This window comes from Pontibacter locisalis, assembly GCF_042684605.1.
GTDB classification, from domain to species: Bacteria; Bacteroidota; Bacteroidia; order Cytophagales; family Hymenobacteraceae; genus Pontibacter; species Pontibacter locisalis.
Genome location: NZ_JBHULU010000005.1, coordinates 1 through 57,671, shown reverse-complemented (window position 1 = coordinate 57,671; position 57,671 = coordinate 1). Strand labels below are relative to the sequence as shown.

The following is a 57,671-nucleotide window of genomic DNA, read 5'->3' as shown; positions in this document are numbered from 1 at the left end:
GTTATCCGAGTAGGTGACAAACAAATAGATAGCTCTGTGAAGCATAACCTTCGCAAGCTTAGAAATGAATTTAAAGAAAACCCATATATCAATAAACTATAATCATGGCAGAAGTAAGACCTGACGAAGTATCAGCCATATTAAGAGAGCAGCTATCAAACTTCCGCTCTGAGGCAGAACTGGAAGAAGTTGGTACTGTACTAGAAGTGGGTGACGGCGTCGCTCGTATCTATGGCCTCTCCAAAGCACAGTCTGGAGAACTTTTGGAGTTTGAGAACGGACTTCAGGCACTCGTTCTGAACCTGGAAGAGGACAACGTAGGTGCCGTATTATTAGGTGACTACAGCGAGATCAAAGAAGGCGCTACAGTAAGAAGAACTAACCGCATTGCCTCTATCAGAGTTGGTGAAGGTATAATCGGTCGTGTAGTAAATACCCTTGGTCAACCAATAGATGGTAAAGGACCTATTGCTGGTGAACTTTATGAGATGCCATTAGAGCGTAAAGCTCCTGGTGTTATCTTCCGTCAGCCAGTAAACGAGCCACTGCAGACAGGTATAAAGGCGATTGACTCAATGATTCCAATTGGCCGTGGTCAGCGTGAGCTTATCATCGGTGACCGCCAGACTGGTAAAACAGCTGTGGCGCTTGATGCAATCCTGAATCAGCGTGAATTCTACGAGAGAGGAGAGCCTGTATTCTGTATTTACGTGGCTATCGGCCAGAAAGCATCTACTGTAGCACAGGTAGTGATGGCGCTTGAGAAAGGTGGTGCCATGGATTATACAGTAGTTGTTGCTGCATCAGCTTCTGATCCGGCTCCAATGCAGTTCTTCGCGCCATTTACAGGTGCCGCTATCGGTGAATTCTTCCGTGATACCGGCCGTCCTGCACTTGTTGTTTATGATGACCTTTCTAAGCAGGCTGTAGCTTACCGTGAAGTATCTCTTCTACTAAGAAGACCTCCAGGGCGTGAGGCTTATCCAGGTGACGTATTCTATCTGCACTCTCGTTTATTGGAGCGTGCCGCTAAAATCAATGCATCTGACGAGATTGCGCGAAATATGAACGACTTACCGGATTCTCTTCGTCCGTTGGTAAAAGGTGGTGGATCACTTACTGCCCTTCCAATTATCGAGACACAGGCTGGTGACGTTTCTGCATATATCCCGACAAACGTGATTTCGATCACTGATGGTCAGATCTTCCTTGAGACGAACCTTTTCAACTCAGGTATCCGTCCGGCTATTAACGTTGGTATCTCTGTATCTCGTGTGGGTGGTTCTGCTCAAATCAAGTCAATGAAGAAAGTTGCGGGTACGCTTAAGCTAGACCAGGCACAGTTCCGTGAACTGGAGGCTTTCGCAAAATTCGGTTCTGACCTGGATGCTGCAACAAAGCTGACGATTGAGCGTGGCCGTCGTAACCTAGAAATTCTGAAGCAGGCACAGTACTCTCCTGTACCAGTAGAAGAGCAGGTAGCAATTATCTACTGCGCTACAAACGGTCTGATGGACAATGTTCCGGTAACAGAGGTTAAAACATTTGAAAAAGAATTCCTGCGTACAATGCGTGCACAGCACAACGATGTACTAAACGCACTTAAAGCAGGTAAGCTTGATGACGCATCTACTGATACTCTGAAGCAAGTGGCCAGAGAATTATCAGCTAAGTATAAGAAATAGTCTAAGTTAAAAAGCCATCGGCTAAAGGTAAAACCTGAGCCGATGGCTTTATGCTCATAGCAAAAACAATATGGCAAGTTTAAAAGAGGTTAGAGGCCGCATCGTTTCCATCTCATCAACTCAGCAGATTACAAAAGCCATGAAAATGGTGGCAGCTGCTAAGCTTAGACGTGCACAGGATAATATCCTGCGTATGCGCCCTTACGCCCAACGCCTGAGTGGAATATTAGCTAACCTATCGTCTATGACGGAAGGTTCTGTTAACAGCATATATACTGAGAAGCGAGAAATCAACAATGTATTGATTATAGCAGTTTCTTCTGATCGTGGTTTGGCTGGTGCTTTTAACTCTAACATCATTAAAGGAGTTGTATCGCTGATAAACGAAAAGTATAGCAGGCAGTATGCTGCGGGCAACGTTACTATACTCACCCTAGGACGCAAGGCTAATGAAGCCTTCAGGAAAAGAGGCTATAATGTAGTTGGTGATTTTACCGGCGTTTTTACAAATCTTTCTTTTGACACAGTACGCGAGGCTGCAGAGTTTGCTATGTCAGGTTTTGCAACACGCAAGTATGATCAGGTAGATATCATGTACAACGAATTTAAAAACGTTGCTACACAGATCGTACGAACAGAGCAGTTCTTGCCATTAGAAGAAAAGCCGGTTGAGGAAGATGCTTCCGCAATGATGGTAGATTATACTTTTGAACCATCGAAAGAAGAAATCATCGAGGAGTTAATTCCAAAATCCCTGAAAATCCAGGTTTATAAGGCGGTTCTGGAATCAAATGCTTCTGAACATGGAGCACGAATGACTGCCATGGATAAAGCGACAGAAAACGCTGGTGAGCTGCTGAAACAGCTGAAGCTTACCTATAACAGGACCAGACAAGCTGCAATTACGAAAGAGATTTTGGAAATTGTGGGTGGTGCTGAGGCCTTAGCTTCAAAATAAGAAGAACAGGAAGTCAAATAAAGCAGCGCCCATCACAAAGGTGGGCGCTGCTTCTGTTTTATAAAGGATTGTGCTGCAAGCATACATTATTAAATTGCAAAATTTGTTTGTGCTGCAGGATTGAAGAAGAAAAAAGGAAGAGTAGCCTTATCTTTGTGTAACGTTGAGATAAATCAGCAACATGGGAAAAAGATTCATGAGTCGCTATAAGGGGTATTACAAAGCAGCATTTGCAATAATGTTGTTTTTAAGCGCCTGTGTAACGCCTAACAATACTTCAACAACCTCAGATTCAGATAAAAGTATCATTACAAATGATTTGCGCAAACCTAAGCTAGTCGTGGGGCTCGTGGTAGATCAAATGCGTTATGATTATTTGTATCGTTACTGGGACAAGTATGGTAACGATGGCTTTAAAAAGCTGGTAAAACAGGGCTTTAACTTCAGGAATACACATTATAGCTACGTGCCAACCTACACAGGACCAGGGCATGCTTCTGTTTATACAGGAAGCGAACCATCCTTGAATGGAATAGTAGGTAACAGCTGGTATAACCGGGCATCGAAAGAAATAGAATACTGTGTAGAGGATAAAACGGTTAAAACAGTAGGAAGCACTTCTTCTGCTGGACAAATGTCACCGGAAAACCTGCTGACAACAACGATAACAGATGAGCTGCGCCTGGGAACAAATATGGGTTCTAAAGTAATAGGTGTAGCACTGAAAGATAGGGGCTCCATCTTAGCGGCCGGGCATTTAGGAAATGGTGCCTATTGGTTTGACTCCCCAAGCGGCAACTGGATCACCAGCACCTTTTATGCTGAAGAATTACCTGCATGGGTACAAGATTTTAACAGCAAACGATACCCTGAACAATACCTGGGGCAAGTTTGGAATACATTGTTGCCAATTGACCAGTATACTGAGAGTTCTGCTGATGACGTACCATGGGAGGGAACTTTGCGCGGCGAGGCAAAACCAGTATTCCCTCATAATGTACCAGCGATTAGAGGAAAAGATTATGAACTGATTCGCTCTATCCCTGCCGGTAATACATTAACAGTAGATTTCGCACTGGCTGCTTTGAAAGGAGAAAATCTGGGGAAAGGAAAATTTACTGACTTCTTAGCTGTAAGTTTCTCAACTCCCGATTATGTAGGCCACACGTTTGGGCCAAACTCGGTTGAGGCCGAAGATGTATTTCTGCGATTGGATCAGGAGCTTGGTGAAATGATAAAAGCAATAGAAGATGAAGTAGGAGCAGAAAACGTGTTGTTCTTCCTGACGGCTGATCATGGCGCAGCTCACGTACCGGCTTTCCTGGTTGAGAATAAAGTACCGGCAGGTGTAATGGCATCGGGCTTACTAAAGGACTCAGTTGAGATTTTCCTGAATAAAACCTATGGAAGTGGCAAGTGGGTAGAGAGTTACGTTAACCAGCAGTTCTATCTCAACAGAAGCTTAATAGAAAAAAGGAAAGTAAATTTAGCTGAAATACAGCAGAAGATTGCAGACTATGTGGTTCGTTTTGAGCCAGTGGTAAGAGCTGTTACAGGCACTAACTTGATGGCTGCAAATTGGTCAAGTGGATATATGGAGCGTGTAGAGCGGGGGTATTTTCCACCAAGATCAGGCGACGTGATCGTAATTTTAAGTCCGGGATGGTTTGAAGGCTATGGTAGTGGCAGACCAACAGGCACTACCCATGGGTCGTATTCAAATTATGATACACATGTGCCCTTGATCTGGTATGGCTGGAATATAAAACCCGGCGAAAGCGCTGTAGAGACGAAAGTAGTGGATATTGCTCCTACAATAGCAAACTGGTTATACATACAGGAACCAAATGGAAGTGTGGGAGAGCCTTTACAACAATACATGAAATAATAAAAGCGCTTGATGCAGATTTATATTGACGGCGCAAATTAAACATAAGAAGAAAATGGAGAATATGGAGAACAACAATCCATGGCATAGCGTGAGCTACGGAGAAGAAGCTCCCAACGTGGTGACTGCAATTATTGAAATTCCAAAGGGATCGAAAGCAAAGTACGAATTAGATAAAGACAGCGGAATGCTAAAACTTGATCGTGTACTTTTCTCTTCTGTTAATTACCCTGCCAACTACGGGTTTATCCCGCAAACATATTGCGACGATAAAGACCCATTGGATATTCTGGTTATCTGCTCGATAGATGTACAGCCAATGTGCCTGATTGATGCAAAGGTAATCGGCGTAATGCAGATGATCGACAATAATGAGGAAGACGACAAGATCATCGCAGTTGCGCATAACGACATGTCAGTGCGTCACATAAATGATATTTCAGAGCTGCCCCCGCACACATTGCTGGAGATGCGCCGCTTTTTTGAAGACTATAAAAAGTTGGAGCACAAGGAAGTAATTGTAGAGCAGTTCCTTGGCCGTGAGCATGCTTATAAGATAATTCAGGATAGCATTGAGCTTTATAATGCTACTTTTGGAGAGCCAAAAAGAGCGAAGGCGCTTTAAAAATTTTACTTTTCCTGTTAAGCCTGGCCTGGGATTATCCTATGTCAGGCTTTTTGTTTTTAGATGAAGCACCTAAAGCGTTTGCCAGGACTAAGAATACTTCCGTAATTGCAATAGATGGTCCAAAACCAACACATCGGGGGAAAGCATGTTCATACTGAGCAGAAAAGTAAAAGTAGTCTTCGGCGATTAGGAGAGGCATTACTTTACAGTAGCATCTTTATTTCATTTTGTGCCTTTAGCTTAACCATAGTAACTTATAAACTGGCAGGTTTACCCGTTTCTTTGCCGATGGCGCTCTTCATTTTCCTGGCCACGCTATTTACCTATAATCTTAGTAGTATTTATAGTGTTTTCCGCAGACCGGGCCAGAAGATCTCCGATACTGACGCCCATTGGACACAGATAAACAGAAAACCATTGGCTTTGCTAGGCTTGATAAGTGTAGTAACTGGTGCATTTATTTATTTCTATTTCAGCTTTGGCATAAACATTTGGTTTATGCTTCACCTGGCTTTTATTTCAATAGGTTACACTATTCCCATAGTTTATAAATCTAAGAGAGTAAAACCACTGCGAAACATACCCTTGCTAAAGGTTTTCTTGATTGCGTATGTATGGGCTGTAGTAACAACTTTATTTCCTCTGTTAGAAGCAGGGTTTGATATCCGGGAAAAAGAAGCTTTGATACTTCTGGCTCGCCGGTTCCTGTTTATCCTTTCTCTAGCGCTTCTGTTTGATGTACGGGACTTTTCATACGACAGGAGTATGAATACACTTACAGTTCCTGGATTGGTAGGGGTTAACAATACAAAATTTATTTCTTTGGCCTTACTTGTAATCTATACAATTACAAGTCTGCAAACGGAGACAGGATTAGTGCAGCTGGCATTGTTAGCAAGCGCCATTGGGGCAGGGTTGGTAGTGGTGTTTTCTTCGGAGGACAGGCCAAGGCTTTACTACCTGTTATTTGCAGACGGCGCTATGCTATTACATTCCGGTCTGGTGCTTCTTACTCTTATGTAACCTGCTGTAGCTGCAGGATAGCCTGAGGCAGGTGATCAACAACATCTGAGGCAGTCATAGATACCTCTCCAACTGTATTCAAAGCTAAATCTGCGGCGAGCCCATGAAGGTACACCCCAAGCAGGCAGGCTTCTTTTAAGGTATAATTCTGGGCCACGAAGCCGGTAATAATTCCGGTTAAAACATCTCCGGTTCCTCCAGTTGCCATGCCAGGGTTTCCTGTTGTATTGAAGTAGATTTCTCCATCTGGTGTACCTAAGGCAGTGTTGTTTCCTTTCAGCACAACATAGCAATCATATTCCTGGCAAAACTCCAGCATGTCTTTCAGTCGGTCATAATCGTTATTACTTTTTCCAATCAGGCGCTCAAATTCTTTAGGGTGAGGTGTGAAGATAAGTTGATTTCTTTTGAGCTGTGCTTTCAGCTTTTCGCTGCTGCTAATGATGTTAATTGCATCGGCGTCTATAACCAAAGGGTGACTACTGGTAGCTAAAAGCTGCCCGATTGTAGACTTGGTCACTCGTTCTGTTCCTAAACCAGGTCCAACTCCTATCACATTAAACTTATCCATTTCCTGTGGCAGTTCAGACAAATGCTTCCTATGCTTATCGGCTAAGGTCATGGCCTCTGGTACAGCAGTTTGGAGTACAGTGTAACCTGCCGACGGAGCCTGAACAGTAAGTAAACCAACACCAGCACGCAAACAGCCGCGGGCAGCAAGCACAGCAGCTCCTATTTTGCCAAATCCACCGCACAGCAGCAAAGCATGCCCATAGATACCTTTATGGGAGAACTTTTTACGGGGCTTCAGCAGGTGTGCTACATCCTTTGCCGTGGTGAAGAATAAATTTGTTTGTGTTTGAGAGATAAACTGCTCGCTGAGCCCAATTGGCACCACATGCCACTCCCCCACATATACCTCATGCTGTGACAGGAAAAATGCCTGCTTGGGTAACTGAAAGCTGATAGTATAGTCTGCCTTGATAATGGCTCCTTCTGCTGGGGTTTGGCTGTCGGTGTAAAGACCGGAAGGCATATCAATGGAGGTTATCGTATTGTCGTATTGATTGAGCTGCTCAATGACTTTTGCATAAACACCAGTAACAGGACGGTTAAGCCCGGTGCCAAACAAAGCATCGATGACACAGGCCTTCTCAGGTAATCTAACCAGGTCAGCTTCTGATTTGATATGGTTTTGCGGAACCTCTTTTGGCAGCTGTTCAAGATTAACTTTAAAATCAGCAGAGGCTTTCTGAGTATCTCCTACAACCAAAACCTGAACTTTATAATGCCGTTGGTGTAGTAATCTTGCTACTACTAACCCATCACCACCATTATTGCCAGGCCCGCAGAAAACAAAGACTTCTTCCGAGGGCGGAAACTTATTCTCAAACCAACCGGCAAAAGCTTTTGCAGCACGCTCCATTAACTCGGTGGAGGAAATCCCTTCTTCTTGTATGGTGAAAGCGTCAGCTTCCCGTGTTTGTGCGGCAGTAAGGAGTTTCATAAAGTTTGACTGTATTTTGTCTCCATATACTCACAAAGTAACGATGAGTTCTGTTAGCGGTTTAAAAGGCTATTGATAATGTCATCTTAATGCGCAGGTTGTCTTTAGGATCATTAAAACTGTAAGGGCCATAGCGATAAAAAGCACCTATGCCAATGCCAGAGAAGGTGGAGCTGATAACGTTGTTAAGTAGCAATCCGGATTCATAAAATCCCTTGCTCATGGTGCTGAACTGCTCCTGTGGCAGATCAGTTATAGTTTGTTCAAGATCACCAAAACCGATGTTGGTAACAGCCACAACATCTGGTTTAAAGAAGCTGGTTCGGAGAAAACGCTTCCCGAAGTTCTGAGAAAAGAACAGTGCAGCATAGCGGTCTGAGAAGAATTCGTAAGGGCGCATCGTCTCAAAACCCTCACCAGTATAAACTTTATAATCTGGGTTGTTGCTGCCATAGCCATTGTAGAGCCTTACAAAAGGAGCATTTCCATTAACTAGCCCACCTGCAAGGGTAAAGCTACTTTCACCAAAAGTGCGGTGGCGCAGGTCTGCCCGCAGTTTTAAATCATACCTGTTATAGCTGTAGTTCCCCTCTAATAAGCCTTTAATCCCACGCGTATACTGTAACCACAACACAGGGTAATCGCTGCTGATAGGTATTACCTGGTTAAACTGCTGCATGTATTTCTCACCATAAGCATAGCGTAGTCCTACAACGGCCTCGCTCAGGTGATAAACAAGTTGCGGAGCATCTGCAGCCGGAATCAGGGTTGGCATGTGCTCCTCCTGTCTGAGCTGTGTTTGCGCCTGCAGGTAACGGAGCAGTCTTCCTGAAAGGGCTACACCTTTATGCTCTGTGTAAGTAAGGTCCGGAAGGATAGCAGGGCGAAAGTCACTTAACAGGCTTTTGCGCTGAAAAGGAAAGCGTCTGCCTCCAGGTTCTGTCACGTCTTTATAATAAGTACCTGTTAATTGTAGTTCAGAAGGTTTGTGAAGAATGAATGCTGCATCGGCTCCATACTTTTCTTCCTCATCCCGAAATCCATAGCCCCAGTAACCGCCAATAGTAAACCGCTCCGAAAGCAAAGCATTCGTGTGCAGGCCAATGCCCAGTCGTACACCTTCAAAGGCACTTACTTTAAACAGGCGGGGCAGGTCGAGGCTAACGGGGCCTATAGGTATTTGCTTCGCCATCAGGTACTCCATTACCCGGATGGTTCGGTCAAGTTTATCTGCTTTGCCTACACTATCCAGGCGCTGGTAAGTGCGTTGTTCAAGAGCAGTAAGTGAGTCAGGTCGGAACTGTTGATAAAAGCTGTCAGACTGCAGGTGTGCATCAGCTTTTTGCTGGAGGGCCACCACGCTAAAATCTGATTTTTGCAGGTTGGGGTTAAGGTTAATATTGGTGATATAGGTACGCAGATGTCCGTAAGGCTGGTGTCCTTTTAAAGAGAGCTGCGGAACTGTTATTTCCACATCCAGCTCCGTCGGGAACCATTGCTGCCGCTGCCCTACCTGCTCATACCGTTGTTGCAGCTTTATACCACGTTTGTCGTCATCGGCAGCCGATTGCGCCAGTACATTCTGCACTGCCCAACCATCACTGTTGATGTACAGCAAGCCCTGCAGTCCTTCAAAGTTTTTTCCGGCCTCTGGTTTGAAGGAGATAACAAACGTGGTATCGCCGTTGATGACGTTTGCCTCCTGCAGCACAAAATCATACTTGCGGGTGCTGCCGGGGCTAAGTGGGCTCAAATAACGTTTCCCAAAGAAAACAGGCATGTTATCATACACTGAAAAATCTCTGGCTTCGGCGGCTACAACACCAAAGCTTGGTTGCTGCAAGCCTGAAACACGTGTGGCAAGAATGGTTTCTTTTGTTTTTCCCGGCCTTAAGTAGGCATAATCGGTTATACTTTCCATCAGGAAGAGGTGCTGCTTATCCAGCAGCTGACGCATTTTGAGGTAAGAGGAATCCTGTGGTGACAGTTGCAGTGTGTCGCTTAAGTCCAAGTCACGGACATCGGTGGCGGTAAGGATGAGTTTGTTGTAAGTTCGGTAGGTATAGGCAGGCAGGTTCTCCAACTGGTGCCTTTCTTTGTTCTGCGAAGCCAACCTGATAACACGGTGAGCAGGATTCTCTCCGGAGCCACGCACTATTACCTCCTGCAGTTGTGCCGCGGAAGGCTTTAGGTACACGTCTATATTTTCGGAGGAATCAGGGTAAATAACCTGGGGTGCATAACCTACATAGCTGAAGCGAAGACTCCTGATAGGCTTGTTGTGACGTAGCTGATACTGTCCTTCCAGGTTGGTTGTAGTGCCAGTCTCACCTTCATTCGCAGCAATGCTTACAAAGGCTAGTTTTTCATTTGTCTGGGCATCACGAACCACCCCCCGTACACTACGCACCTGTGCAAATACAGCTGACGAAACAAGTATAAAGAATAAGACTGGTAAGAGAAGTTTTTGCAGCATAGTGTAAAGATAAAAAGAAAAGGCGCTTTATCCTGTTAAAGAAGAAGCGCCTTTGCCTGCTGTTCAGGTGTTTACTTGCTAGAACTGCATATGGAAACCCAGGCCCGGGCTGCCATTTGGCAGAATGACTGGCACGACAGCGGTGTTTAGACCACCGCCCTGGGTTAGCTTTGCATGTACCCAATAAACGGTATTGACAGAAAGTATGCCTACTCCGGCGCCAGCCAACACATCAGACATCCAGTGAGCATTATTAAGCACACGCAACACACCCGTTCCGCCAGCAATACCATAACTAACCACACTTACCCAAGGGCTTTTATGGCGAAACTCTTTATCCATAAAAGTGGCAATGGTGAAAGCATAGGCAGTATGTCCCGATGGAAAAGCGAATGGCTTACCGTTCGGCCGCTCTATATCGGTCAGCTTCTTGACTGGCCAGACAATGGCAGATGTAAGTCCTCCGGCAGCTAATAGCAGCACTGTCTGACGGCTGAGCTCATGTCGGTTCTGCGATGATATCAGGTTAAAACCATATAGCCCCACCAGTGGTGCGAGCATGGCAAAGTCATCGGCATTGGTAGCAAACCTTGGAAAAACCCTTGTCCTGTAGTCAAAGATATCCTGGCTATTGATAATTCCCCGGCCTCCGGTAGTGTAAATACCCACTCCGAGCAGCACTGCAGCCGGAAGAACAGCTCTTTTTAAAAAGCGCTTGTTATCGCCTTCCAGGCGCTGTGATTCCGTGAATGGCTTCTTTTGTCCGGGCAGTACCGTGTCGGCAGGTACAAAGACATCCGGATCTACAGAAAGTGTTTTGAGGGTATCAGACTGCGGTTTTTTCTTTGGCTGTACTTGTGCCACAGCGGGGCTAAACAGAATGCTTATCCAAAGGAGGTGGATAGTGAGCAGTTTATTCAATTTCATAAGTATGTAAAAGGATTAGCTCCTGGTATGCTTATCAGGTGGTACTTAAATCTCAACAGTGTATAAAACGGCATCAATTGTATTAGGTTTATTCGAAAGATACCGGTCTTAGGTTCTCTTTATTACCTGTCAAGTTCGCCCAGCACAATATCAACAGAGCCTACAATAGCGATTATATCGGCCACCATGCAGCCTCTCGAGATTTCGTGCAGCACCGACAGGTTAGAGAAGCAAGGAGATCGTCCTTTGCAGCGAAAGGGTACATCGCTGCGGTCTGTAGTCCGGAAAAAGTATCCAAGTTCACCGCGAGGTGTTTCCCCCCTGAAGTATAACTCCTGGGTTCCTGTCATCCGCATCTTTTTAGGGCATGCAGCTTGTGGATCAAAGTCTGGTGTTCGCTTGTGGTCTCCCTGAAGCTGGTCCAGGCACTGGCGTATGATCTTTATTGATTCTCTGCATTCCAGCGCACGCACATAGTTGCGGTCCCAGCAATCTCCAAGTGTGCCTGCCAGCCCCTGCCCGATAGGCACCTCAAATTCCAGTTCTGGATAAACGCTGTAGCCATCTACCCTGCGCAGGTCGTGCCTTAGGCCGGAGCCACGCAGCATAGGGCCGGAGCAGCCGTAGTTTATCGCCACATCCAGGGGCAGCACGCCTACATTTGCCGTACGGTCTATAAAGATTTTATTCTCTAAAAGGATAACATCCAGTTCATCCAGTTTAGGCAGGAGATAATCAATGAATTCGCGACAGCGCTCTTCAAAGCCTACCGGCAGGTCGTAATAGAGTCCACCTACCCAGATGTAGTTGTACAGCATGCGTGCACCACTTGTCCACTCTAGCAGGCGCTGAATGTGCTCTCTGTCACGCAGCATCCACAGGAACGGTGTGAATGCTCCGATATCAATGGCATAGGTTCCTATAGCCACAAAGTGTGAGGCAATCCTATTTAGCTCTGTTACCAGCACCCGGATGTACTCCACCCGTTTCGGTATCTGCTCAGTGATGCCCAGTAATTTCTCTACACCCATGCACCACACATGTTCCGAGTTCATGGCAGCAAGGTAATCCATGCGATCTACGTAGGGTATGGTTTGGTTATAGGCCATACTCTCGGCGTGCTTCTCAAAACAGCGGTGCAGGTAACCCACATGCGGCGCTACCTCCTGAATAATCTCGCCATCAGTAACTACCTCCAGGCGCAGTACACCGTGCGTACTCGGGTGCTGTGGACCCATATTCACAATCATTTCCCCTGCCTTCAAATTATTAAGGCTAAACTTGTTAGGCTCTGACTGTAACAGGTATTCTTTATAAATCGTGGACAATGGCTATCAGGAGTTAAGTTGTAATAAAATCAAGTGTTACCTCTCGTGCAAAGTTCGTAAAAAAGGAGGACTTAAACAGTAGGTAATCAAGTAGTGGTAGGAGGCTTCTTAGGTCTAAATGTATATGCTTTAGAAATAAGTTGTATATTCGTTTATAAAGAGGGGTTTCTGTTAATTTTGGTAAAGAAAGTAAAGCCCTGACCTATGCAGCTTCTACTGGCCTACCTGAAGATCCGATTTGCTGCTAATCCATCGACTGATTATTTATAGGGCTTTCTGTTAAGAAGTTTACATCAGGTTAAACCTAATACCAAGAAGGATCGAATATTAAATGACAGTAAAAGACCTATGTAAAGGAATGAATTCAACAAAAACTTCATCTGACTTTTTTGCAAAAGAACTGCAGGAGTTTAAAGATGCACTTAAAGCCTCTGGTATTCATGGCGCTTTGCACTATCTGAACACAAGAACCCCTCATCGCTATACAGGAATTTATAAGTTTGATGGCGAAAATCTGCGCAATTTAGCACTATACGATAGATTTGATTCTACCTTAACCAAGGGCGAAGATGCTCCTATGAGCGCGACCTACTGCTCGTTGGTGCAAAAACAACAGGCACTGGAAATAACTGACGCAACTGAGGATAGTAGAGTAAAGGGCAAAATAATCACCCCGGTAGTATCCTATTGTGGCGTGTTATTAAGAGATGCAGATGGTAAACCTTTCGGCACCCTGTGCCATTTTGATATGCAGCGTTGCCAGGAGCGAATTTCTGATTTTCCTTTACTTAAAGCTGCTGCAGGAATTTTATATTCGTATTTGCATTCCTGAGCTTCAACCGCTGCCATACCGGATACTGATGTACAAGGTTAAGGCGACAACTTTGACCTAAAACTATTCCGGTTTTTCGCGCTTATCTGAAAAAGGAGTTGGTATACTAATCAGCTCCTGCGGCTCACCCTTAAAGCCGTTCAGCTCGTTGTGCTGGTCGAAAGGCACTTTAATACCATGATAGTAATCCTGTAGTTTATAGTCTTTGCGGAGAGGATGACCTTCCCAGTCTGCAGCGCACAGAATACGGCGCATGTCCGGGTGATCTTTAAAATAAATACCCATCATGTCAAAAACCTCCCGCTCGTGCCAGTCGGCGGTGCGCCAGATATGGCTGACGGTTGGTACCACAGGCATGGGTTGTTCTTTGGAAGTGTTCCGCGGTACCTGCACTTTGAGCATCAGGTGATGATCATGCGGGATAGAGTAAAGGTTATAAATTACCTCCATGGATCCAGCCTCCGGACCATTGTCTAGTCCTGTGATACAGGATAAGAAGTCGAAGTAAGTCAGTTCATGATCGTGCAGCTCCAGGCATACCTCTGATAACCGCTCCGGCTGAAGTACAAGGTAGGGCTGCAGGCTATCTGTCTTGGTTTCAAGTATAACCTCGGCTCCAAATTGCTGTGCTATAAAATCTCTTAGCTCCTCAAAAGACATGGCTTTAAACTAGAAGTTACACATTGGAAACAGGAGTGGCTGGTTTATCCGCATCGGCAACAGGTTGGCCCTGCTGCGCGCGCTTAGCCATTATCTGCTGCACGGCTCTGGGGGCGCGTATGGTTTCCTTCCGGATAATTTCCTGCAACTGCAAAAAGCCACCTATCAGTGCCTCCGGCCTTGGCGGGCAACCTGGCACATACACATCCACAGGTATGATTCTGTCAACGCCCTTCACCACGTGGTAACCATGCTCCCAGTAGGGGCCGCCGCAGTTGGAGCAGGAGCCCATTGAGATAACGTAACGCGGCTCCGGCATCTGCTCATAGAGGCGCCGCACACGGTCAGCCATTTTAAAAGTAACTGTACCAGCTACAATCATCACATCCGACTGGCGCGGTGAAGCCCTAGGTATGATGCCAAAACGATCCATGTCATAACCTGAGGAATAGGCTCCCATCATTTCTATGGCACAGCAAGCCAGACCAAAGCCCATCGGGAACAGCGAGGTAAGTCGTGCCCAATTAAGCAGGTCGTCCAGCTTTGTGATCACTACGCCGCCTTCTCCAGTCTTATCCTGAGGTAAATTCATCTGTTACTCTTCTTCTTTCAGCTGCTGTGGCTTCTTTACTTCGTATCTCCGCTCGTTCACACGCTGGTAAACATCCATCGGTACTTTAGAACGGCTCTGCGGCAGTATCGGCTTTGGCTTGATCCAGTCGAGGTGCCCTTTCGCCCAGGCATAAGCAAGGCCTAGCACCAGTACTCCGATAAAGATAAACATCTCGATCAGCGAAAACCAGCCCCACGTGCCATCTGTCGCTTCTATCAGCTCTCGCCGGCCAAACACCGTTGCCCACGGAAACAGGAAAGCCAACTCCACATCAAAAATGATGAAAATGAGTGCTACCACGTAAAAACGCGGATTAAACTGTACCCAGGCATTTCCAATAGGCTCCTCCCCGGACTCGTAAGTTGTTAGCTTCTCCGGGTTAGGGTTATTCGGGCGGATTAAGCTGCTCGTGAAGAGGCCAATCACCACAAATATGGCGCCTCCAATCAGGTAAAGCAGGATTGTGCCGAAATCGGAAATATAAGTTTCTGCCATTGTTCGCAGGTGTTTACACAAATTTACAACAAAATTGCGGGAATTACCCACACAAGCTTCCTGCTGAGCCAGTGCTGCGTCAGAAGCAGACCTAAAGGAACAGCGGGTTTTCTGTAGCACCAATTCCAACAACATTTCCTATCTCAAACCTGTACGAAATAAAACAGATCCTCTAAACCACTACCTCTATGTTAACAGGCAAAGTAACCGCACCAGAGATAAATACCGCGCATGGCTGGCTCAATACCGACAGAACCTGGTCTATCAAGGACTTTAAAGGTAAGATCGTGTTGCTGGACTTCTGGACCTTTGGGTGTATTAACTGCCAGCATATTGTACCGGATCTGAAGCGGCTGGAAGAGGAGTTTGCCGACATACTGGTAGTGATTGGCGTACACTCGGCTAAGTTTGATGCCGAGAAACATAGTGAAGCCATAGAGCAGGCCATTCAGAAGTTCGGGATTGAGCACCCGGTGGTAAATGATGCTGATTTCAAGGTGTGGGACCAATATGGGGCAAAGGCCTGGCCGACTATTGTGTTGATAGATCCGAATGGCAAGGTAATCGGCCAGCATGCGGGGGAAGGGGTATATGATACCGTGCGCCCTTACATTCAGAAACTGAAAGTGGAGTATAATGATCAGCTTAACCGTAAGCCTATTCCTTCCCACGTGAAGCCTCCTCCGGATTCTTACCTGTACTTCCCTTCTAAGATCATCTGCGATAACGATAATAACATTTACCTCTCTGACAGCGGCAACAACAGGATTCTGAAAATTACCCAGGAAGGGCAGGTGCTGGAGGTAATCGGAAGCGGCGAACAGGGGTTTTATAACGGAGGCTACGCTGACTCCACTTTTTATGAGCCGCATGGCATGGCCCTGCATGGGGATACGCTTTATGTCGCAGATGCCAAGAACAACGCCATCCGCAAAGTAGACCTGAAGCATAAGATGGTTAGTACTGCTGCCGGAACAGGAGAACTTGGCTACTATTTCATGGACGATATGCTGGACGAGCCTGTGAATCCAAATAGCCCCTGGGATCTGCTTATTTATAATGACAGTATGTTTATTGCAAGTGCCGGAAACCACCAGATTCTGCGCATGGACTTAGGAACCGAAAAAGTATACCGCTTTGCCGGAAACGGCCGCGAAGCCCTAGCCGACGGTAACTTGCGGCAGGCAGCCTTTAACCAACCCAGTGGCCTGGCAAATAACAAGCATGTGCTGTACGTGGCCGACGCCGAGGCGAGTGCTATCCGTACTGTTAACCTTAAAACAGGCATGGTACTTACACCACTTGGCAGGGGCCTGTTCAATTTTGGGGATGTGGATGGTACCGTAGACGATGCCCTGCTACAGCATTGTGTAGGGGTAGAAGTAATTGATACCGATGTATACATCGCCGACACTTACAACGGCAAAATTAAAGTGCTGGACCTGTCGCGGGGGCGGGTGTATACCCTTACCGACGGTCTAAGCGAACCAAATGATGTTCTCTTTATCAACGGAAAGCTGTGGGCAACCAGCACGAACAGCCATCAACTGTTTAAAATAGATATAAGCACCAGCGATCTGCAGGAGGTGGTGGTGAAGCAATAGCTTTACCCACGGTTTCTAACACCGATATAGCGCCGTAGGAAAAGCGTGTGCCAGAGCAGCCACCTGATACAGTGAATTCAAGTCTTAACTAAGCTGCCGCTCGCTTTTCTAATTGTTGCTTTACACGAAGTGCCTGCTGAACGTGGCGAGTTTCATGTACTACTACAAATTCTAATGTCTCCCCGATACGGAGCTTCAGTAGCTTAAAGAATTCTACAGGAACGGCTTTTTTATTCAGGTCAGCACCTTTGGCACTCTGAAGCAGGTTTAACAGCTCCTGCTGGTGCTTCAGGAACTCCTCTACTGTGGCCCGACCCAACTGGCTGTTGTTAGGGTTCATGTGCTTCACCGTTTTATTCTTTTTCAGGTTGTCAGGCCGCACCATGTCCAGTGACTTTTTACCCAGCCAGCTGTGGCTAATGCTTTGCACAAACTTACCGTCTGAGTTTTTGGCAATGGCTTTAGCAATGGCAGGGTTATAGTAACGGCTGTACCGGTTCAGGTGCTCAAGGCACTCCAGTATGCTCCAGCTCTCGGGAGCTGGTTTGAAGTTGAGGAAACCAAGGTCCAGCGAAGCGAATTCAGTGGCTACCGTTTCATATAAGCCTCTGGCTGTTTGCGAAAGTTGCTCTAATGAGTTCATAGTGGTTATAGTTTTATTATGTACAATACAAAGGTATGGCTCGTAACACTCCGGAACCTTGATTGAAATCAATATTTAAACAGTTTAAAGCTTTGTATAAGCAGTCCCTGAAAATAATTTTTTTTCTTCTATAATTCATATCTATAAAAATGCATAAATTGTTCTGTTTTCATACTCTAAAGACATGATGAAGTCAATCAAGAAAATTTGTTTATCAGCTGCCTTGATATGTGCAGCAGTAGTAAGTGCATCTGCTCAGTTTGTTGCACTAAATGACCATATGGGGCAGCCTGTTCGAACGAAAGAGTATACAGACGTAAAAGGTTCTCCTTACCTGTATGAAACCTGGATGAAAGGCGCGGTTACGGTGGCCAAAGGTACCAGGTATGAGGGAGTGGAACTCATGTATGATCAGGTGTCTGATGAGCTTGTTTTCAAAAGTGAAAAAGGTGAAGCAAAGATCTTTGTTGATCCTGTAAAGGAGTTTTCCTTTAAGATTGAGAAGGATGGTGAACTAGTAAAAGAACAGGTATTCCGAAACGGTTTCGCTCCGATTGATGGCGCGAAGCCTTATACCTTTTACGAGGTTCTTGTTGACGGCCAAACAAAGCTTCTGAAAAGAACCTCCAAAAGCATTTTTGAAGAGGCAACGTATAGCTCTGCTACTAAAGTAAAAAGCTTCCAAAGCAGCAACTACTACTATCTGGTGCAAGATAACAAGCTGGTAAAGGTCAAAAGCGACAAGAAGTCTATCCTGAATGCCTTAAGCGATAAAGGAACAGAACTGGAGGCTTTTATCAAATCAAACAGACTGGATCTGAAGAAAGATGCTGACCTTGCGAGGCTTGTAGCTTATTATAACTCTATTAAAGCTTAACTGACCAGGCGCTTACTTTAAACGGCTAAGGGTTTCCGGTGACATGCGCAGGTAAGAGGCGATATACTTTTTGGGAATGTGCTGGAACAGGTGCGGACTACGCTGCATGACACGTTGCAGGCGCTGCTCTGGTTCCGGCAGTAGCAGGTCTACCTCCCGCTCTATTTTCCCTACCAGTGCCTTTTCCAGTTGTTCGTACCAGAAACGCTGAATATTCGGTCGCTCTTCCATTAACTTTACGAAGTCTGACTTGCTGATACCCAGCAGGTCAGACTTTTTTAGTGCCTGTATATAATAGGCCGAAGGCTTTGCATCTACAAAAGAGGGGAAGGAAACAACCAGCGTGTTAGGATAGGCGAAGCCAACACAAATCTCCTCGTCGGGAAGCGGGTAGTAAATGCGTAACGCACCGCTGGTGACAAAGTATAAGCCCTGCTCTACCTGCCCCTGCTGTATCAGGAAGTCATACCTGTTGAGCTGCACCCGCTTCTTCCACAGCACTTCAAAAGCAGCTATATCGTCTGGGGTAAGGTAAGGGACTTGTTGAAGGAGGGTGCGGAGCATGAATTATTTGTTCCTTAGAAAGTTCAGTAAGTCGTTTACTTGGTTTAAATGTTTTACAATATCATTATTTTTGACTTTGATAGGAGTGTGTACAAGTATATTTCTAAACTTCCTTATATTATCTATTTCTCTAAAAAGATCAGAAGGGATAACATAATTAACCTCCAGAATCTTTATTGACTCCCTAAGAGGTAAATATCTTTTTGAGAAGTTTAAGGCTATGTTATTAATATAGTCTTCTAATTGAGACCATGCTTTTAAAAAATCTCCTAATTCCCCAGACTTAAGCTCTTTATCAGCTAAGTCTTTAATTTGGCTACATAAATCTTGAATAATATCATTATCAGGATACAAAGATTCCTTCGGAATGTTACTGAATCCTGTTCCCCAAAAGCTTGTAGTATTAGGAATTTTAAATTTTATTATTAGCCTATTATGAAAGTCAAGCTCAGTTTTTGTTTCATAACCAGTTGTCACATCGTCTGTTCCAACTAAATAACCTTCTTGAAAATGAGGTCTTAATGCTCTTGGTGGACAAATGCTTAACAATCTTACATTAACTAAATCATGTTCTGAATTTATTGATATGCGATTGGTTATATATGGTAGCCCAAAAACAAAAATGTATGCATGATCAGCTACATTGTCATTTGTTGCAAACGAGCAAGCTACTCTTAAAGAGTGAGTAAAGTCCAAGAGAGGAGTAGCACAGACTTCATAGTGCTGAAGGATACTCCATTGGATATATTTTCTTCTCTTTAGATCCTTATAACCATCAATTCTTTGCTCTTCAAATAGTTTGACAAGTTGTCTACTAGCACCTTCTAGTATATCGAACCTATTGATTAGCTCTTTGTGGGAAACATAATCACCTCGATATATGGAAGGGTAAAACGTTGAATTCCCAGCTTTATTTACATAATCATTTGCCTGGCCCCTAAAGAATAGCATATGATCCTTATTTACATAAGATAATTTTGCTATGTGCTCAACAAGTTCTCTGAAAGTATCTACATTAACTGGTGTAGAAGATTTGATTTTTTTGACGTCAGGGATTTGGTTATGAAGTTCTTCGGTAAGCTCAGGAGTTATACTTCTCATTAGTAAAATTGATGTATTTGTAAATATACATATTTCCCTTTGTAGAGGTATAAGCTATTTAGCTTTCTTCTCCTCTTACCTCCTCTGCTCAAACCTCTCAGACCCTTTCAGTTCTTCCTTCTGCTCCACTTCTACTTTCTCTACCCGTGCGGCTTTTGGACCTTTATGCGCCCACTGTTCCAGCTTTTCCAGAGCCTCGGCATCTCCTTCGGCCTCCATGTATACAGTTCCGTCATCCTCATTCTGTACAAAGCCGGTTAAGCCAAGTTCTTCGGCTTTCTCTTGTGTGCTGGCTCTAAAGAATACACCGTGCACTTTACCATGCACGCGTATGGCGATTCGTTTGGTGTTGTTGCTCATAGTTTGGGAGTAGCGTTTTTCTTTTTGAACGGGCAAAAAGTAGAGTGGTTAAAACAGAGAGAAGTGTTTTATCAGTAGTATAGCCAGTGCCCCTTTACCTGTCCTTTAGAATTTACCTCCAGTGCAGGGAAAGGTAGTTTTATAAAAAACATCCCTTTGAAGATGGTGTTCAGGAGTTTACTGTCAGTCTTTATTCTGGTCCAGTCGATATCCAGGGAAAGCAGGTACTGCCGGTATCGTTCTGTTTCGGGCAGATAGGTACCCCGGTAGTATGTTCTGTTCTTAAACTCTCCAAACATACCGTTGGCGCTGTAGCCTACGGCTATGTTAGCCCAATCCGGCAGAGTATTTCTCAAAGCAAATTTATTGATGGGTGCACTGACCCAGTAAGTGTGGGCATTATAGTCCAGGAACAGGCTTTCCAAGTGGCTGTCGCCGAGGTAACCGTTTGCCTGCTTATAGTAAGGCGAGGGGGAGAAACTAAACTTATACTTGGCTACCTGCTCATCAAACAGCAGCTCCTGCCCGATTACAAAGGCTGAGCCAGCCGCATTGGCCACCATGTCGGGTACCGAAAAGCCCCAGCCTTCGTAGAGCCCGTCGTATACTTCGATGGGTGTTTGGAGTATCAGTCCCAACGTGCCGCCATATAAAAGTGCCTTGCCTTTGGGCACCCCTGCACTTCGCAGGAGTTTATACCCGATGTAGCTCTCCACATAAGCTCCAAAGGCATGTCCGAACTTATCTACCTGTTGGTAGCCCTTGGTATCGTTGTAGAAGTGAAAAGGCACCCGCTCATGATCTTTGTACCAGATGAACTGAAGGTAAGACATGCCAGCCAGGTAAAAAGCAGCTTCTGATACCACAATAGGATACAGCTTCTTATGATTTATACTACTGCTGTCGGAGGCCGTACTGTCTGCAGCCTGGGAAAAACCAGAAAAGGCCCTGAACAGGAGTAAAAGTAAAAAGGGCAGCGTTTTATTGAGAGCCATTGATGCAGCAGTGATAGCAGTACAGGGCTCAAATATAACGCTTTAGATAATTATTTTTCTTCTTTCTGTTGCTGCTCTACCTGGTGTAGTTGCTCCAGGCTTATCCGGCCAAGTCAAAGGCATGTTTGGCAGCACGGGCAGAACTCTCCACAAGCAGCATCTCCTGCACCTCCAGCTCGATCATGGTCTGGTATAGTTTTTCCTTGATGTCCAAGAGAGTTATCCGTTGTTCCTTTGATAAAAACATTGAACTGCTCCTGTTGTTGGCAGGAAATGCTTTGTTCAGCAGGCGTTATTACTCCTCATCCTTTTGCTCGTCTGCTTCGCAGGCCTGCTTTACGTCTTCCAACTGACCATCATTTACCCAACCCATTTTGGCGGCATGCTTGGCTGCGGAGTAAGTCTCCTCTACCAGTTCCATTTCCACACCCTTTTTCCGTAGCTGCTGGGCTATTTCCCGTACCTCCTTGTCACGCTTGTCCGGTGAAACATCACGGATATAGATGCCCAGAATGCGGCCGGGATACTCATCTACAATGTGCTGGTATACTTCCGGGTCGTGCTGTCCGCTGTCGCCGATACAGATAAATTTGAGATCGGGATAGGTGTCGAGGATATGACGTATTTTCTCACGCTTGTATTCTTCCTCGCTGGTTTCAAATTCGCCTCTGTCTAACCTGGTGCCTTTGTCCCGGAGCAGCAGGGGGCCTTCAGGGATGTCGTGTGAGCGGAAGAAGTTAACCAGCAGGTCGTAGAGGTTCCACTCGCTGCCCGACACGAAAAAAAGTGGATTATGCCCTTTGCCGTCGTGGCCTTTGCCCAGTGCCCGGAGAAAACCTGCGATACCCGGAAAAGGACTACGTTCCGTAGCATTTTTCATCAGCATCAGTTTAAGGCGGCCAAGAAAATGAGTTACCTTGGATATCAGCACCGTGTCATCAATGTCAGAGATAATACCAAATTCCGCATCCTTGCCTGGAACGAAGATATAGGCTTCCGCTTCCATCCTGTCTTTGTCTGTCTTTCGTTCCAGTAGCTGGAGTTTTATCTTATTACCACTGGTACTGTAATCGATGGGTTTATCTGATCTGAATTCCACATCAAAAAATCCTTCCTCATCTGTTTCCACCTCGATCTCCTGACCTGCAAAGCTTGCTTTGACTTTTATATGTGGTATTTCATCTGTCTCATACCGCTTATAAGTATCCTTGAGGTGGTCCAGTACACTATCATCCTCTTCCGGAACCTTTACCTTTTCGTCCTCCAGTACCCTGCCTTTCAGGTACACATAGGTGTCGTTGCCGAAGCCATAGAAAGGCATTATGTTGATTGGCTCCAGTAGGTGCAGTTTATCCTTTACATTAAACTTAGCCATAGAAAGACTATGCTCAACCTGTCTGGTGGCATTTAACAATTTATCTTTAAGCTCCCTGTTTATACTTGCCATAGTTTTTGAGTTTCTCTATTGAACGTGCATCAGCAACAGGGGTTAGACGGAAGTATAGTTAAGCTAAATAGAACATTTCCTGCGCCTGAATATGTTATCTTAGGGTGATTGTAGTTGTATAGAGAAATTGTAACTATATTGGCCGCCCTGCCGATTTTCAGGTGGGGTTTAAGCGAGGAGAAAGAAGTATGTCATTATTATTCACTGATTTTAAGAGTTGGGGAAAGCATTGTGCCGAAACAGGCGAGCCGCTTTACCAGCCTGTACTGGAATACGAAATAGAACAGAAAGGCCGCAGCGAAGAGTACATCTGGGAAAACATCGCCAAAGCTTTTGAAGTGATGAAGGATGCTGTGCAGACGGGACTTACAGAAGATATGACGTCACGCTCGGGCATGGTAAACAACAGCGCCAAGAAAGTGGCTAAATCGCCGGTAACAGTTTTATCCCCGGAGTTCCAGATGCTGGTATCCCGGGCCTTGGGTGCCAAGGAAGTAAATTCGTGCATGGGGCGTGTAGTAGCGGCTCCTACGGCGGGGGCTTCAGGTATTTTGCCTGGTACGCTTACCACGTTGCAGGAACTTCATGGGCTTGATGACAGGAAAATAGCAGAAGGCTTGCTGGTGGCAGCCGGAATAGCTTTGATTATTGAGCAGAATGCGTCTCTGGCTGGTGCCGTGGGTGGTTGCCAGGCAGAAACTGGTAGTGCCGCTGCCATGGCCGCAGGTGCTATTGTATATTGCCTTGGCGGAGATGTGCAGCAGGTGTTCAATGCCGTGGCCATCACCATTCAGTGTATGCTGGGCCTGGTTTGTGACCCGGTGGCAGGCCTGGTGGAGGTGCCGTGTATTGTTCGGAATGCCAGCGCGGCTGCTATTGCTTACTCTTCGGCGCAGCTGGCGATTGCCGGCGTAGACCCTGTTATACCTGTAGACCAGTGCGTGGCTGCTTTAGGTGAGGTAGGTGAAAGCATGGAGCGCAAGTACAAAGAAACCGCTGAAGGGGGCTTGGCGAACACACCAAGAGCCCGAGAAATAGAGAATTTCGTGCTGGTACAGGATGTGGAAATTCTGCCGGATGAAGATTCAGAATAGTGCTGGGATAGAATACTCAGATGATTAGAATTGGAAAGGTAGGAAGCGGATACGCTTTCTACCTTTTTTTATAGCATCTTCATCATCTTCTGGCATTATATATGCTAATGCTATACTTAAATTCGCTATATTGTATAACTAGTTCATTGTTAGTTAATAATCTATGAAAAAATATCTATTGTTAGCCTCATTGGCGGGAGCGCTGGTGATGCCTTCCTGCTCTGTGCCTCCTATGGCCGTAGAATCATCTTTTAAGGAGCAGGCTGAAGAACTTCCTGTTGCTGGCAGAAAGGTGCTGAAGCCCAACGGAGACTTTATGATCGGTGATTATAAAGTGGCAAATGTGCATCGGGGCTGGAGGCGAGATGGTGGTTTCAACATACTGGGCTACGACAATGTAAAATCGGCGCAAAAGTATGAGTTCAGCCTGCAGGACCCGCAAACCGGCGGGGAATGGTATGTGTTCGGCGCGAGTAACCTGCACGAAAAGAATCTGAAATCGAACAACGGCATTACCATACAGGTTGGCCCGAATAAGGAGTACTACGCCAGTCATTTCACATCTCCTGAAAGCGGGCAATGGCATCTTGTTACAGTTGATCCGGGAAACTACCTGACTCGCAAAAAATTTGAGGGGGAGGTTACCAATGGTATCACCAGGTATAAAGTGGCACCAGTCTACAAGTTCGAGGGCAAATCTATTCCTCCGGGCGATATTCTAGGGTATGAGTTTAAGGATGGCGAAGAAGTAATTGGCGCGGTACAGGTGGTAAATAATGGTAAGGTCTGGATGAGGCCTGATCTGCCGCAAGACACACGTATGGTGTTGGCAAGTGCAGCTGCATCGCTGTTGCTTTATGATAAGCTGAAGGACACTAGTGTGGATTGAACTAAAGCAGGTGGTGCCACGTTGCCGGATTTAAAGGTAAGTTCGTCACATCTAAGGACTTATTCGTCACATTTATGCGGATAAAAGTACATAAGTCAGTAAGTTGTGCGTTATACTTTTATTATAGCACTTGAGCCAGTTTTAATCCGTACAGGTAAATTATTAAATGAAAAAATTCTTTTGGTGGTGCGCTGGGGCCGACGACACTATTCTTGAAAAATGTTCCAAATCTGAACACGTAAAGTATGCCGGTATAGGTGCTACGGTGCTGTTCACGGGCTTACTGGCAAGTATCTCCGGTGCTTATGCGCTTCATACAGTATTTGATACCTTACCAGTGGCCATTGCCTTTGGCCTGCTTTGGGGTGCAGTTATCTTTAACCTGGACAGGTTTATAGTATCCACGTTGCGCAAAGAGGGTAAGTTCTGGAAGGAGCTGTTGCAGGTAACACCACGTATTTTGCTTGCACTTGTACTGGCAGTGGTTATTTCAAAGCCGCTTGAGCTAAAGATATTCGATAAAGAGATTCAGGCCATACTAAAGGAGAAGCAGGCAGAGCTGGCCATCCAACACAAAGCGCTGGTAGGGAAACAGTTTGCCGAGGTAGATTCTGTTAAGTCAGAGATTGCCGCTATTCGCCAGGAAGTAGATGCTAAGCTGCAGGAGCGTAATAAACTCTATGATATTGTGGCCGCAGAGGCCGACGGTACCGGTGGTACCGGGAAAATAGGAAAAGGGCCTATTTACGATGAGAAAAAGCGACAATACGATAAAGTAGACGAGGAGCTGAAGCTGTTGCAGGCAGATGCGCAGGCGCGTATTTTGCTAAAAGAACAGCGTATTGCTGATTTGATGAAGCAGTATGATGAAACTGTTGCTGAAGGGCAGGAGAGTTTCTCTAACTACGATGGTTTAATGGCCCGCATCAATGCCCTGGATGAGCTACCATGGCTTCCGGTATTCTTTATTACGCTGTTGTTCATATGTTTAGAAACTGCACCGATCTTTACAAAGCTGATTTCCAATAAAGGCCCTTATGACGATATCTTGAAAGGTGTTGAGCATGAGCGTACCACGCAGGAAATGCAGCGTGTGGCAGAGCGCCAGAAGCAGTATGATACAAGACAAATGGTTGCCGAAGCTAAGTTCTCCTCCCGCACCGACTATGAAATTGATGCGAAGCGTGAAGAAGAGCGAATCAAGTCTGATGCACACCTGGAGGTAGTGAGAGAATCTGCCGCCGTTTGGAAAGAGCGTAAGCTTAAAGATATCAGTCGTAGCCCGGATACTGCCGCCGACATCCTGAATGACGGTGAGGAGAACGGGTACTACAAGTGGTAAGACTAAAATCGTTCATATATAACAAAACCGCCTGTGTCGTTTGTGACACAGGCGGTTTTGTTTTTAGGTGGATGTAGGTTAATAGCCGGCAGCCTGTCCATCTTTTCTTGCCTCCGAAGCGCCATAGTATACTTTATGCTCCGGATCATACTTGATGGCTTGGTAGCCACCATACCCGCCAAGGTCATATCCTACTTTATGCCCCATCTGCAGTAGCTTCTGAATAGTTTCATAAGGGAAGCCGGTTTCGAGGTACACCATACCTCCACTTGTCATAACCTCCCCTGTTGGCTCCGAAGATCCATCATGCTGGATACGTGGGGCATCGCCTGCCTCCTGCACATTCATGCCGAAGTCAATCATATTGATGAGCACCTGCGCATGGCCCTGGGGCTGCATAGCGCCTCCCATCACGCCAAAGCTTAACCAGGGTTTACCATCCTTCGTCACGAAACCTGGTATGATAGTATGGAAAGGTCGCTTGTGCGGAGCATAAGTGTTGAAGTGGCCCTCTTCCAGCATAAACATCTCACCTCTGTCCTGGAGTATAAAGCCCAGACCATCTGGTGTCATGCCAGAGCCCATGCCACGATAGTTGCTTTGGATCAGCGATACCATGTTTCCATCTTTATCTGCTACGGTCATGTAAATGGTATCTCCCTGCTTCAGCTTACCAGCATCGTAGCGGCTGGCGGCCCGGTTCTCATTGATGAGCTTGCGACGCTCGGCTGCATACTCTTTAGAAATCAGCTGTTCCACGGGAATCTTATTAAAAGCCGGGTCAGCATAATATTTGGCGCGGTCCTCAAAAGCCAGCTTCTTCGCCTCCACAAACAGGTGAATGTATTCCGGACTTTCATGGCCCATGCTCTTGAGGTCGTATGGCTCCAGTATGTTCAGGATCTGCAGGGCAGCAATGCCTTGCCCGTTAGGAGGTAGCTCCCATACATCATAGCCCCTGTAATTGGTGCTTACTGGCTCCACCCATTCTGAGGTGTGGTCAGCTAAATCTTTATAAGACAGAAAACCACCCTGGCGCTTCATGTATGCATCTATGGTGCGTGCGATGTCTCCTTTGTAAAAGGCATCGCGGCCACCTTTCGCAATTTTCTCCAGCGTGTTTGCCAGGTAAGGATTCTTAAATATCTGCCCCTTCTCCGGCGCTTTTCCGTCAGGCATATAAGTCTCCTTGAAACCCGGATACTTGCTCAAGGCAGGAACGCTGCGCTGCATGTAGTAAGCAATTACCTCTGACACGGGAAAGCCTTCGCGGGCATACTGTATAGTTGGTGCCAGTATTTTTTTCATCGGCAGCTTTCCGAACTTCTTGTGCATCTCGAACCAGGCATCCACGGTGCCAGGTACTGAGACCGGTAAGGGACCATGTGCCGGAATGTGCGTGATGCCCTGCTTCTTAAAGTAATCCAGTGTGAGAGAATAGGGTGAACGACCACTGCCGTTCAGGCCGTACAGCTTCTGAGACTTGGCATCCCAGATAATAGCAAACAGGTCCCCGCCTATGCCATTGCCTGTCGGCTCTACCAGCCCCAGCATGGCATTTGCTGCAATGGCAGCATCTACTGCTGTGCCACCTTGTTTTAAAACATCCAAAGCCACCTGCGTTGCCAGTGGCTGGCTGGTAGCTGCCATGCCGTTTTGTGCGATCACCTCAGACCGTGTGGCAAAATTGTAGCCGGTAATTCGGTCCTGGGCGTGAAGCAGTAAAGGAGCTAAAAAAGGAAGTATGCTCAGTACGAGCTTTTTATTTATCATTTAAGGTAAAGTAAAGTTTCCCTTAAATTCACTATTTATCCTAATAAATTCAAGCGTACGGGGTATTAGTTCTGGCAAATCTTTATCTTGTACTGAACAAAAAGCCCTATGCCCATGACTGTTTCTAAAATGGCGCAAAACCTGATCGGCTCAGAAATCATCAAAGTAGCCGGAGAGGTAAATGCAATGATCGCGAAAGGTGAACCTATCTGTAACCTTACCATTGGAGATTTTAACCCTAGCATTTATCCTATTCCGGAAGAGCTGCGAAAGGGTATAACCAAAGCCTACGAACAGGGGCACACAAATTATCCTCCTGCAAACGGAGTGGCGGTACTGCGAAAGGCAGTGGTTGATTTCACTAAGGAGCGCCTGGGGTTAACGTATCCCGAGAATGATATACTGGTGGCTGGTGGTTCGCGCCCATTGATCTATGCAACCTACATGGCGCTGATAGATCCGGGAGATAGAGTTGTATACCCAACTCCATCCTGGAACAATAACCACTACTGCCATTTATCTGGGGCAACTCCTGTGGAGGTAAAGACGCGGCCGGAGAATAATTTTATGCCGACTGCAGAAGATATAAAGCCACACTTAAAGGGGGCTACTATGTTGGCTCTTTGCTCTCCGCTTAACCCCACCGGTACTATGTTCTCTAAAAAAGACCTGGAGGAGATATGTGACCTGGTGCTGGAAGAGAATCAAAATCGTGCAGACGGAGAGAAACCACTCTACGTGCTTTATGACCAGATTTACTGGATGCTGACTTTTGGTGCTGCCGAACATTACGATCCGGTAAGCCTGCGCCCGGAAATCCGTGACTATACCATCTACATTGATGGTACCTCTAAGTGCTTTGCCGCTACAGGCGTGCGGGTAGGCTATGCCTTTGGACCAGCTGTAGTGATGGATAAAATGAAGTCTATTCTTGGCCACATTGGTGCCTGGGCGCCTAAGGCAGAACAGATGGCGATGGCTGAGTTTTTGCAGCACCCCAATGAGGTGGATAGCTTCATGAATACCTTCAAGCCTAAGATACAGGACAGCCTGGAGGTGCTTTACAAGGGATTCCAGGAGCTGAAATCGGAAGGCTTTGCTGTGGATGCCATAGAGCCAATGGGAGCTATTTATCTTTCTGTTAAAATTGATTTAGCAGGAAAGACTACACCAGGTGGAGCGGTACTGCAGACCAGTCAGGACATAACGTTTTATGTGTTGCAGCAAGCTAAACTTGCCGTGGTCCCTTTTTCTGCCTTCGGTTCCAGCCGCGACCTTAACTGGTTCAGATTATCAGTTGGGGGTGCATCTCTGGATGAAATAAAAGCTTCTTTGGGAAGGTTAAAAGAGGCACTTAAAAAATTATAGTAAGAAACGTTGCCCTTGCCTAAAAAGAAAAGGCCCGCATCTTCTAAATGCGGGCCTTTTCTTTTTAGGATCTCTGTTCCTTCCAGAGCTGGTTAAATGACTTTTTAGGAACATGCAACGGTTTGCGGCGTTTGCTCCAGGTATCTTTTAGTACCTGTTTCAGTACAAAGTTCTTAATGCCAGAAGGAGCCATGTTTAGCAATTTGCGGTTCTTCATGGCTTTTAGCCAGAACTTGAAAGCTGTTTTCTCCGTGCCATCTGCTAATCCCTGGTCCACGCTCTGCTTGCGGTTTAGCAGCAGCAGGTTGTGGATGTTGATCTTTACAGGGCACACAGAGGTGCAGGCGCCACAAAGGGAACTGGCAAAACTCAGGTGCTTGTTCTCGGCCATTCCATTGTAGTGTGGCGTTATCACAGAACCAATCGGGCCACTATAGGTGCTCTCGTAAGTGTGGCCACCAATATTTTTATAAACCGGGCAAACATTCAGGCAGGCACCACAACGGATGCAGTTCAATGCTTCACGTTTTTCAGGCAGAGCCAGTAGCTCTGTACGGCCATTATCCAGCAGTACCACATACATCTCCTCCGGTCCGTCCTGCTCCCTTGGCTGGCGTGGTCCGGTCATGATGGTATTATATACTGTCACGTTCTGCCCGGTACCGCTGGTGCTCAGCAGTGGCCAGAACAGGTCCAGATCCATTACTGACGGGATCATCTTCTCAATACCAACAATGGCAATATGCGTTTTAGGGAAAGTGGTAGAGAGGCGGGCGTTTCCCTCATTTTCTGTTACAGCTACGCCGCCAATATCGGCAATCAGAAAGTTACCTCCTGTTATACCCACCTCCGCAGAAGTGTATTTGTCGCGCAGCAGTTTACGGGCTATCCCTACAAGTTCTTCCGCGTTATCTGTAGGAGCTATGCCTAACTTGCGCACAAACAGTTCTGCAATGTCTTTTTTGGACATGTGCATGGCCGGTGTTACAATGTGATATGGGCGCTGCTCTGCCAGCTGTACAATATATTCGCCAAGGTCTGTCTCAACCGTTTCTATGCCATTCTTCTCCAAGTAATCGTTCAGATGAATTTCCTCCGTAATCATCGACTTGGATTTCACCACAGAACGTGCGCGCTTGCGCTTCATGATCTCCCCGATTTCCTTCAAGGCCTCCTGCGCATCGCGTGCCCAGATTACCTTACCGCCACGGGCAGTAAAGTTAGTCTCGAACTCCATCAGGTACTTATCCAGGTTATTGATGGTCTGGGTTTTTATATAAGAGCCGCGTTCACGGGCCAGTTCATGATCGGAATATTGGGTGAGGCCACGTTGAACAGCGGCGTTGTACTTGCCGATGTTGAACTTGATGGTAGCGCGGTGGCCCTGGTCAAATGCTTTGGTTTCTGCGTCAAGCAGAAACTGTTTCAGTTTACTCATACTGTTCTCCCTTACGGTTTTTCAGTGCAAAGGCTGCATCAGGAGGTGCAACAAAAAGAAAAACACCCTTAAAGTTAGGGTGTTTTTCTGAAAGCTGCTAAAGCTCAATGTTTTTATACCTGTAACGGGTGTTATGTCCGTTGTAGTATACTATTTTTTGTTGCTGTCCACTACAATTCTATTATCACGGTTCGCGAGCTCCCATGTCACGTGGAACGCCAATCTTGCAACTTTCTCGGCACTATCGAAAAGAATTTTATCTACCTCATCAGATGGCTGGTGATAATCATCGTGCACACCATTAAAATAAAATACAATTGGAATGCCGTGCTTGGCGAAGTTGTAATGGTCGGAGCGGTAGTAGAAGCGATTCGGGTCATTCTCATCGTTATAGGTATAATCCAGCTTCAGGTTTACGTACTTCTGGTTTACTTCTTCGTTTATCTGGTGCAATTCAGAAGAAAGTTTGTCGGCGCCGATCACATAAATATAGTTGCTGTCGTTTGTTTTCTCATGATCTTTGTCCATGCGGCCGATCATGTCGATGTTTACGTTAGCAACCGTGTTCTCCAACGGGAATATCGGGTTCTCTGAGTAATACTCAGAACCCAACAGGCCTTTCTCTTCTGCTGTTACTGTCATGAACAATATACTGCGGCGTGGGCCAAAGCCCTCTTTCTTTGCCTGGGCAAAAGCCTCTGCCAGCTCTATTACTGCTACAGTGCCTGAGCCGTCGTCGTTTGCACCGTTGTAGATCTGGTCGCCCTGGCGGGTGGTGTCCACACCAACATGGTCGTAATGTGCAGTAACTACAATCACCTCATCCTTTTTATCAGATCCCTCTACAAAGCCCAATACGTTCTCTGTTGGAAGCGGCTCTGATTTGCGTTCTGTTTTGATCTTCACATCTTTAGCAGTCGTGAAGTTCATTGCCACTGGTTTGCCTGTTTTAGCTACTTGGTTACCGTAATCTAATAATTTGTCGGTTGTAGTGCCAAGCAGAGCAGCACCGGCTATAGGAGAAATAAAAACAGATGCTGCAGTTGGCTGGCTTTTATTGCTCTTTAACCCCAGAGAAGGGCGTGAAGCATAGGCCTTGTAACGCTGCGTAAGGCTGTTGAACTCGCCCTGATTTGTTCCTGTAACAATAAGTACTGCTTTTGCGCCGCGCTTGGTAGCTGCATTGCGCTTCTGGCGGTAATCATTTCCCCAGTCAGATGCCTTTTGGGTGCCACTGATCAGGAAGTTGCCTTGCGCGTCTTTTGGCTCTCCGGCCAATACTACCACAGTTTTTCCTGTTACATCTATGTTATTGTAATCAGAATATTTATCAGAGTCAATTCCGTAGCCGGCGAAAACAATATCTGCAGCCTGCTCTGTCTGGAACGGTGAACTGCTGCCCAGAATGAAGAAGTCCTGCATCATCAGGTACTTCTCTGATCCAACAGTCATGTATCCGTCTCCCCACTGGCTTTTCTCCAGGTCAAATGTTTGGTAGTAGGGATTGGTGGTGTTTGTTTTTACCGGACCCATCAATCCATCTTCACGGAACTCACGGGCAATATACTCGGCAGCCATCTTCTGGCCTTTCTCCCCTGTATTACGTCCTTCGTACTCGTCTGAGGCCAGGATATTGAGGTGCTTGGAAAGGTCAGCGGCTGTTACAGTTGCTGCATATTTGGGTGCAGCTTCGCGAAGTTTGGCAGCATCGGTTATCGGGCCTTTGCTAGCCGATGGTGTTTGTGAACAGCCGAACCCAAGGGCGGCAAGTAACAAATACCCATAGACGTGGTGTCTCATAGTCAAAAGTAAGGTGTGTTTAAAGTATAGATTTAGTTTAGTTAAATGCGGTTCTAAAACGGCTATTCTTACTGTTTTAAGATAAGAACGGTTGCGAAAGCGGCTACTCCCTCTTTTTTGCCTACAAAGCCAAGGTGTTCTGTAGTAGTTGCTTTAATAGAAATATCACTTTCAGGAATTCCCATTACCTCTGCCAGGCATGTTTTCATAGCAGGTATGTGTGGGTTAACCTTTGGCTCCTGTAAACAGACAGTGGTGTCGATGTTACCGACCTCATAACCATCGAGCGCCAGCAGGTGAATGACCTCCTTTAGAAGGATTTTGCTGTCAATGCCCTTGTACTTCGGATCTTTATCTGAGAAGTGAAAACCAATGTCACGCATGTTGGCTGCCCCGAGTAGTGCATCACAAATCACATGGATCAGGACATCGGCATCTGAGTGACCCAGAGCACCATGTGTATGGGGTATTTTGATGCCACCGAGCCAGAAATTCAGGCCTTCCTGAAGCTGGTGCACATCATACCCAAAGCCAGTTCTTATTTTCAGTTTCATGTAAAAAGCTATAGAATGAGCCCCTGTTTGTGCCAAGAGGGGATGTATAAAAGGTAAATCTAATCTAAAATTACGATTGTGTGTTATTTAAACCCTCCTTTTTTAATGTTCAGCCTTCGATGTAGTGCAGCAACATATGGAAAACAAAAGCCGGCTACCCAAAGGTAGCCGGCTTCAAAAATAGTTATATATGAAAAAGCGCCTTTGGCTTAGGCCTCCACTTCCGCCAGGGAAGGGTAATCGATATAGCCTTTGGCACCAGGAGTGTAAAAAGTATCTTTATCGGGCTGTTGCAGTTCAGCATTCTGCTCAAAGCGCTCAGGCAGGTCAGGGTTTGCTATAAAAGGTATCCCGAACGCCACCATGTCAGCATCGCCTTCCTCAATTACTTTGTTGCCCTTTTCCTGTGTGAAGCCTGCATTAATGATCAGGTTACCCTTGTACAGCGGGCGGTAACGCTTAGCAATGTTTGCCTCTGCATGTGGCACGTCGCTTACGTCATTAAATGGCTCAGACAGATGCAGGTAAGCCAGGTTGTAATCATTAAGCTTCTTTATAATGTAATCGAAGGTTGGAATTGTGTCTTCGTTAAGAGTCATTCCGAAAATGCCGTTCAGGCTAGGGTTCAGGCGAACACCAACTTTCTCTTCCGGCACAACTTCTTTGATCGCATCAATTATCTCAAACAGAATGCGGGCACGGTTCTCTATCGATCCGCCATACGCATCGGTACGGGTATTTGAGGTAGAGGCGAAGAACTGATGCAACAGGTAACCATTGGAAGCATGTATCTCTACACCATCAAAATCAGCTTCTATTGCATTTTTAGCTGCTTTTTTAAAGTCCTGAACGATCTGCTTTATCTCCGGAATGGTAAGTGCACGTGGTGTAACAGTATCTTTGAAACCTTGTGGCGTAAACGATTTATCATTAGGATTAATAGCAGATGGTGCTACCGGTAGTTCGCCGTTGTGGAAATCAGGGTGTGACATGCGGCCTACGTGCCACAACTGCAGGAATATTTTGCCACCCTCTTCATGTACAGCCTCGGTAACTTTCTTCCAACCCTCTACCTGCTCATCAGAATAAATGCCGGGAGTATTAACATATCCGACAGCCTGCTGTGATATCTGAGAGCCTTCTGTAATGATAAGTCCTGCACTGGCACGCTGGCGGTAGTATGTAGCCATCATATCAGTTGGCACATTCCCCTCATTGTCTGCACGGCTGCGTGTCATGGGGGCCATTATTACTCTATTTTCTAATTTTAAGTCGTGTAGTTTTATCTGTTTTAAAAGTGCTTGTGTCATTTTAAGTATTTATTTATAGGTTTGTACATTACTTGTATATACAAGCTTTGCTGCAAAAAAAATCGTTATCCTCTAAGCTTGTCAAGCAGGTCGCTTACCAAAACAGCCTCTTCCTTGGAAAGGTTATGAAAGCGGGCAAAAAGTTCTGGAGATTTCTCATCTACCTGCTTTAACTTCTGCATTCCTTTTTCAGTGATGCGCACTTCAATCATGCGTCGGTTCGAACTGCAGATATCACGCGTAGCATATCCCTTCTCGATGAGCTTATCAATCAGACGCGTGACATTGGAGTTGCGATCCACCATTCGATTTTGGATATCGCCGAAACAAACAGGCTTCGGGTGTTGCCCCCGCAGTATGCTCAGAACGTTGTGCTGCTGCAGCGTTAGACCCAGCTCCTTGAAGAACGGCAACAACTGCTGGTTTACCCAGTTGTTTGTGAACAACAGGTTTGCCAACAGACGACGGTAGTCATCCTTAAACTCCTGTTGATGTATCTCGTCTTCTATGCGCATCTGTTCCTGCTAAAGGGGTGCAAATATAAACACGTTGTTTGTATATACAAATGTTAAGGAGTAAAGGTTCAGGAAATTAATTACAGTAGGTGCGGTGGTAGGTAATCTGACTATTGTCTGTAGAAGAAAAAGCGACTCCATGGCCGCTTTTTCTTCTACAGATTCTAACTCTATGCCTCTACAGGCGCTTCTTTCTTCTCCGCTTTGTAGAGTAATGTGCTGCAGTTGTTTGGATCAAGCACTTGCCTTGCACAGCGTTGGATATCGGCTGGCGTTACAGCCTGTATCTTCTCGCCTTCGGTATTTACAAAGTTAGCATCGCCCAGCAACTTGCCATAGGCCAGGTTCATTGCGCGGTTCAGCAACTCAATTTCAGAAAATACAAGTGACGTCTCGGCCTGATTCTTTACTTTGTTTAGCTCCTGCTCCTCTACCAGGTTATCTATCAGTTCCTGATTTACAGCCTCGATGGCAGCATTTGCCTCCTGTAGGTCTACCCCTTCGTTCAGCTTTCCTTGTATAATAAGTAGTCCCGGTTCGATGGAACCAGATACAGAGGCTCCTATGGAGTTGAATAACTTCTGCTCTTTTACAAGTTTATCGTAAAGCCTGCTCGACTTGCCACGGCCCAATATATCGCTGATCAGATCGACGGCGTAATAGTCATCTTCCGTTCTGGCAGGCATGTGATAGGCTTTGTAGATAGCACTTAGTGGCACATCGGCACTTGTTTCCAGCACACGAGGCTCCGTCTGCTTTGGCTCCTTTGGCGTTTTGCGCTCATATTTCTCACCGGCAGGTATAGGCCCAAACCACTTTTCTGTCAGCTCCTTTGCGTGGTCAAATGTTACATTACCGGCAACTACCAGTATGGCGTTGGTTGGGGAGTAGTGCTTCTTAAAGAAAGCTTTCACATCATCCATCGTGGCATCCTCTATATGAGAGATCTCTTTACCGATGGTGGCCCACTTGTAAGGGTGCTCCTTGTAAGCCAGGGGGCGGAGCTTCAGCCATACATCTCCGTAAGGCTGGTTCAGGTAATTTTGTTTAAACTCCTCCACTACTACCTTGCGCTGTACCTCCAGGCCATTTTCGTTAAACAGCAATTCCAGCATCCTGTCTGACTCCAGCCAGAAACCTGTCTCGATATTCTGAGCAGGCACGGAGAGGTAGTAGTTGGTGATATCCGGGCTGGTAAAGGCATTGTTCTCACCTCCAACACGCTGTAGCGGCTCGTCGTAGCTGTGTATGTTAATGGAGCCGCTGAACATCAGGTGCTCGAACAGGTGCGCAAATCCGGTGTGCGCCTCATCCTCATCTCGTGATCCTACATCATAAAGCACGTTAAGTACTGCCATTGGGGAAGTATGATCTTCGTGCACAATTACCCGTAGGCCATTGTCGAGGGTAAATTCTTTGAACTTTATCATATTTTATATCTTAGATTGCTATATTGTCAAGTTGCTTCTAACAATAAGCCCTCTGGCTTTTCAATAAGAACAAATGTATAAATTAGCTGCGTATTTTCAGGGCTACGCTTAATACATTAACTTGCCCAACTATAACGAGGTTTTCCTTTTTACGATGAATTATAACCGCAAAGATTATACTGACGATCAACTTTTAGCTTTATACAAAGCCATTCTTAAACCACGAATGATAGAGGAGCGCATGCTGGTGCTCCTGCGACAAGGTAAAGTAAGCAAGTGGTTCTCTGGTATTGGTCAGGAAGCTATTTCTGTCGGCTCAGCCGAAGCGCTGGACTCGGATGAATACCTTCTTCCACTGCACCGTAACCTGGGCGTGTTTACCAGCCGCCAGGTACCTTTGGACAGGCTGTTCGCACAGTTCCAGGGTAAGACTACGGGGTTTACAAAGGGGCGTGACCGTTCTTTTCACTTCGGTACAAATGAGCATCATATTGTTGGCATGATATCGCACCTGGGGCCTCAGCTAGCTGTGGCCGATGGTATAGCACTGGCTGACCTGCTGGAGAAAAAGGAAAAAGTTACACTGGTATTCAGTGGAGATGGTGGTGCAAGCGAAGGAGACTTTCATGAGGCCCTGAACGTGGCGGCTGTATGGGGGCTGCCGGTAATTTTCATGATTGAGAATAACGGATACGGTTTATCTACTCCGAGTAACGAGCAGTTCAGGTTCAGGCACTTTATAGATAAGGGCCCTGCCTATGGAATAGATGCCCTGCAGGTTGATGGTAACAATATCCTGGAGGTTTATGATACTGTTCGGCAGGCGGCCATAAGCATCCGTAAAAATCCGCGGCCAATGCTTATAGAAGCAATTACCTTCAGGATGCGTGGGCATGAAGAAGCCAGTGGGACAAAATATGTGCCGCAGGAGCTGTTCGAGAAATGGGCTAAAAAAGACCCCGTGGAAAACTTCGAGAAATACCTGCTGGATGAGCTGGTATTGACGCAGAAAACCATGGAAAGCATAAAGGAGCAGATAAAAGCTGAGATTGAGAATGGTCTGCAGAAGGCCTTCGACACGCCAATGCCGGAAGTTAACCGGGAGGAAGAGCTGCAGGATATGTACAAGCCTTTCAACCAGGAGGTGATCAGGCCAGCAGCAGACACTAAAACGGAGAAACGCTTTGTGGATGCCATTTCAGATGGTCTTCGCCAGAGCATGGAGCGTTATCCGGAGCTGGTGCTGATGGGGCAGGACATTGCCGAGTATGGTGGCGTTTTCAAAGTGACAGAGGGCTTTGTTGATAAGTTTGGCAAAAGCCGTGTTCGGAATACCCCACTGTGCGAATCAGCTATACTTGGTATAGGGCTGGGCATGTCGGTGCGTGGACAAAAGAGTATGGTGGAGATGCAGTTCGCAGACTTTGTGAGCGCAGGCTTTAGCCAGATTGTGAATAACCTGGCTAAGAGCCACTACCGCTGGGGACAAAATGCGGATGTAGTGGTGCGTATGCCAACGGGTGCCGGAGCCGCGGCTGGCCCTTTCCACTCTCAGAGTAACGAAGCGTGGTTCTTCCATACGCCAGGCCTTAAGATCGTTTATCCTTCTTCGCCTTATGATGCCAAAGGACTTTTAAATGCCGCAATTGAAGATCCTAATCCTGTCATGTATTTCGAGCATAAGATGCTTTATCGCTCCATTACGCAAGAAATTCCGGATGATTATTACACGATAGAAATAGGCAAAGCCAGAACAGTGGCAGAGGGAACAGACCTGACCATCATTACGTATGGCATGGGAGTGCATTGGGCAAAGCAGTTACAGCAGGAGCTGAAAGATGCAAGCCTGGAAATACTGGACCTGCGTTCGCTGCTGCCTTGGGACAAAGACGCTGTGCGTGCGGCTGTAGAGAAAACAGGCCGGGTGCTAATCCTTCACGAAGACACTATGACTGGTGGCATAGGTGGAGAAATAGCTGCCTGGATAAGTGAACATTGCTTTGAATTACTGGATGCGCCTGTGGCGCGCGTAGCCAGCTTAGATACCGCCGTGCCTTTTGCTCCGCCACTGGAGCAGGAGTTTCTGCCAAAGCAGCGCCTGCGCGAGAAAGTAGAGTTAATGCTGTCTTATTGATAAAAAGCCGTAAACATGAATGGCAACTTAAAGTTTAGACGATACTTTTTGCTGTTGCCACTAATGTGGCTAATTATTAACCTTGTCAGCGGCTGCCAGCGTAAAGGTGTTCTTCGTTGTCCGGAAACCGGAGGCAAAGGAAGTTCTGTTGAGGTAAAAGCTCCTAATGGCCAATCGGTGCAGGCAACAAGTGTGGCGTATGATAAAAAAGGACGGGTAAGGAAGAAGAGTCGCCTGAAATTCTGGCAGTAGAACCAGCTTTCTTAAAAACAGTATAACTAAACAGAAAGGTGCGAATATCTGATGTTATACCTGTTTTTACATAAGGTGCGGAAACGAGTTAGGCTTGTTGTTATGCTGTTGCTAACAGCGTCTTCGCCTGCTCTTGCCCAAATCACCTACGAGTCTAAGGTGCACCATAAGCATTTGCGCAAGCAGTTCTTAAAGCAGGCTGAAAACACTGTTACACAGTACAAAGACACACATTTAGATGTAAGCTCTTACAATTTTAAGAAAGGTGAGCCAGGGCGTACAAGGGTAAAAAGTGAGAAATACCAGTACGGCGAAGGCACCGCACCTGAAAAGAAGAAACGCTTCTTTTTCTGGAAAAAGAAAGAGAAGAAGCAACAGAAAAAATCCAGTAAAAGATACTAACCCAATAATATATGAATTGGCATCCACTAACCAGCACAGAGCAGTTAGATGAAGTTTTGGAGGAATCTAAAAATACTCCGATAGTTATTTTTAAGCATAGCACGGCTTGTTCTATTAGCTCAACCGCTAAAAGCCGGCTAGAAAGGCAGTGGCAAGGCGCAGGGCTGGATCATGTAAAACCTTATTACCTGGATCTGCTGAGCTACAGACCTGTTTCAAATGAGGTAGCGGAGGCGTTGCATGTTACGCATCAATCCCCACAGCTATTGTTAGTGCAGGATGGCGTTTGCACCTACGATGCATCGCATTTGGGCATTAGTGTAGATGCTTTGAAGAAAACAATAGCGGCATAGTAGCCTTGTGCTGCCATGCCGCCAGAAAGATACTTAATATACAAAATTAATCGTTTGCTTTACATCCGGGTGCAGACTTAGGGCTACCGGGCAGGTACGGGCGGCATTTTCAAGCATTGCCTTTTCCTTTTCGGAATAGTTTTTAGCCGGCATTTTAAAATTGAGCACTATTTCAGCAATACGGCGTGGCTCTGAAGCCATGATCTTAACTGTCTCGATCTCCGTGCCCTCAATATCAATGTTGCTGCGGTTTGCCACAATCCCCATGATCGTCATCATGCAGCTGCCCAGAGCAGCGCATACAAGGTCGGTGGGAGAAAAGGCTTCACCTTTCCCGTTGTTATCAACAGGGGCATCTGTAATGATAGTATTGTTGGAGGCTACGTGTACAGCAGAAGTGCGTAAGTTGCCTTTATATGAGCTTTTAACTGTTATCATAGGGTGCAAACTATAGTTTTGAATACAGCGTAAATTTAGTTACTTTTAGTTACAACTATAAAAAAATAACAGGGTGGTCAGATACCTCGCACTTGTACTTGTTCTAGCCTTTGGCGTCTCTCTGCCAGCCTTGGCACAGTATGATGAAGATGAAAGCTTCCAGAATGAACTTAGCTACGGCGTTAACTTTAACTCAAACGGTGGCCTGATTGGTGGTGTTTTTATCCGCTCGTCCTACTTTTTGAACAACCGGATGTACCAGTTCGGTGCCCTCGAAATGGTGGAGGTAAAGCACCCGAAGGAAAACAGGATATATAGTGGTGAAACCGGAGACTTTTTTGTTGCCGGGAAACAAAATTACCTGTTCGTGCTTCGTCCGCAGTATGGCCGTGAAATCGTACTGTTCCGAAAAGCCGCTGAATCGGGTGTCCAGGTAAATGCTATTGGTGCTGCCGGTCCTTCGCTGGGGCTTCTTGTGCCTTACTACATCCGCTATAATTATGGAGGAGGCCTCGGAGGTCAGGATGTGCGCACAGAGCAGTACGACCCTCAGAAACATCGTACCATAGAAAATATCCAGGGAAACGCTTCTGTATTGCAGGGGCTAGGAGAGGCAGACGTAAATGTGGGCCTTCATTTAAAAGCTGGACTTAGTTTTGAGTATGGTCGTTACAGAGAAAGCATTGCAGGTATAGAAGTTGGTTTTATGGTGGAGGCTTTTACAAAGAAAATGGTAATCATACCTCAAGCCGAAAATGAGCAGCTCTTCACCTCCGTTTACCTGAACCTGTACTACGGTCGCCGCAAATAATCCTCCTCACGAACATTTCCAACTCCAGCATTGTTAAGGACGCAGTGTTGGTGTGCCCTGCATGGCTGCACAATTCTTAGCCAATGGCTAAACTCTTAAAGCATAACTTCCTATCTTTGCACCATGGACGATTTGATTACACTTCCGGTTATACAGCCCAACGCGACCCCCGAGGGGCTGAACGCATTAGGTAAGCCTCGTAAGCCAAACTGGCTGCGGGTAAAGCTACCGGTGGGGAAGGAATACGCTAAAGTTAGAAGTATAGTAGACGAATATAAGCTGCACACCATTTGCGAGAGCGGTAACTGCCCGAATATGGGAGAGTGTTGGGGAGCCGGTACAGCTACATTTATGATCTTAGGCAATGTTTGTACCCGTAGCTGCTCGTTTTGTGCTGTTGCTACAGGCAGGCCCAATGAGTACGACGAGGACGAGCCTAGGCGTGTGGCCGAAGCCATCCAACTGATGGGAGTAAAGCACGCGGTTATTACATCTGTGAATCGTGATGAGTTAAAGGACCGCGGTGCCGCTATCTGGCATGAGACAGTGAAGCAGGTGAAAATAATGTCACCGACTACTACTATAGAAACACTTATTCCGGATGTAAAGGGTACCTGGGATGCATTGATCACTATGATTTCTCCTGGCCAGGAAGTGGTTTCGCATAACATGGAAACAGTAAAAGAACTGTACCGCCGTGTGCGTCCGCAAGCCAAGTATGATCGCAGCCTGGAGCAGATCCGCAGGACGAAGGAGTATGGCCAGCGTACCAAGACAGGCATTATGCTTGGTCTAGGGGAAACACGTGAGCAGGTATACCAGGCCATGGATGATCTTGCTGCCAATGGATGCGATATATTGACGTTAGGCCAGTACCTGCAACCTACAAAGCTTCACATCGAAGTAGCCGAATTTATTCATCCGGATTTATTCGATCACTATCGAGAAGAAGGTCTGAAGCGAGGACTGAAATATGTAGAGTCTGGCCCATTGGTTCGCTCTTCCTACCACGCTGAAAGACACGTGCACGTTTAAATCTTAAACTAAAGAAGCATAGAAGGCCCTGCTACTTAATAAGTAGCAGGGCCTTCTGTTTTATTGCACTGACTGGTGCTGTTCTTAGCCTGCTTTCTCATCCTTTCACCTGTCTTTTTTTGCTGTAAATGTAACAAATCGGGGTATTAGCTGCTGTAGATATAGTATAAGTACTATGCTTGTTGTTAATGTTCTTTTAAAAAATTGTACCTGATAATTTAATAGTATAAAAGCTGCTCAGGTGTATGTAATGAGGGTAAATGTAAATAAACATATATTTTAATGTTGAAATTGAATTAAATATATAATATTTTAAATTTTTTGTAACTTGTTTTACTATTTCAAGTAAAGGAAAATGTTCAATATATATAGTCTAATCTATAAATATTAAACTTTACCTATATTTTTACTCTGCTTGAAGTGTATGAAAAAACATTTACTGCTTCTAATCCTTACTCTGATTGCCACCACAACCCTTAGTTTAGCGCAGTCAGAACCGAACCTGGGAAAAGCAACAACGTTTGCAGTTATGGGTTCGAGCTATGTCAGCAACACTGGTTCGACCGGTGTTACAGGAGATCTTGGGGTAACACCACAAGGAATTCACACAGACAACGGCCAGCTATTAGTACGGGGCTCTAAACACATTGGAACACCTCTGGTAACTGAAGCCTTGCAAGACGCTAAAGTCGTTTATGATTACTACAGTAACATGACGGCGCCCACTTTTACTGGTCCAGGTCTGGTTGCCAACGGCAGTTCTCCTGGCATATTCCGGAACAGTGGTAACGTAAACATCGATGGAATCGTCGTTCTGGATGCGAAAGGAGATGTAAACGCAAGGTTTGTGTTTATTATCGATGGGGACCTGACCACACCTTCTATCGCTCCGCCAGCACAGGGCACAGGTCTTCTTCTTCAGAATGGCGCACAGCCGCAAAACATCTTCTGGATTGTTAAGGGAAAAGTAAATCTTGGTAACTCTACGAGTTTCCAGGGAAACATCCTTTCTATGGGAGACATTACCCTGGAGCCAAGTGTGAACCTGATTGGCAGGGCAATTTCTTTTAATGGTGGAGTAAGCCTGAACACTAACAATGTTTTCCTGCCTACTGTTGTTTTAGCTGATGTTGCTGTTGAAAAAGCAGCCGCAGAAGGTAAATACCTGATCGGGGATGAGGTGACTTTTACCATTACTGCCCATAATGCTGGTCCAAGCACTGCTTATAATGTAATTGTAAGTGAAGAGATTCCTGCGGAACTGGAATTTGTGCGGGTAGAAAGTGCGAGTGTGGGGACTTATGATCCGACTATGCAGGAGTGGAGAATAGGAGAGCTTAAACTAAATGAAACGGCAGAGCTAAAGCTAACTTTTAAAATTATTGCCGCAGGTAAGGTTGTCAACAAAGTATCTGTAGGCAGCAACAACCCTGATCCTAATCCAGGTAACAACGATGGGGAAAATCCTGTGGAGGTGCCTGTGGTGTCAGCGGACGTTAGTGTGACCAAGAAAGCAGACAGCTCTCCTCGTGTAGTAGGTGGGAAAATCACTTACACCATAGTGGCTACAAATAATGGTCCTTATGCAGCGGAGGATGTTGTTGTAAACGAGTTGCTGCCTTCTCAACTGGAACTGATCAGCTTCACAGTAAGCAAAGGTAGCTATGACCCGGCTACTGGTATATACAATGTTGGTGCACTGGCTAACGGTGAAACAGCCACCCTTACTATAGAAGCAAAAATAATAGCAGCAGGTGAGATCAGAAACACGGCAGGAGCTGGAGGTTCTACGCCTGATCCGAATCCGGGAGACAACACTGATATTGTTGTTGTTACTCCAACCTGTCCGGCCCCAACACTGGCTTTAGAAGGCGGCGCATCCCAGTGCGCTGAAACAGCCAATGCAACTTACACTTTAACACAGGTTTTTGGTGCCACTTATACTTTCGAACTTACAGGTGGACTAACCGAAGTATCCAGATCAGCCAATTCCATCACAGTAAACATAGGCACTACACCTGGTACTGTGAAGGCTACAGTCAAAGACTTATGTGGCAACTCATACACAGTAGAAAAAGAAGTAACTGTTGTTACAAAACCAGAAACTCCAACCATTTCAGGAAAAGCAAGTGTGTGTGCCAATAGCACCACCAACAGCTATACCGTAGAGGGTGCCGGAGAAGGAGTTGATTATGAGTGGACTGCTGATGGCGATGTGCAGATTGTAAGCGGACAGGATGGAAAAACGGTGGTAGTTAACGTAGGGGCCAACGGAGGAACCTTGACTGTAAAAACAAGCAATTCATGCTTCACAAGCGATGCGGCAAGTATAACTATCAGTACAAATCAACCTCCTGTTTCACCTGCGAGCATAGCCGGAAGCACTGAGCTTTGCTCAGGAAGTGAAGCTACTTACACAGTTCCAGCAGTGAACGGTGCCACAGGGTATACCTGGACCGTGCCGGCAGGCTGGACGATCGTGAGTGGCCAGGGAACAGCAAGTATCGTTGTTCGAGCAGGAGCTACATCTGGTGATGTTAGTGTGGTTGCAGAGAACGAATGCGGTGCCAGCACTGGAACTGCACTCGGAGTGACCGTTAATGACAAACCGCAGACACCTGGTGGAATATCCGGAACTGCAGACGCCTGTGAGAACAAAGAAGGCTTTACTTATACAATCAACCCAGTTGATGGTGCCACAGGTTACACCTGGACTGTACCGGCAGGCTGGACGATTGTAAGTGGCCAGGGCACAACGAGCATAACTGTAACAGCGGGCACAGCAGGTGGTAACGTAACGGTTGTCGCTGAAAATGAATGCGGCAGCAGTGCCCCGGCTCAAATGCCTCTTACAGTGAGCAAAGCACCGGAAGCACCAATAGCCATAAATGGTAGCGCGAGTGGTTGTGTAGGTTCTTCTCTAACTTACAGTACTGGCACAGCGGCAGGAGCCGAAGGTTACACCTGGACAGTGCCGGCCGGTTGGACAATCACGAGCGGACAGGGAACCGGAACGATCACCGTAACAGTAGGTAGTGCTCCTGGAGACGTAACTGTAACAGCAACAAACAAGTGTGGTGCCAGCTCTGGCGTTAGCAAAGCGGTTTCTCCTAACACGCCACCTGTAAAACCAGGTAACATCTCAGGACCTTCGGCAGCATGCGGCGGCACCAGCGACCTTACTTACAGCATAGCAGCAGTGCCAGGCGCCACAGGATACACCTGGACAGTGCCAGCTGGCTGGACTATAGAAAGCGGACAAGGCTCTACAGAGATAAAAGTTAAAGCAGGAACAGGCTCTGGTGATATTACTGTAACAGCCGATAATACCTGCGGCTCCAGTTCAGCAGCGATTTACACAACAAGTATAAGCAACGCACCACCGGCACCACTCACTATAAATGGTAGCTCCAACGGGTGCATCGGAACCACAATGACTTTCAGTGTGGATGCATTAACAGGTGCTACAGGTTATACCTGGACTGTGCCGGCAACCTGGACGATCAAGAGCGGGCAGGGTACCGGAACTATAGAAGTAGAAGTAGGTAGCGGTGCAGGTATGGTCACAGTATCAGGTACAAATGAATGCGGTACTGGTGCATCAGCAAGTATGGCTGTGTCTCCTACCACAGCGCCAAATGCACCAGGAGCTATCGATGGGCCAAACGCCTCCTGCGCCAATACGGAGAACCTGACCTATAGCATCACAGTGCTAACGGGAGCTGAATCCTATAACTGGACAGTTCCTGAGGGCTGGACTATCGTGAGCGGGCAGGGTACCTACAGCATTACAGTAAACGCCGGAAGCACTGGTGGTGAAGTGAAAGTAACTGCCTCAAACGACTGCGGTACCAGCACGGCCAGCTCACTTAACGTTAACATCACGGCGCCGCCTGCTGCAGTAGCTAAAATAAATGATATGAGCTCGCTGTGCAATGGCTTGATGTACACAGTTGATCCTGTGCCAGGTGCTACCTCTTATACCTGGACAGTGCCGGCAGGCTTCACCATTGTTTCCGGACAAGGGACAGCCAGCATCACTGTAAGGGCAGACAATTCAAGTGCATTCGGCGAAGTAAGCGTAGTGGCAAACAGCGGAACCTGTGCCAGTCCTGTAACCAGCCTTCCAATAGACAGATCAGTACTGGATGGTGGCTTAGAATTCCCGAAAGCCTTTAGCCCGAACGGAGATGGCAAGAACGATACCTGGGTAATAGCTAACATTACAAAGTATCCTAACAACCGGGTAATAATCTTTAACCGCTGGGGATCTGAAGTATACAAAAAAGACAATTACCAGAACGACTGGAACGGCAATAAGCTGGAGCAAGGTACTTACTACTATAAAGTAAGTGTAACGATGTGCGACGGTGTAGAAAAAGTATTCACCGGGTACGTGACGATTTTCAGATAAAAGATACCCTTATCAACAGATAAAGAACAATACCATGAAAATACTTTATACCCTGCTGGCCCTACTGCTCGCCTTTGGAGCTAGTGCCCAGCAAAACCCACAGTACTCGCAGTATATCTTCAACAGCATGGCTATTAATCCGGCCTATACAGGTAGTAAAAGTGTGCTCAACCTCAATGCATTCCATCGTTCACAGTGGACCAGCATTGAGGGGGCACCTACTACACAATCGCTGAACGTTGATGGTATTGCTGCCAACGACAGGCTGGGCCTGGGACTTGCGCTTACCCGGGACAAGTTGGGCGCACAATCTTCACTTTCAGCTTATGCTAACATAGCCGTAAAGCTGCAGGTAAGTGAGAACGGTATCCTTAGTTTTGGCCTGGCACCAGGTCTGGTACAGCATAAGCTGGATGGCGTAGAGCTGGGAATAGAAGATGACCCATCCATACCTGCCGGGATAGAAACCTCGTTAAAGCCAGATGTTAAAGTAGGAGCTTATTACCACACAGAGCGCTTTTATGCAGGTGTGTCGGCCTCTGATCTGTTACAATTTGAAGATATGCAGCAAATTGAGCCGGAGCGCCACTACTATTTTACCTCAGGTTATGTATTCGATCTGAGCAGCTTCCTGAAGTTTAAGCCAAGTGTACTTGTAAAGGAGGACTTTCATGCACCTGCCAACGTTGACCTGAACGCTTTTGTGCTGCTTGCAGACAGAATCTGGTTAGGAAGCTCTTACAGAACCAGCATGAACCTCTTTAACAGTAAAACAGACATGGAGGGCGCTGACAGAAGAACTGCTATCGCCTTGATCGCAGAGCTGCAGATACATAAATCGCTTCGCCTGGGGTATTCTTACGATAAAATGCTGAACAACCTCGATGGCTTCAACACCCACGAAATCTCTGTTGGCTACTACTTCTTTAAGAAGAAAGACACTAGAATAATCACTCCGCAATACTTTTAATCATAAGCCCGTTACGCCATGAACTATAGATTTACACCTTTATACTTTGTAATTGCGGCCATGATCGGTCTGAGCTCAGGAGTTCAGGCACAGTCGGAGCTGCGGAAGGCAAACAAGCACTACGAGAACTATGAGTTTGCCCTGGCGCTGGAAAACTACCAGTTGGCCGTACAAAAGAAACAACCTGACTTACCTACCATGCAACGCATTGCAGATGCTTACCGCCTTACCCGACAGAACCGTCAGGCTGAAGAGTGGTATGCTAAGTTGGTAAACACTGCAGGTCGCGATCCGCAAAACCTCTACTTTTACGCTGATGCCTTACGGAGCAACGGGAAGTATAAGGAAGCCATGGAGCAGTACCTGCAATGGGCGGAAGAGAGTCCTGAGAATGAAAAAAGAGCCCAGCAACTGATAGCTGATAGCGAAAGAGCATTGGCTTGGCAAAGAAAGCCTGTAGTAGCTGAGGTTACTCCGATGGCAGGTTTGAATTCTGCTGGTTTCTCTGATTTCAGCCCGATGCAATACGGCAACGAGATTATCTTCACCTCGGATAGAGGGGTAACGCAAAAGAGCAGCAAAAATGGTGTGTATGGCTGGACCGGCCGGCCTTACCTGCAGCTGTTCACAGCTAAACAGGATGAGCAAGGGAACTGGGGCAGACCGCTGGCGCTTGAAGAAATGATCAATTCTGACTATCATAATGCAACAGCTTCTGCTGCTGAAGATGGGAAGACATTGTTTTTTACCCGTACGCATATGGTTCCTGTGCGAAACACTGTTAACCCAGACCCAACAAGCTGGGCAAAAGAGCCTGCTGTAAAAGAGTTTGTTAACCGCCTTGAGATTTTTTCTGCAGAAAAACAGGGTGAGGTATGGGCAAATATTCAGCCCTTTGTATATAATAAAGTAGAAGAGTACTCTATAGGCCATCCTGCATTATCCAAAAACGGAGACGTATTATACTTTGCCTCTGATATGCCTGGGGGGCTGGGTGATACAGATATTTTTTATACAGTGCGAAACGCAGATGGAAGCTGGGGCGAGCCTGTAAACGCTGGTCCTGCCATTAATACTGCTGGCCGTGAAAGTTTCCCATACATCGATGCTGATGGCAAATTGTTCTTTGCTTCTGATGGGCATGCAGGTTTTGGTGGCCTGGATGTATTCGAGGCCGAGGGAAGCCATGCTTCCTGGACAAGAGTACGGAATGTTGGAGCTCCTATCAACTCATCCAAAAACGATTATGGTATCATGTTCACAAAGGCTGGGGAAGAGGGGCTGTTCTCCTCAAACCGTGATGCCGAGAATGGTACCGATGACATTTATCACTTCAAGATGCTGGCACGTCCAGTAGTTGTGTTAGTGACCACAATAGAGCGAAAACTGGGTGAGCAGCAGCAAAATTTAGAGGTGCCCCTGCCAAATACGCAAATTGTTGTATCACAGGAGAACTCAAAAGATCCTGCTGTGGTTATGACAGATGAAGAGGGACGTTATTACCTGGATGCCCGTAGAGGAGACAATCTCTCTTTCCTGGGCAAAAAAGACGGTTACCTTACGCAGGAAGCTCTGGCAAACATACCTGCAACAGCAGGCGACACTGTAGTAGTAGCTCTGTTGTTTGATAAGAATGAGGTAAACAATTCCATTGTTCTGGAGAATATTTACTACGATCTTGATAAATGGAATATCCGTCCTGATGCAGCTACTGAGTTGGACAGACTGGTAACAGTACTTAAAAACAACCCGGATGTAAAAATAGAACTGAGCGCCCATACCGATAGCCGCGAAAGTGTAAAGTATAACCAGAGGTTATCAGAGCGTAGAGCAAAGTCAGCAGTAGATTACCTGGTATCGAAAGGAATCAGCAAAAGCAGGCTTACCTCAAAAGGATATGGTAAAACAAAATTGGTTAATAGCTGTGCAGATAATGTAGAGTGCTCAGAAGAAGAGCATCAGCTAAATCGCCGAACAGAATTTAGAATTATCAAAAACTGATATAAAGATTCTCATTAGCTTTCATAGTTTGGAAAGGCTCCGCAGGTTCTGTCGGAGCTTTTTTTATGTGCGTTGGCCAAACTCTGTAGCGGGACAGTTGTTTTGTTGTAGTGAGCTGGTTTTCATTTCTCTGGTTTCCACATATGCCGCTGAACGTACAGAAACCTTAACTTTGAAGTACTTTCTGCGTTTTCACATGGATATCACCTTTTACTATGATTGCACGATTACTCCTTTATCCGCTTCTCCTGCTTCTGATCTTTTTGCTCCCTCGGGTGCTTTGGGCGCAGTCACTTTACAGCGGCTATGTACTGGATGCAAAGTCTGAGCTTCCTCTAGAAGGGGTAACAGTAACTGCTAGCACAGGTGCACAGGCCATCAGCAATGAAAACGGTTACTTTAGCCTTGCAGCAGAAGGCGCGGACAAGCTGGTATTTAGCTATGTCGGATATAGAACAACCACTATGGAATTTCCGGCGCCGGACGAGGAGCTACGCGTATTATTGCAGCCCGATGCGGAAAGGCTACAGGAGGTTGTTATTACTGGCTATGAGAGTAACAGGCCGTTGCTGCAAACTGCGGGCGCACTCAGCCTGATAGAGCGGGAGGCAATCGAGCGGTTTGATGAAGGTTCCATTGTAAGGGCTGTGAACACGGTGCCGGGGGTGCGCATGGAAGAACGTGCACCAGCCAGTTACAGGCTATCGATCCGGGGTAGTACGCTGCGTTCACCTTACGGAATAAGAAATGTTAAAGTATACTTTGATGGTATTCCTTTTACTGAGGCAAACGGCACTACAGCACTCAATTTATTAGATGCCGCCAATATTGGCAGAATAGAAATACTCAAGGGGCCGACAGCTAGCATCTACGGAGCAGGTACCGGAGGCACTGTTTTGCTCGAGCCACGCAGGGCGCTCCCGGGAGAGAAGCAGTTGCAATCAGGTACCACCATTGGTTCATATGGGTTCAGGCGGCATACTGCAGCGGCAAGCATTGGAGCAGAAAACAGTAGCTTACTGGTGCAGTACACGCGGCAACAGTACGATGGCTACCGTGAGCAATCGGCCATAGACCGGGATGTCCTGCTGATTTCTTCAATTTTCACACCCTCCGATAAAAGAACAGTCAGCGCTAACCTTCTCTATTCAAACCTATACTATGAACTTCCGGGAGGCCTGACAAAGGAGCAGTTTGAGCAAAATCCACGGCAGGCACGGGGAGGTATGTTTAGCAGCGTTAAGCAGAATGCCTCTCTAGACCTGGAGGGGATTAATGTTGGTCTGAAGCAGGAATACAGGTTTACAGGTGATTTCAGGAATACAACAGCACTTTACGGGTTGCACAAGTTCAAGGATAACCCTTTTAATACCGACTATGAGCGAAATACCAACCAGGAGTTTGGCGGGCGCACCAGCTTTGTGTATGATGCTGATTTAGGAAGTATTGGAGCAGCTTTTACCTTGGGAGGCGAGTTTCAGCGGGGTTTTGAGACAGCCCGAACCTACGATAACAACAGCGGAATTCCGGGCAGCCTTCGGACAGACGACGAAGTGGTTGCCAAGTCTGGATTTGTATTCGCACAGGCAGAATTTGAATTACCTGCCAGTTTCATAGCCACGGCAGCCCTCAGCCTTAATGATACACAGTATGAAATTACCCGCTTACAGCAAGTAAGCAGCGGTGACTACAGGTTTATCCGCAATTTTGAAGCGGTGCTATCGCCAAGGGTTGCTTTGCTAAAGCAGCTGACAAACAAAATTTCAGTACACGGCAGCGTTAGCTCCGGCTTCTCCCCTCCTACCGAAGAAGAGATTCTTACATCAGACGGTACATTGAATGAAGATCTGGAGGCAGAAAAAGGAACAAACTATGAGTTGGGCATCAGGGGATTCGCGCTAGCCGACAGGTTAAGTTTTGATGTGATTGCTTTTTACTTCAGGCTGAAGGAGACGATTGTAAGTCGGCAGGATGTATCAAGTGTGGCGGTTTTTAGAAATGTGGGCTCCACGGACCAGAAGGGACTGGAGGCAAGTGTAGGGTACACGCTGCTGGATGAGCCGGAGCAGCCGATCAGCCTTTTGAAGGTATGGAGCAGCTACACCTATAGCCATTTCCGCTTTGATGAGTATCAAAAAGATGAAGAAGACCTTTCTGGGAACAAACTGACAGGCGTTGCTCCTCATGTGCTTACTTCAGGTCTGGACCTTAACACCAGATTTGGGTTGTACCTGAACTTTACGTCTAATTACGTGGATGAAATTCCGCTGAATGATGAGAACACCGTTTATGCAGACAGCTATTTTATACTTGGCGCACGAGTAGGTTTGAAGCGACAGCTGCACCAGCGATGGGGGCTGGAGGTTTTCGCTGGTATAGATAACCTGACAGATGAAAAGTATAGCCTGGGCAATGATTTAAATGCCTTTGGGGGGCGCTACTTTCAGCCAGCCCCTGATCGAAATTACTACGGTGGTATAAATCTCAGCTATAGGTTATAATGTACAGGACCTTTAAAAGATGCTGTCAGCGTGTTAGTTCCGGTGTTGGAGGGAATCTGGACATAATGTTTGCCACGATACGGTTAATTTTCCGTGGCTCTGATAATGTTAGGTCAAGATCTGTGTAAGACCATCCCCGCCATATTAGTTGTCTTGTGCTTTCATCAATGATATCGATAACGAGCGTACCAACCGGATACTCGTTGATGTTACGTATAGCTGGTAAATTTGCAAGGCCATAGTTAAAGCGATAGCCGTACCAGTGGCTGTAACCGTAGCCGAAGCCTGGCGGTAATGTAAAACCGCTTACTGGTAGTTGTGCTGTGTCAACGGCAATATCATACGCTATTAGTAAACCTGGGTCTCTGGTGGTAGGGTTTAGGCCTTGCTTTACGAGTTCACTGGCAATAGCCTCTCTTATTCGCAGATCCAACAGAGAACTATAAGGTAACGAACCTGCTTCAGCTGGCGGCGGCGGTACCTCTGTGGGATACCAGTTAAATGTCCGGTAGATTTTAAAAGTAGTAATAGCTGGATCATACGCAGTTTCTACTTCGGGTATAACAGCACAGCCTATCAGTAAAGAAACTGTGAGTAAAGCCACAGCTACTTTAAACTTTGTTCGCATCAATTTGATTGGAGAAAACATCTTTTGGTGGTTAAGCTCTCTTTCTGAAACTATACGCTATCAATGTGCTAATGGATAAACTACTGCACGGTATACTTACTAAAGTTACAGCAGAAGCTTCTCTACTGTTGTTGATAAGTACAGCTCAAATAGAACCAGGCATCCTACTGAAGAATGCCTGGTGTGACTAAAAGCATTAATTTTAGATTAGTTGCCGGAAGGAGGGTAACTGTTTAAGATTTCCATAACAATTGTGTTGATCCGCTCCTGTTCAATGTCGCCTCTCATATCTACGGCTGCTTCGCCTATACCACGCCACACTAGCTCGTTCGTGTCCGGATTTATTAAGTCTACAACTACTGTACCCTCTCTGTACTGGTTAATTGTTTTGTAAGTAGTAGGAAAGCGGTTAAAGCCATAATTGTAGCGGTATCCGTACCAGTAGCTGTAGCCATAGCCAAACCCTGGTGCGAATGCATAATTTGTATTTACTTCTGTTTCTGTGTTTACCGATATATCATAGGCTACTTTTAGATCCGGGTCTGAAGTGTCAAAACGGAGTCCCTGATTTGTTAACGACTGGCGAATGGCGTTTCGCAGATATAAATCCAGAAAGGTGTTAAAGTTGCCTGAGGCATCCCGGGGCTGTGTTGGCCGGTCCTGGTAAAAGCTGAAGGTTTGGTACTGGCTGAAGTTAGCTGAACGGTCAAAGTCTGTAGCTACCTCAACTGCTGGAGCACAACTTGTAATCAGGAGGAAGCAGAGCCCTAGCAGGAGTAGTTTTGTATTGTTCATTGTATCTTTCATAGTCATCTTGCGGTTAATGGTTAACATATTAATATGTTTATCTATACGGGGAGAACACACACTTCAGATTCATTGGCCCTAATATAATCATTGAAAGGCACTACTGTTGTGGCTCAAAAACAAAGAAGCCTGACCACTACTGGCCAGGCTTTTTGCAGATTAAATTTATGGTTAGTTAGCCTATAGCTACCATCTCATTTCCGTTTTCACTGTATGCCTCTATAGGAGCACAAGAACAAACAAGGTTACGGTCACCGTAAGCGCTGTCGATGCGGCTAACAGTTGGCCATACTTTATTATCGCGCAGGAAAGCCATTGGGAATACAGCCTTCTCACGTGAGTAAGGACGCTCCCAGTTCTCTACCATCACCACCTTAGCGGTGTGAGGTGCATTCTTCAGCACGTTGTTCTTCTGATCTGCTTTTCCTGACTCAATCTCACGGATCTCCTCCCGGATAGAAATCATTACATTGCAGAACCTGTCCAATTCTTCTTTTGGCTCAGACTCGGTTGGTTCAACCATAAGCGTGCCGGCAACCGGGAAGGACACGGTTGGCGCATGGAAACCATAGTCCATCAAACGCTTCGCGATATCTTCTACCTCTATGCCTACCTTTTTGAACTCACGGCAATCCAGGATCATTTCGTGCGCACAGCGTCCGTTTTTGCCAACATAAAGTACTGGGTAGTGCTGCTCCAGGCGAGCTTTAATATAGTTAGCATTCAGGATGGCAACTTTTGTAGCCTCTGTTAATCCTTCGCCGCCCATCATGGCAATGTAAGCGTAAGATATTGGCAGAATAGAAGCAGAACCCCAAGGTGCTGCCGAAACGGCATGAATAGCTTTTTCGCCATTGATTTTCCTAACTGCGTGGCCCGGCAGGAATGGAGCCAGATCTTTTACCACACCGATAGGGCCCATGCCAGGACCACCACCACCGTGAGGTATACAGAAAGTCTTATGTAAATTAAGGTGGCAAACATCGGCACCAATGTGCGCCGGAGAAGTTAAACCAACCTGGGCATTCATGTTAGCACCGTCCATATAAACACGGCCACCGTTGTCATGGATAACCTGGCAAACTTCAATAATGCTCTCCTCATATACACCATGTGTAGATGGGTAAGTCACCATTAAGCAAGACAGTTCATTTTTGTACTGCTCTGCCTTCGCGCGCAGGTCAGCTACATCGATGTTACCTTTCTCATCGCACTTCACGATTACCACCTTCATACCGGCCATTACTGCAGAAGCAGGGTTTGTGCCGTGTGCAGAAGAAGGGATTAGGGCGATGTTGCGGTGGTGGTCGCCACGTGATTCATGGTAAGCACGGATTACCATCAGGCCAGCGTACTCACCCTGTGCGCCAGAGTTTGGTTGCAGCGAAACGGCATCAAAACGAGTAATTTCACACAACCAGGCCTCCAGGTCAGAGAAAATCTGCTCGTATCCTTTTGTTTGATCAGAAGGAGCGAATGGGTGCAGTTGTCCGATCTCTGGCCATGTTACCGGAATCATTTCCGAAGTGGCGTTTAGCTTCATGGTGCAGGAACCAAGCGGAATCATGGAGTGAACCAGGGAGATATCCTTGTTCTCCAGGTGCTTCATGTAACGCAGCATCTCGTGCTCAGAGTGGTGCTTGTTAAATACTTCCTGCTGTAGATACTCACTCTTCCGGATCAGGCTGTCCGCCCACGTAATATCGGTTTCCTCAGGCAGTGTGTCTATAGTAAGTACATCTGCAGATTTGCCAGCCACTTTTGCAAACACAGCCAAGACCGCCTTTATGTCTTGCAAGTCTGTATTCTGGTTAAGCGATATGCCAATCTTCGTGTCTCCGTTATACAAGAAGTTGATGCCAGTTGCTTCAGCCTCCTTGCGAATGGCCTCCTGCATATCGGCACTTCCTAAAACTATGTTAAGTGTGTCGAAATAGTGCTGATTCTGCTGTTCAAAACCAAGTGCCTTCAAGCCTTTGTCCAACTGCTGCGTCAGGGCATGCACGTTCAGGCCAATGTACTTCAGGCGACGCGGGCCATGATAAACAGCATACATACCAGACATCACAGCCAATAATACCTGTGCAGTACAGATATTTGATGTCGCTTTTTCACGACGGATATGCTGCTCGCGTGTCTGCAGTGCCATGCGGTAGGCTCTGTTGCCTTCAGCATCCACAGATAAACCAATGATACGGCCAGGAATCACACGCTTAAAGGCATCTTTTGTAGCAAAATAACCTGCATGCGGACCGCCAAAGCCCATTGGTACACCGAAACGCTGCGTAGTACCCACTACAGCATCAGCACCCATTTCACCCGGAGGTGTTAACAGTGTCAGGGAAAGAATATCAGCAGCTACAGCTACCAGAATATCCTGCCCATGGGCTCTGCTGATAAAGTCTGTATAGTCATACACAGCACCGTTTGCTGCCGGATATTGTAAAAGGGCACCGAACAAAGACTCATCATTCAGGTCAGCCTCCTGGTGATCACCAATTACCAGCTCAATGCCGATTGGCGTAGCACGTGATGCCAGTACATCTATAGTCTGTGGCAACACTAAATCTGATACAAAGAAGCGGGTTGCATTCTTGCGTGCACCTTTTCGTTGCGCAAAGAACATACCCATAGCCTCAGCAGCGGCAGTACCTTCATCCAGAAGTGATGCGTTGGCTATTTCCATGCCTGTCAGGTCCATCACCATTGTCTGGTAATTGATCAGTGCCTCTAGTCGGCCTTGCGCAATTTCTGCCTGGTAAGGTGTATAGGCAGTGTACCAGCCCGGGTTCTCCATAATATTACGGAGTATTACCGGAGGCACAATTGTATCATTGTAACCAAGGCCAATGTAGGACTTGTACACCTTGTTCTGCTTAGCGATCTGCGAGAACTTGTTCAGAAAGTCTTTTTCAGTTAACGCTGCCGGTAAATTCAGAGGCTTCTTCAGACGAATGGCGGCTGGTACAGTCTCATCAATTAGTTGGTCCAGCGAGTTAACCCCGATGGTTCCAAGCATGTCCTGCATTTGCTCTTTGTCAGGGCCATTGTGGCGCTCCTTAAATACATCTGCAGGTTTGGTTTTAAAAATCATAGCGGTGATATATTAGTCTGGAATTTTTTGGGTTTTAAGCTACTTCGGCAACAGGCATCTAACCGTGTTTCCTACTCTTTTTACAAAAGTAGTAATAGTTTATTATATTGAAGCATGAAAGCTAAATAGTTCGTAGTGTGCAGGGGAAGACCTAACCTCGTGAAGTATAAGTACCATCAGGCTGATTTTGTTTAGCAGTCTAACATTAATAAGTGGCTAACAATTCAAGGAAGTAAAACCTATGAGCAAACTGAAGTTCGGCATTATAAAAGAAGGTAAAATACCTGTAGATAAACGTGTGCCTTTAACGCCAAAGAAGTGTGTGGAGGCATTGCAGGAATTTCCGGATATGGATATTGCTGTGCAGCCAAGCAATATTCGCTGCTTTTCCGATGCTGAGTACCGCGAGCTGCACATTCCAATGCAGGAAGACCTAAGTGACTGTGATGTGCTGATGGGGGTAAAAGAAGTGCCGATAGACCAGTTGATTCCTGGTAAGACGTATATGTTCTTCTCGCATACTATAAAGAAGCAGCCGCATAATGCGAAGTTGCTTCGTGCCATACTTGACAAGAACATAACGCTGATAGACTATGAAACGATAAAGACTGCAGATGGGCAGCGGGTGGTAGCCTTTGGGCGCTATGCGGGTATAGTGGGGGCTTACAATGGTATCCTGACCTATGGCAAAAAGCATAAGCTATTTGATCTGAAGCCTGCTTACCAGTGCCATGAGATGGAGGATATGCAGGAGGAATACTTTAAGGTGAAGCTACCGCCAATCAAAATTGCCGTAACCGGTGGTGGTCGTGTGGCAGGAGGTGCCATGGAAGTGCTCGATAAAATGGGTATCCGGAAGGTAAGCGTGTTTGACTACTTATATAAGCAGTTTTCAGAACCGGTATATGCCCAGCTGCACTCCGGCGATTATAATGCGCGGCCTGATGTGGAAGTGTGGGACTCCCCTGACTTTTATGCGAACCCACACTTATATAAGAGTACCTTCCAAAAATTTACAAAAGTAACAGATCTGCTGCTTGCCTGTGCGTACTGGGATCCGAGCGCACCTAAGCTCTTTAAGGAGGAAGATACACGCAAACCAGAATTCAAGATAGATACGATAGCTGATATCACCTGTGATGTGGATGGTTCTATACCGACAACCAAACGAACAACCACTATTCCTAACCCTGCCTACGATTACAACCCTGAAACAGGGGAAATAGAGGTGCCATATTCAAAGCCAGATAACATAACAATAATGGCAGTGGACAACCTGCCTTGCGAGTTACCAAGAAACGCCTCCAGGGATTTTGGCCGACATTTAATAGACAATGTATTCCCACATTTCTTTAATGGAGATGCAGAAGGTATATTGGTGCGTGCAACCATCGCTAAAGGTGGAAAGCTGACGGAGCCATATGCATACCTGCAGGATTATGCGGATAGCGCCGCAAGAGGTAAAGGGAAAAAGGAGACGGTATAAAAGGATGCTGAAGAAGGGAACAAAACAATATTTAGAGGGTGTTATTGTTCTCGCTAAGGAGCTAGGAGGGCTCTGGTGAAAGATGGCCCAGAAAACTTGAAATTTTTCTCCCTGTTTTTCAGGGGGTTGTCCGGGGCGGCGGATTATTTTCACCTCTCCCCCTTGCGGAGAGAAAAACCTTTCTTACTTTTGCATCCCGGTTCGGCAGGGACGGGGAAGTG

At 46.3% G+C, this 57,671-nt stretch carries 48 protein-coding genes (1 of these 48 running past the window's edge); 24 read left to right on the top strand and 24 right to left on the bottom strand.

The window, feature by feature from the left end:
- The 6 genes from atpH to ACFSRY_RS04900 form a co-directional block, all read left to right on the top strand.
- Nucleotides 1–102, top strand: partial view of an ATP synthase F1 subunit delta gene (atpH, locus tag ACFSRY_RS04925; RefSeq protein WP_377503656.1) — the end only. 456 nt of this gene lie to the left of the window's left edge; only the last 102 of its 558 coding nucleotides appear in the window; its start codon lies beyond the left edge, outside the window; the stop codon is at nucleotides 100–102.
- Nucleotides 103–104: 2 nt separating this feature from the next.
- Nucleotides 105–1,685 (top strand): F0F1 ATP synthase subunit alpha, encoded by a 1,581-nt coding sequence (atpA, locus tag ACFSRY_RS04920; RefSeq protein ID WP_377503655.1) that lies wholly within the window; start codon nucleotides 105–107, stop codon nucleotides 1,683–1,685.
- 70 nt (nucleotides 1,686–1,755) lie between these two features.
- On the top strand, nucleotides 1,756–2,643 hold the full coding sequence (gene atpG, locus ACFSRY_RS04915) for an ATP synthase F1 subunit gamma (RefSeq protein ID WP_377503654.1): 888 nt from the start codon (nucleotides 1,756–1,758) through the stop codon (nucleotides 2,641–2,643).
- A 181-nt stretch (nucleotides 2,644–2,824) separates the two neighbouring features.
- Nucleotides 2,825–4,531, top strand: a complete 1,707-nt coding sequence (pafA, locus tag ACFSRY_RS04910) for an alkaline phosphatase PafA (protein WP_377503653.1) — start codon at nucleotides 2,825–2,827, stop codon at nucleotides 4,529–4,531.
- Nucleotides 4,532–4,595: 64 nt separating this feature from the next.
- The gene (locus ACFSRY_RS04905) at nucleotides 4,596–5,156 is read left to right on the top strand and encodes an inorganic diphosphatase (protein ID WP_377503683.1); all 561 of its coding nucleotides are present in this window, start codon (nucleotides 4,596–4,598) and stop codon (nucleotides 5,154–5,156) included.
- A gap of 117 nt (nucleotides 5,157–5,273) precedes the next feature.
- Complete coding sequence (locus ACFSRY_RS04900) at nucleotides 5,274–6,182, top strand: hypothetical protein (RefSeq protein ID WP_377503652.1); 909 nt, start codon at nucleotides 5,274–5,276, stop codon at nucleotides 6,180–6,182.
- Here ACFSRY_RS04900 and ACFSRY_RS04895 read toward each other — a convergent pair.
- The 4 genes from ACFSRY_RS04895 to ACFSRY_RS04880 all read right to left on the bottom strand — a co-directional run bounded on the left by ACFSRY_RS04895 (nucleotide 6,175) and on the right by ACFSRY_RS04880 (nucleotide 12,420).
- Nucleotides 6,175–7,689 carry an NAD(P)H-hydrate dehydratase gene (locus ACFSRY_RS04895; protein WP_377503651.1) on the bottom strand — a complete coding sequence of 505 codons (1,515 nt, stop codon included), beginning with the start codon at nucleotides 7,687–7,689 and terminating at the stop codon, nucleotides 6,175–6,177. The two genes, ACFSRY_RS04900 and ACFSRY_RS04895, sit on opposite strands and share 8 nt — an antisense overlap.
- A 61-nt stretch (nucleotides 7,690–7,750) precedes the next feature.
- Nucleotides 7,751–10,165, bottom strand: a complete 2,415-nt coding sequence (locus ACFSRY_RS04890) for a DUF5686 and carboxypeptidase-like regulatory domain-containing protein (RefSeq protein ID WP_377503650.1) — start codon at nucleotides 10,163–10,165, stop codon at nucleotides 7,751–7,753.
- Nucleotides 10,166–10,243: 78 nt separating this feature from the next.
- Nucleotides 10,244–11,092, bottom strand: coding sequence for a phosphatase PAP2 family protein (locus ACFSRY_RS04885; protein WP_377503649.1), 849 nt, complete (start codon nucleotides 11,090–11,092; stop codon nucleotides 10,244–10,246).
- A gap of 122 nt (nucleotides 11,093–11,214) precedes the next feature.
- Nucleotides 11,215–12,420 (bottom strand): NADH-quinone oxidoreductase subunit D, encoded by a 1,206-nt coding sequence (locus ACFSRY_RS04880; protein WP_377503648.1) that lies wholly within the window; start codon nucleotides 12,418–12,420, stop codon nucleotides 11,215–11,217.
- Nucleotides 12,421–12,778: 358 nt separating this feature from the next.
- Between ACFSRY_RS04880 and ACFSRY_RS04875 the strand changes: the two genes are divergently transcribed.
- On the top strand, nucleotides 12,779–13,252 hold the full coding sequence (locus ACFSRY_RS04875) for a hypothetical protein (protein WP_377503647.1): 474 nt from the start codon (nucleotides 12,779–12,781) through the stop codon (nucleotides 13,250–13,252).
- 63 nt (nucleotides 13,253–13,315) lie between these two features.
- On the opposite strand, the gene ACFSRY_RS04870 is transcribed toward ACFSRY_RS04875, so the two are convergent.
- Genes ACFSRY_RS04870 through ACFSRY_RS04860 form a run of 3 tightly spaced genes read right to left on the bottom strand, consistent with a single transcriptional unit; the run spans nucleotide 13,316 to nucleotide 15,020 of the window.
- Complete coding sequence (locus ACFSRY_RS04870) at nucleotides 13,316–13,912, bottom strand: NADH-quinone oxidoreductase subunit C (protein WP_377503646.1); 597 nt, start codon at nucleotides 13,910–13,912, stop codon at nucleotides 13,316–13,318.
- Between the two features lie 16 nt (nucleotides 13,913–13,928).
- Nucleotides 13,929–14,504 carry an NADH-quinone oxidoreductase subunit NuoB gene (nuoB, locus tag ACFSRY_RS04865; protein ID WP_377503645.1) on the bottom strand — a complete coding sequence of 192 codons (576 nt, stop codon included), beginning with the start codon at nucleotides 14,502–14,504 and terminating at the stop codon, nucleotides 13,929–13,931.
- Between the two features lie 3 nt (nucleotides 14,505–14,507).
- Entirely contained in the window at nucleotides 14,508–15,020 is a 513-nt protein-coding gene (locus ACFSRY_RS04860) for an NADH-quinone oxidoreductase subunit A (RefSeq protein WP_377503644.1), read from the bottom strand.
- Between the two features lie 188 nt (nucleotides 15,021–15,208).
- On the opposite strand from ACFSRY_RS04860, the gene ACFSRY_RS04855 reads away from it, so the two are divergent.
- Nucleotides 15,209–16,624, top strand: coding sequence for a thioredoxin-like domain-containing protein (locus ACFSRY_RS04855; RefSeq protein ID WP_377503643.1), 1,416 nt, complete (start codon nucleotides 15,209–15,211; stop codon nucleotides 16,622–16,624).
- 88 nt (nucleotides 16,625–16,712) lie between these two features.
- Here ACFSRY_RS04855 and ACFSRY_RS04850 read toward each other — a convergent pair whose 3' ends face one another.
- Nucleotides 16,713–17,267 (bottom strand): DinB family protein, encoded by a 555-nt coding sequence (locus tag ACFSRY_RS04850; protein ID WP_377503642.1) that lies wholly within the window; start codon nucleotides 17,265–17,267, stop codon nucleotides 16,713–16,715.
- A gap of 184 nt (nucleotides 17,268–17,451) precedes the next feature.
- On the opposite strand from ACFSRY_RS04850, the gene ACFSRY_RS04845 reads away from it, so the two are divergent.
- Nucleotides 17,452–18,144: a hypothetical protein gene (locus ACFSRY_RS04845; protein ID WP_377503641.1), complete on the top strand. Its 693-nt coding sequence runs from the start codon at nucleotides 17,452–17,454 to the stop codon at nucleotides 18,142–18,144.
- 12 nt (nucleotides 18,145–18,156) lie between these two features.
- On the opposite strand, the gene ACFSRY_RS04840 is transcribed toward ACFSRY_RS04845, so the two are convergent.
- The 5 genes from ACFSRY_RS04840 to ACFSRY_RS04820 form a co-directional block, all read right to left on the bottom strand.
- Complete coding sequence (locus ACFSRY_RS04840) at nucleotides 18,157–18,708, bottom strand: Crp/Fnr family transcriptional regulator (protein WP_377503640.1); 552 nt, start codon at nucleotides 18,706–18,708, stop codon at nucleotides 18,157–18,159.
- 3 nt (nucleotides 18,709–18,711) lie between these two features.
- The gene (locus tag ACFSRY_RS04835) at nucleotides 18,712–19,809 is read right to left on the bottom strand and encodes an FRG domain-containing protein (protein WP_377503639.1); all 1,098 of its coding nucleotides are present in this window, start codon (nucleotides 19,807–19,809) and stop codon (nucleotides 18,712–18,714) included.
- A gap of 75 nt (nucleotides 19,810–19,884) precedes the next feature.
- Nucleotides 19,885–20,169, bottom strand: a complete 285-nt coding sequence (locus ACFSRY_RS04830) for an acylphosphatase (protein ID WP_377503638.1) — start codon at nucleotides 20,167–20,169, stop codon at nucleotides 19,885–19,887.
- A 71-nt stretch (nucleotides 20,170–20,240) separates the two neighbouring features.
- On the bottom strand, nucleotides 20,241–21,164 hold the full coding sequence (locus ACFSRY_RS04825) for a DUF2279 domain-containing protein (RefSeq protein ID WP_377503637.1): 924 nt from the start codon (nucleotides 21,162–21,164) through the stop codon (nucleotides 20,241–20,243).
- 295 nt (nucleotides 21,165–21,459) lie between these two features.
- Nucleotides 21,460–22,611, bottom strand: coding sequence for an App1 family protein (locus ACFSRY_RS04820; protein ID WP_377503636.1), 1,152 nt, complete (start codon nucleotides 22,609–22,611; stop codon nucleotides 21,460–21,462).
- A 188-nt stretch (nucleotides 22,612–22,799) separates the two neighbouring features.
- Here ACFSRY_RS04820 and sdaAA point away from each other — a divergent pair, with 188 nt between their 5' ends.
- The 3 genes from sdaAA (at nucleotide 22,800) to ACFSRY_RS04805 (ending at nucleotide 25,936) form a co-directional block, all read left to right on the top strand.
- Entirely contained in the window at nucleotides 22,800–23,705 is a 906-nt protein-coding gene (gene sdaAA, locus ACFSRY_RS04815) for an L-serine ammonia-lyase, iron-sulfur-dependent, subunit alpha (protein ID WP_377503635.1), read from the top strand.
- Between the two features lie 163 nt (nucleotides 23,706–23,868).
- A complete protein-coding gene (locus ACFSRY_RS04810) occupies nucleotides 23,869–24,594 on the top strand; it encodes a hypothetical protein (RefSeq protein ID WP_377503634.1) in 726 nt (241 codons plus the stop codon).
- Between the two features lie 166 nt (nucleotides 24,595–24,760).
- On the top strand, nucleotides 24,761–25,936 hold the full coding sequence (locus ACFSRY_RS04805; RefSeq protein ID WP_377503633.1) for a DUF4407 domain-containing protein: 1,176 nt from the start codon (nucleotides 24,761–24,763) through the stop codon (nucleotides 25,934–25,936).
- Between the two features lie 78 nt (nucleotides 25,937–26,014).
- On the opposite strand, the gene ggt is transcribed toward ACFSRY_RS04805, so the two are convergent.
- Entirely contained in the window at nucleotides 26,015–27,709 is a 1,695-nt protein-coding gene (gene ggt / locus ACFSRY_RS04800) for a gamma-glutamyltransferase (RefSeq protein WP_377503632.1), read from the bottom strand.
- A gap of 114 nt (nucleotides 27,710–27,823) precedes the next feature.
- Between ggt and ACFSRY_RS04795 the strand changes: the two genes are divergently transcribed.
- Nucleotides 27,824–29,077, top strand: a complete 1,254-nt coding sequence (locus ACFSRY_RS04795; protein ID WP_377503631.1) for a pyridoxal phosphate-dependent aminotransferase — start codon at nucleotides 27,824–27,826, stop codon at nucleotides 29,075–29,077.
- A gap of 64 nt (nucleotides 29,078–29,141) precedes the next feature.
- Here ACFSRY_RS04795 and ACFSRY_RS04790 read toward each other — a convergent pair whose 3' ends face one another.
- From ACFSRY_RS04790 to ACFSRY_RS04765, 6 genes are all read right to left on the bottom strand, one after another.
- A complete protein-coding gene (locus tag ACFSRY_RS04790; RefSeq protein ID WP_377503630.1) occupies nucleotides 29,142–30,515 on the bottom strand; it encodes a LutB/LldF family L-lactate oxidation iron-sulfur protein in 1,374 nt (457 codons plus the stop codon).
- Between the two features lie 150 nt (nucleotides 30,516–30,665).
- Nucleotides 30,666–32,315, bottom strand: coding sequence for a M28 family peptidase (locus ACFSRY_RS04785; protein WP_377503629.1), 1,650 nt, complete (start codon nucleotides 32,313–32,315; stop codon nucleotides 30,666–30,668).
- Between the two features lie 68 nt (nucleotides 32,316–32,383).
- Nucleotides 32,384–32,869, bottom strand: a complete 486-nt coding sequence (gene ispF / locus ACFSRY_RS04780; protein ID WP_377503628.1) for a 2-C-methyl-D-erythritol 2,4-cyclodiphosphate synthase — start codon at nucleotides 32,867–32,869, stop codon at nucleotides 32,384–32,386.
- Nucleotides 32,870–33,078: 209 nt separating this feature from the next.
- Nucleotides 33,079–34,179 (bottom strand): alkene reductase, encoded by a 1,101-nt coding sequence (locus tag ACFSRY_RS04775; protein ID WP_377503627.1) that lies wholly within the window; start codon nucleotides 34,177–34,179, stop codon nucleotides 33,079–33,081.
- Between the two features lie 65 nt (nucleotides 34,180–34,244).
- The gene (locus tag ACFSRY_RS04770) at nucleotides 34,245–34,694 is read right to left on the bottom strand and encodes a MarR family winged helix-turn-helix transcriptional regulator (RefSeq protein WP_377503626.1); all 450 of its coding nucleotides are present in this window, start codon (nucleotides 34,692–34,694) and stop codon (nucleotides 34,245–34,247) included.
- A 170-nt stretch (nucleotides 34,695–34,864) separates the two neighbouring features.
- Entirely contained in the window at nucleotides 34,865–36,124 is a 1,260-nt protein-coding gene (locus tag ACFSRY_RS04765) for a M16 family metallopeptidase (protein WP_377503625.1), read from the bottom strand.
- A gap of 154 nt (nucleotides 36,125–36,278) precedes the next feature.
- Here ACFSRY_RS04765 and ACFSRY_RS04760 point away from each other — a divergent pair, with 154 nt between their 5' ends.
- From ACFSRY_RS04760 to ytxJ, 4 genes are all read left to right on the top strand, one after another.
- On the top strand, nucleotides 36,279–38,258 hold the full coding sequence (locus tag ACFSRY_RS04760) for an alpha-ketoacid dehydrogenase subunit alpha/beta (protein WP_377503624.1): 1,980 nt from the start codon (nucleotides 36,279–36,281) through the stop codon (nucleotides 38,256–38,258).
- A 15-nt stretch (nucleotides 38,259–38,273) separates the two neighbouring features.
- The gene (locus ACFSRY_RS04755) at nucleotides 38,274–38,510 is read left to right on the top strand and encodes a hypothetical protein (RefSeq protein WP_377503623.1); all 237 of its coding nucleotides are present in this window, start codon (nucleotides 38,274–38,276) and stop codon (nucleotides 38,508–38,510) included.
- 102 nt (nucleotides 38,511–38,612) lie between these two features.
- On the top strand, nucleotides 38,613–38,912 hold the full coding sequence (locus ACFSRY_RS04750) for a hypothetical protein (RefSeq protein WP_377503622.1): 300 nt from the start codon (nucleotides 38,613–38,615) through the stop codon (nucleotides 38,910–38,912).
- Between the two features lie 11 nt (nucleotides 38,913–38,923).
- The gene (gene ytxJ / locus ACFSRY_RS04745; RefSeq protein WP_377503621.1) at nucleotides 38,924–39,265 is read left to right on the top strand and encodes a bacillithiol system redox-active protein YtxJ; all 342 of its coding nucleotides are present in this window, start codon (nucleotides 38,924–38,926) and stop codon (nucleotides 39,263–39,265) included.
- A 33-nt stretch (nucleotides 39,266–39,298) separates the two neighbouring features.
- Here ytxJ and ACFSRY_RS04740 read toward each other — a convergent pair whose 3' ends face one another.
- The gene (locus ACFSRY_RS04740; RefSeq protein ID WP_377503620.1) at nucleotides 39,299–39,703 is read right to left on the bottom strand and encodes an OsmC family protein; all 405 of its coding nucleotides are present in this window, start codon (nucleotides 39,701–39,703) and stop codon (nucleotides 39,299–39,301) included.
- Between the two features lie 73 nt (nucleotides 39,704–39,776).
- Between ACFSRY_RS04740 and ACFSRY_RS04735 the strand changes: the two genes are divergently transcribed.
- From ACFSRY_RS04735 to ACFSRY_RS04710, 6 genes are all read left to right on the top strand, one after another.
- Complete coding sequence (locus tag ACFSRY_RS04735; protein WP_377503619.1) at nucleotides 39,777–40,514, top strand: hypothetical protein; 738 nt, start codon at nucleotides 39,777–39,779, stop codon at nucleotides 40,512–40,514.
- Nucleotides 40,515–40,646: 132 nt separating this feature from the next.
- Complete coding sequence (gene lipA, locus ACFSRY_RS04730; RefSeq protein ID WP_377503682.1) at nucleotides 40,647–41,549, top strand: lipoyl synthase; 903 nt, start codon at nucleotides 40,647–40,649, stop codon at nucleotides 41,547–41,549.
- Nucleotides 41,550–41,973: 424 nt separating this feature from the next.
- Entirely contained in the window at nucleotides 41,974–45,963 is a 3,990-nt protein-coding gene (locus tag ACFSRY_RS04725) for an ice-binding family protein (protein WP_377503618.1), read from the top strand.
- A gap of 34 nt (nucleotides 45,964–45,997) precedes the next feature.
- Nucleotides 45,998–46,933, top strand: a complete 936-nt coding sequence (locus tag ACFSRY_RS04720; RefSeq protein WP_377503617.1) for a PorP/SprF family type IX secretion system membrane protein — start codon at nucleotides 45,998–46,000, stop codon at nucleotides 46,931–46,933.
- 18 nt (nucleotides 46,934–46,951) lie between these two features.
- The gene (locus ACFSRY_RS04715) at nucleotides 46,952–48,934 is read left to right on the top strand and encodes an OmpA family protein (RefSeq protein WP_377503616.1); all 1,983 of its coding nucleotides are present in this window, start codon (nucleotides 46,952–46,954) and stop codon (nucleotides 48,932–48,934) included.
- 215 nt (nucleotides 48,935–49,149) lie between these two features.
- On the top strand, nucleotides 49,150–51,435 hold the full coding sequence (locus ACFSRY_RS04710) for a TonB-dependent receptor domain-containing protein (protein WP_377503615.1): 2,286 nt from the start codon (nucleotides 49,150–49,152) through the stop codon (nucleotides 51,433–51,435).
- Between the two features lie 25 nt (nucleotides 51,436–51,460).
- Here the strand turns inward: ACFSRY_RS04710 and ACFSRY_RS04705 are convergent, their stop codons facing one another.
- The 3 genes from ACFSRY_RS04705 to gcvP all read right to left on the bottom strand — a co-directional run bounded on the left by ACFSRY_RS04705 (nucleotide 51,461) and on the right by gcvP (nucleotide 55,964).
- The gene (locus ACFSRY_RS04705) at nucleotides 51,461–52,039 is read right to left on the bottom strand and encodes a DUF4136 domain-containing protein (protein WP_377503614.1); all 579 of its coding nucleotides are present in this window, start codon (nucleotides 52,037–52,039) and stop codon (nucleotides 51,461–51,463) included.
- A 231-nt stretch (nucleotides 52,040–52,270) separates the two neighbouring features.
- Nucleotides 52,271–52,870, bottom strand: a complete 600-nt coding sequence (locus ACFSRY_RS04700) for a DUF4136 domain-containing protein (protein ID WP_377503613.1) — start codon at nucleotides 52,868–52,870, stop codon at nucleotides 52,271–52,273.
- Between the two features lie 175 nt (nucleotides 52,871–53,045).
- Nucleotides 53,046–55,964, bottom strand: a complete 2,919-nt coding sequence (gene gcvP, locus ACFSRY_RS04695; RefSeq protein WP_377503612.1) for an aminomethyl-transferring glycine dehydrogenase — start codon at nucleotides 55,962–55,964, stop codon at nucleotides 53,046–53,048.
- 241 nt (nucleotides 55,965–56,205) lie between these two features.
- Here gcvP and ACFSRY_RS04690 point away from each other — a divergent pair, with 241 nt between their 5' ends.
- Complete coding sequence (locus ACFSRY_RS04690; protein WP_377503611.1) at nucleotides 56,206–57,450, top strand: NAD(P)-dependent oxidoreductase; 1,245 nt, start codon at nucleotides 56,206–56,208, stop codon at nucleotides 57,448–57,450.
- Nucleotides 57,451–57,671: the final 221 nt, after the last annotated feature.

Coding starts and splice junctions, on each gene's coding strand:
- atpA (WP_377503655.1), top strand. CDS start 105: ATGGCAGAAGTAAGACCTGACGAAGTATCAGCCATATTAAGAGAGCAG.
- atpG (WP_377503654.1), top strand. CDS start 1,756: ATGGCAAGTTTAAAAGAGGTTAGAGGCCGCATCGTTTCCATCTCATCA.
- pafA (WP_377503653.1), top strand. CDS start 2,825: ATGGGAAAAAGATTCATGAGTCGCTATAAGGGGTATTACAAAGCAGCA.
- ACFSRY_RS04905 (WP_377503683.1), top strand. CDS start 4,596: ATGGAGAACAACAATCCATGGCATAGCGTGAGCTACGGAGAAGAAGCT.
- ACFSRY_RS04900 (WP_377503652.1), top strand. CDS start 5,274: ATGGTCCAAAACCAACACATCGGGGGAAAGCATGTTCATACTGAGCAG.
- ACFSRY_RS04895 (WP_377503651.1), bottom strand. CDS start 7,689: ATGAAACTCCTTACTGCCGCACAAACACGGGAAGCTGACGCTTTCACC.
- ACFSRY_RS04890 (WP_377503650.1), bottom strand. CDS start 10,165: ATGCTGCAAAAACTTCTCTTACCAGTCTTATTCTTTATACTTGTTTCG.
- ACFSRY_RS04885 (WP_377503649.1), bottom strand. CDS start 11,092: ATGAAATTGAATAAACTGCTCACTATCCACCTCCTTTGGATAAGCATT.
- ACFSRY_RS04875 (WP_377503647.1), top strand. CDS start 12,779: ATGAATTCAACAAAAACTTCATCTGACTTTTTTGCAAAAGAACTGCAG.
- ACFSRY_RS04870 (WP_377503646.1), bottom strand. CDS start 13,912: ATGTCTTTTGAGGAGCTAAGAGATTTTATAGCACAGCAATTTGGAGCC.
- nuoB (WP_377503645.1), bottom strand. CDS start 14,504: ATGAATTTACCTCAGGATAAGACTGGAGAAGGCGGCGTAGTGATCACA.
- ACFSRY_RS04860 (WP_377503644.1), bottom strand. CDS start 15,020: ATGGCAGAAACTTATATTTCCGATTTCGGCACAATCCTGCTTTACCTG.
- ACFSRY_RS04855 (WP_377503643.1), top strand. CDS start 15,209: ATGTTAACAGGCAAAGTAACCGCACCAGAGATAAATACCGCGCATGGC.
- ACFSRY_RS04850 (WP_377503642.1), bottom strand. CDS start 17,267: ATGAACTCATTAGAGCAACTTTCGCAAACAGCCAGAGGCTTATATGAA.
- ACFSRY_RS04845 (WP_377503641.1), top strand. CDS start 17,452: ATGATGAAGTCAATCAAGAAAATTTGTTTATCAGCTGCCTTGATATGT.
- ACFSRY_RS04840 (WP_377503640.1), bottom strand. CDS start 18,708: ATGCTCCGCACCCTCCTTCAACAAGTCCCTTACCTTACCCCAGACGAT.
- ACFSRY_RS04835 (WP_377503639.1), bottom strand. CDS start 19,809: ATGAGAAGTATAACTCCTGAGCTTACCGAAGAACTTCATAACCAAATC.
- ACFSRY_RS04830 (WP_377503638.1), bottom strand. CDS start 20,169: ATGAGCAACAACACCAAACGAATCGCCATACGCGTGCATGGTAAAGTG.
- ACFSRY_RS04825 (WP_377503637.1), bottom strand. CDS start 21,164: ATGGCTCTCAATAAAACGCTGCCCTTTTTACTTTTACTCCTGTTCAGG.
- ACFSRY_RS04820 (WP_377503636.1), bottom strand. CDS start 22,611: ATGGCAAGTATAAACAGGGAGCTTAAAGATAAATTGTTAAATGCCACC.
- sdaAA (WP_377503635.1), top strand. CDS start 22,800: ATGTCATTATTATTCACTGATTTTAAGAGTTGGGGAAAGCATTGTGCC.
- ACFSRY_RS04810 (WP_377503634.1), top strand. CDS start 23,869: ATGAAAAAATATCTATTGTTAGCCTCATTGGCGGGAGCGCTGGTGATG.
- ACFSRY_RS04805 (WP_377503633.1), top strand. CDS start 24,761: ATGAAAAAATTCTTTTGGTGGTGCGCTGGGGCCGACGACACTATTCTT.
- ggt (WP_377503632.1), bottom strand. CDS start 27,709: ATGATAAATAAAAAGCTCGTACTGAGCATACTTCCTTTTTTAGCTCCT.
- ACFSRY_RS04795 (WP_377503631.1), top strand. CDS start 27,824: ATGACTGTTTCTAAAATGGCGCAAAACCTGATCGGCTCAGAAATCATC.
- ACFSRY_RS04790 (WP_377503630.1), bottom strand. CDS start 30,515: ATGAGTAAACTGAAACAGTTTCTGCTTGACGCAGAAACCAAAGCATTT.
- ACFSRY_RS04785 (WP_377503629.1), bottom strand. CDS start 32,315: ATGAGACACCACGTCTATGGGTATTTGTTACTTGCCGCCCTTGGGTTC.
- ispF (WP_377503628.1), bottom strand. CDS start 32,869: ATGAAACTGAAAATAAGAACTGGCTTTGGGTATGATGTGCACCAGCTT.
- ACFSRY_RS04775 (WP_377503627.1), bottom strand. CDS start 34,179: ATGACACAAGCACTTTTAAAACAGATAAAACTACACGACTTAAAATTA.
- ACFSRY_RS04770 (WP_377503626.1), bottom strand. CDS start 34,694: ATGCGCATAGAAGACGAGATACATCAACAGGAGTTTAAGGATGACTAC.
- ACFSRY_RS04765 (WP_377503625.1), bottom strand. CDS start 36,124: ATGATAAAGTTCAAAGAATTTACCCTCGACAATGGCCTACGGGTAATT.
- ACFSRY_RS04760 (WP_377503624.1), top strand. CDS start 36,279: ATGAATTATAACCGCAAAGATTATACTGACGATCAACTTTTAGCTTTA.
- ACFSRY_RS04755 (WP_377503623.1), top strand. CDS start 38,274: ATGAATGGCAACTTAAAGTTTAGACGATACTTTTTGCTGTTGCCACTA.
- ACFSRY_RS04750 (WP_377503622.1), top strand. CDS start 38,613: ATGCTGTTGCTAACAGCGTCTTCGCCTGCTCTTGCCCAAATCACCTAC.
- ytxJ (WP_377503621.1), top strand. CDS start 38,924: ATGAATTGGCATCCACTAACCAGCACAGAGCAGTTAGATGAAGTTTTG.
- ACFSRY_RS04740 (WP_377503620.1), bottom strand. CDS start 39,703: ATGATAACAGTTAAAAGCTCATATAAAGGCAACTTACGCACTTCTGCT.
- ACFSRY_RS04725 (WP_377503618.1), top strand. CDS start 41,974: ATGAAAAAACATTTACTGCTTCTAATCCTTACTCTGATTGCCACCACA.
- ACFSRY_RS04720 (WP_377503617.1), top strand. CDS start 45,998: ATGAAAATACTTTATACCCTGCTGGCCCTACTGCTCGCCTTTGGAGCT.
- ACFSRY_RS04715 (WP_377503616.1), top strand. CDS start 46,952: ATGAACTATAGATTTACACCTTTATACTTTGTAATTGCGGCCATGATC.
- ACFSRY_RS04710 (WP_377503615.1), top strand. CDS start 49,150: ATGATTGCACGATTACTCCTTTATCCGCTTCTCCTGCTTCTGATCTTT.
- ACFSRY_RS04700 (WP_377503613.1), bottom strand. CDS start 52,870: ATGAAAGATACAATGAACAATACAAAACTACTCCTGCTAGGGCTCTGC.
- gcvP (WP_377503612.1), bottom strand. CDS start 55,964: ATGATTTTTAAAACCAAACCTGCAGATGTATTTAAGGAGCGCCACAAT.
- ACFSRY_RS04690 (WP_377503611.1), top strand. CDS start 56,206: ATGAGCAAACTGAAGTTCGGCATTATAAAAGAAGGTAAAATACCTGTA.